The organism is Bradyrhizobium sp. 45, from assembly GCF_023073155.1.
Classification (GTDB): domain Bacteria; phylum Pseudomonadota; class Alphaproteobacteria; order Rhizobiales; family Xanthobacteraceae; genus Bradyrhizobium; species Bradyrhizobium canariense_D.
In genome coordinates this window covers 49,662-107,332 of sequence record NZ_JADPIX010000097.1, presented here as the reverse complement: position 1 = coordinate 107,332, position 57,671 = coordinate 49,662, and the positions used below count along the sequence as shown (strand labels likewise).

45 protein-coding genes and 1 tRNA gene are annotated in these 57,671 nt (G+C 63.2%); 22 read left to right on the top strand and 24 right to left on the bottom strand.

Features of this window, described 5'->3' with window-relative positions; genetic code table 11:
• Positions 1–156: 156 nt before the first annotated feature.
• A complete protein-coding gene (locus tag IVB42_RS14855; protein ID WP_247470535.1) occupies positions 157–2,097 on the bottom strand; it encodes an ATP-binding protein in 1,941 nt (646 codons plus the stop codon).
• A 197-nt stretch (positions 2,098–2,294) separates the two neighbouring features.
• Positions 2,295–3,470, bottom strand: a complete 1,176-nt coding sequence (locus tag IVB42_RS14850; RefSeq protein WP_247470533.1) for a serine protease — start codon at positions 3,468–3,470, stop codon at positions 2,295–2,297.
• On the opposite strand from IVB42_RS14850, the gene IVB42_RS14845 reads away from it, so the two are divergent.
• On the top strand, positions 3,442–7,470 hold the full coding sequence (locus IVB42_RS14845) for a CHAT domain-containing protein (protein ID WP_247470531.1): 4,029 nt from the start codon (positions 3,442–3,444) through the stop codon (positions 7,468–7,470). The two genes, IVB42_RS14850 and IVB42_RS14845, sit on opposite strands and share 29 nt — an antisense overlap.
• Before the next feature lie 568 nt (positions 7,471–8,038).
• On the opposite strand, the gene IVB42_RS14840 is transcribed toward IVB42_RS14845, so the two are convergent.
• A tRNA-Met gene (locus IVB42_RS14840) sits at positions 8,039–8,115 on the bottom strand.
• 312 nt (positions 8,116–8,427) lie between these two features.
• Here IVB42_RS14840 and IVB42_RS14835 point away from each other — a divergent pair.
• Positions 8,428–9,885, top strand: coding sequence for a coniferyl aldehyde dehydrogenase (locus tag IVB42_RS14835; RefSeq protein WP_026233398.1), 1,458 nt, complete (start codon positions 8,428–8,430; stop codon positions 9,883–9,885).
• A 120-nt stretch (positions 9,886–10,005) separates the two neighbouring features.
• Positions 10,006–11,598, top strand: coding sequence for a choline dehydrogenase (locus IVB42_RS14830; protein ID WP_018457561.1), 1,593 nt, complete (start codon positions 10,006–10,008; stop codon positions 11,596–11,598).
• 64 nt (positions 11,599–11,662) lie between these two features.
• On the opposite strand, the gene IVB42_RS14825 is transcribed toward IVB42_RS14830, so the two are convergent.
• Complete coding sequence (locus IVB42_RS14825) at positions 11,663–12,424, bottom strand: SDR family NAD(P)-dependent oxidoreductase (RefSeq protein ID WP_247399493.1); 762 nt, start codon at positions 12,422–12,424, stop codon at positions 11,663–11,665.
• 118 nt (positions 12,425–12,542) lie between these two features.
• Here IVB42_RS14825 and IVB42_RS14820 point away from each other — a divergent pair, with 118 nt between their 5' ends.
• The 3 genes from IVB42_RS14820 (at position 12,543) to IVB42_RS14810 (ending at position 14,951) form a co-directional block, all read left to right on the top strand.
• Positions 12,543–13,055, top strand: a complete 513-nt coding sequence (locus IVB42_RS14820) for a CvpA family protein (protein ID WP_018457563.1) — start codon at positions 12,543–12,545, stop codon at positions 13,053–13,055.
• Positions 13,056–13,182: 127 nt separating this feature from the next.
• Complete coding sequence (locus IVB42_RS14815) at positions 13,183–13,965, top strand: SDR family oxidoreductase (protein ID WP_007605221.1); 783 nt, start codon at positions 13,183–13,185, stop codon at positions 13,963–13,965.
• Positions 13,962–14,951 carry an NADPH:quinone reductase gene (locus IVB42_RS14810; RefSeq protein ID WP_018457564.1) on the top strand — a complete coding sequence of 330 codons (990 nt, stop codon included), beginning with the start codon at positions 13,962–13,964 and terminating at the stop codon, positions 14,949–14,951. Before IVB42_RS14815 ends, IVB42_RS14810 begins: the two co-directional genes overlap by 4 nt.
• 12 nt (positions 14,952–14,963) lie before the next feature.
• Here IVB42_RS14810 and IVB42_RS14805 read toward each other — a convergent pair whose 3' ends face one another.
• Positions 14,964–15,440, bottom strand: coding sequence for a DUF3775 domain-containing protein (locus IVB42_RS14805; protein WP_018457565.1), 477 nt, complete (start codon positions 15,438–15,440; stop codon positions 14,964–14,966).
• Positions 15,441–15,576: 136 nt separating this feature from the next.
• Here IVB42_RS14805 and IVB42_RS14800 point away from each other — a divergent pair, with 136 nt between their 5' ends.
• The 8 genes from IVB42_RS14800 to IVB42_RS14765 all read left to right on the top strand — a co-directional run bounded on the left by IVB42_RS14800 (position 15,577) and on the right by IVB42_RS14765 (position 23,436).
• Positions 15,577–16,425 carry an MBL fold metallo-hydrolase gene (locus IVB42_RS14800; RefSeq protein WP_247470527.1) on the top strand — a complete coding sequence of 283 codons (849 nt, stop codon included), beginning with the start codon at positions 15,577–15,579 and terminating at the stop codon, positions 16,423–16,425.
• 128 nt (positions 16,426–16,553) lie between these two features.
• Positions 16,554–17,396 carry a fumarylacetoacetate hydrolase family protein gene (locus IVB42_RS14795; RefSeq protein ID WP_018457567.1) on the top strand — a complete coding sequence of 281 codons (843 nt, stop codon included), beginning with the start codon at positions 16,554–16,556 and terminating at the stop codon, positions 17,394–17,396.
• Between the two features lie 156 nt (positions 17,397–17,552).
• Positions 17,553–18,164: a glutathione S-transferase family protein gene (locus IVB42_RS14790; protein WP_018457568.1), complete on the top strand. Its 612-nt coding sequence runs from the start codon at positions 17,553–17,555 to the stop codon at positions 18,162–18,164.
• Between the two features lie 15 nt (positions 18,165–18,179).
• On the top strand, positions 18,180–19,049 hold the full coding sequence (locus IVB42_RS14785; RefSeq protein ID WP_018457569.1) for an MBL fold metallo-hydrolase: 870 nt from the start codon (positions 18,180–18,182) through the stop codon (positions 19,047–19,049).
• 134 nt (positions 19,050–19,183) lie between these two features.
• The gene (locus tag IVB42_RS14780; protein WP_026233401.1) at positions 19,184–20,335 is read left to right on the top strand and encodes an alpha/beta hydrolase; all 1,152 of its coding nucleotides are present in this window, start codon (positions 19,184–19,186) and stop codon (positions 20,333–20,335) included.
• Between the two features lie 62 nt (positions 20,336–20,397).
• Complete coding sequence (gene mbfA / locus IVB42_RS14775; protein WP_018457571.1) at positions 20,398–21,369, top strand: iron exporter MbfA; 972 nt, start codon at positions 20,398–20,400, stop codon at positions 21,367–21,369.
• Between the two features lie 230 nt (positions 21,370–21,599).
• Positions 21,600–23,072, top strand: coding sequence for an amidase (locus IVB42_RS14770; protein WP_018457572.1), 1,473 nt, complete (start codon positions 21,600–21,602; stop codon positions 23,070–23,072).
• A gap of 10 nt (positions 23,073–23,082) precedes the next feature.
• Positions 23,083–23,436 carry a nuclear transport factor 2 family protein gene (locus tag IVB42_RS14765; protein ID WP_018457573.1) on the top strand — a complete coding sequence of 118 codons (354 nt, stop codon included), beginning with the start codon at positions 23,083–23,085 and terminating at the stop codon, positions 23,434–23,436.
• Between the two features lie 57 nt (positions 23,437–23,493).
• On the opposite strand, the gene IVB42_RS14760 is transcribed toward IVB42_RS14765, so the two are convergent.
• Entirely contained in the window at positions 23,494–23,976 is a 483-nt protein-coding gene (locus IVB42_RS14760) for a CinA family protein (RefSeq protein WP_018457574.1), read from the bottom strand.
• A 169-nt stretch (positions 23,977–24,145) separates the two neighbouring features.
• On the opposite strand from IVB42_RS14760, the gene IVB42_RS14755 reads away from it, so the two are divergent.
• From IVB42_RS14755 to IVB42_RS14745, 3 genes are read left to right on the top strand one after another with little or no spacing between them, the layout of a single operon-like run.
• Entirely contained in the window at positions 24,146–25,204 is a 1,059-nt protein-coding gene (locus IVB42_RS14755) for an amidohydrolase family protein (protein ID WP_018457575.1), read from the top strand.
• A gap of 23 nt (positions 25,205–25,227) precedes the next feature.
• Positions 25,228–26,337 carry an amidohydrolase family protein gene (locus tag IVB42_RS14750; RefSeq protein WP_018457576.1) on the top strand — a complete coding sequence of 370 codons (1,110 nt, stop codon included), beginning with the start codon at positions 25,228–25,230 and terminating at the stop codon, positions 26,335–26,337.
• On the top strand, positions 26,337–26,750 hold the full coding sequence (locus IVB42_RS14745) for a Rieske (2Fe-2S) protein (protein WP_018457577.1): 414 nt from the start codon (positions 26,337–26,339) through the stop codon (positions 26,748–26,750). Before IVB42_RS14750 ends, IVB42_RS14745 begins: the two co-directional genes overlap by 1 nt.
• A gap of 37 nt (positions 26,751–26,787) precedes the next feature.
• Here IVB42_RS14745 and IVB42_RS14740 read toward each other — a convergent pair whose 3' ends face one another.
• Positions 26,788–27,687, bottom strand: coding sequence for a transcriptional regulator GcvA (locus tag IVB42_RS14740; RefSeq protein WP_026233402.1), 900 nt, complete (start codon positions 27,685–27,687; stop codon positions 26,788–26,790).
• 110 nt (positions 27,688–27,797) lie between these two features.
• On the opposite strand from IVB42_RS14740, the gene IVB42_RS14735 reads away from it, so the two are divergent.
• Both IVB42_RS14735 and IVB42_RS14730 read left to right on the top strand, forming a co-directional pair.
• A complete protein-coding gene (locus tag IVB42_RS14735; RefSeq protein ID WP_007599575.1) occupies positions 27,798–28,001 on the top strand; it encodes a DUF1127 domain-containing protein in 204 nt (67 codons plus the stop codon).
• A gap of 80 nt (positions 28,002–28,081) precedes the next feature.
• Positions 28,082–28,705, top strand: coding sequence for a GNAT family N-acetyltransferase (locus IVB42_RS14730; RefSeq protein WP_018457580.1), 624 nt, complete (start codon positions 28,082–28,084; stop codon positions 28,703–28,705).
• Between the two features lie 51 nt (positions 28,706–28,756).
• Here the strand turns inward: IVB42_RS14730 and IVB42_RS14725 are convergent, their stop codons facing one another.
• Entirely contained in the window at positions 28,757–29,587 is an 831-nt protein-coding gene (locus tag IVB42_RS14725; protein ID WP_018457581.1) for an enoyl-CoA hydratase, read from the bottom strand.
• Between the two features lie 111 nt (positions 29,588–29,698).
• Complete coding sequence (locus tag IVB42_RS14720; protein WP_018457582.1) at positions 29,699–30,400, bottom strand: SDR family NAD(P)-dependent oxidoreductase; 702 nt, start codon at positions 30,398–30,400, stop codon at positions 29,699–29,701.
• Between the two features lie 231 nt (positions 30,401–30,631).
• Between IVB42_RS14720 and IVB42_RS14715 the strand changes: the two genes are divergently transcribed.
• Together IVB42_RS14715 and IVB42_RS14710 are read left to right on the top strand one after the other, a co-directional pair.
• Positions 30,632–32,416 (top strand): acyl-CoA dehydrogenase family protein, encoded by a 1,785-nt coding sequence (locus IVB42_RS14715; protein WP_026233403.1) that lies wholly within the window; start codon positions 30,632–30,634, stop codon positions 32,414–32,416.
• 44 nt (positions 32,417–32,460) lie between these two features.
• A complete protein-coding gene (locus tag IVB42_RS14710; protein WP_018457585.1) occupies positions 32,461–33,549 on the top strand; it encodes a Zn-dependent alcohol dehydrogenase in 1,089 nt (362 codons plus the stop codon).
• Between the two features lie 27 nt (positions 33,550–33,576).
• Here IVB42_RS14710 and IVB42_RS14705 read toward each other — a convergent pair whose 3' ends face one another.
• The 13 genes from IVB42_RS14705 to IVB42_RS14645 form a co-directional block, all read right to left on the bottom strand.
• The gene (locus tag IVB42_RS14705; RefSeq protein WP_247399483.1) at positions 33,577–34,947 is read right to left on the bottom strand and encodes a hypothetical protein; all 1,371 of its coding nucleotides are present in this window, start codon (positions 34,945–34,947) and stop codon (positions 33,577–33,579) included.
• Positions 34,948–35,187: 240 nt separating this feature from the next.
• Complete coding sequence (locus tag IVB42_RS14700; protein WP_026233404.1) at positions 35,188–35,463, bottom strand: DUF1488 family protein; 276 nt, start codon at positions 35,461–35,463, stop codon at positions 35,188–35,190.
• 77 nt (positions 35,464–35,540) lie between these two features.
• Entirely contained in the window at positions 35,541–37,019 is a 1,479-nt protein-coding gene (locus tag IVB42_RS14695; RefSeq protein ID WP_018457588.1) for an AMP nucleosidase, read from the bottom strand.
• Positions 37,020–37,194: 175 nt separating this feature from the next.
• On the bottom strand, positions 37,195–38,529 hold the full coding sequence (locus IVB42_RS14690; protein ID WP_018457589.1) for an HlyD family type I secretion periplasmic adaptor subunit: 1,335 nt from the start codon (positions 38,527–38,529) through the stop codon (positions 37,195–37,197).
• The gene (locus tag IVB42_RS14685; RefSeq protein WP_018457590.1) at positions 38,526–40,271 is read right to left on the bottom strand and encodes a type I secretion system permease/ATPase; all 1,746 of its coding nucleotides are present in this window, start codon (positions 40,269–40,271) and stop codon (positions 38,526–38,528) included. Before IVB42_RS14685 ends, IVB42_RS14690 begins: the two co-directional genes overlap by 4 nt.
• Before the next feature lie 260 nt (positions 40,272–40,531).
• The gene (locus tag IVB42_RS14680) at positions 40,532–40,801 is read right to left on the bottom strand and encodes a GlsB/YeaQ/YmgE family stress response membrane protein (protein WP_007605178.1); all 270 of its coding nucleotides are present in this window, start codon (positions 40,799–40,801) and stop codon (positions 40,532–40,534) included.
• A 97-nt stretch (positions 40,802–40,898) separates the two neighbouring features.
• Complete coding sequence (locus tag IVB42_RS14675; protein ID WP_018457591.1) at positions 40,899–41,876, bottom strand: ABC transporter ATP-binding protein; 978 nt, start codon at positions 41,874–41,876, stop codon at positions 40,899–40,901.
• Complete coding sequence (locus IVB42_RS14670) at positions 41,873–43,288, bottom strand: Asp-tRNA(Asn)/Glu-tRNA(Gln) amidotransferase GatCAB subunit A (protein ID WP_018457592.1); 1,416 nt, start codon at positions 43,286–43,288, stop codon at positions 41,873–41,875. Before IVB42_RS14670 ends, IVB42_RS14675 begins: the two co-directional genes overlap by 4 nt.
• On the bottom strand, positions 43,285–43,479 hold the full coding sequence (locus IVB42_RS14665) for a hypothetical protein (protein WP_018457593.1): 195 nt from the start codon (positions 43,477–43,479) through the stop codon (positions 43,285–43,287). Before IVB42_RS14665 ends, IVB42_RS14670 begins: the two co-directional genes overlap by 4 nt.
• Positions 43,476–44,537 carry an ABC transporter ATP-binding protein gene (locus IVB42_RS14660; RefSeq protein WP_018457594.1) on the bottom strand — a complete coding sequence of 354 codons (1,062 nt, stop codon included), beginning with the start codon at positions 44,535–44,537 and terminating at the stop codon, positions 43,476–43,478. The genes IVB42_RS14665 and IVB42_RS14660 overlap by 4 nt, the downstream gene beginning before the upstream one ends.
• Positions 44,538–44,539: 2 nt before the next feature.
• Entirely contained in the window at positions 44,540–45,442 is a 903-nt protein-coding gene (locus tag IVB42_RS14655; RefSeq protein WP_018457595.1) for an ABC transporter permease, read from the bottom strand.
• A gap of 2 nt (positions 45,443–45,444) precedes the next feature.
• Positions 45,445–46,398, bottom strand: a complete 954-nt coding sequence (locus IVB42_RS14650) for an ABC transporter permease (RefSeq protein WP_085349306.1) — start codon at positions 46,396–46,398, stop codon at positions 45,445–45,447.
• 195 nt (positions 46,399–46,593) lie between these two features.
• Positions 46,594–48,252: an ABC transporter substrate-binding protein gene (locus IVB42_RS14645; RefSeq protein WP_018457597.1), complete on the bottom strand. Its 1,659-nt coding sequence runs from the start codon at positions 48,250–48,252 to the stop codon at positions 46,594–46,596.
• 210 nt (positions 48,253–48,462) lie between these two features.
• On the opposite strand from IVB42_RS14645, the gene IVB42_RS14640 reads away from it, so the two are divergent.
• Complete coding sequence (locus IVB42_RS14640; protein ID WP_018457598.1) at positions 48,463–50,058, top strand: ABC transporter substrate-binding protein; 1,596 nt, start codon at positions 48,463–48,465, stop codon at positions 50,056–50,058.
• A gap of 255 nt (positions 50,059–50,313) precedes the next feature.
• Here the strand turns inward: IVB42_RS14640 and IVB42_RS14635 are convergent, their stop codons facing one another.
• Both IVB42_RS14635 and IVB42_RS14630 read right to left on the bottom strand, forming a co-directional pair.
• On the bottom strand, positions 50,314–52,545 hold the full coding sequence (locus tag IVB42_RS14635; RefSeq protein WP_018457599.1) for an adenylate/guanylate cyclase domain-containing protein: 2,232 nt from the start codon (positions 52,543–52,545) through the stop codon (positions 50,314–50,316).
• Between the two features lie 79 nt (positions 52,546–52,624).
• The coding region (locus IVB42_RS14630) for a VCBS domain-containing protein (protein WP_247470522.1) at positions 52,625–57,671 on the bottom strand (5,047 nt) is incomplete at its 5' end.

The window sequence follows — 57,671 nt, the reverse complement described above, 5'->3', positions numbered from 1 at the left end:
TAAACTTCGATGATCTCGTCATCGATGCCGCAGCCCGTAGCGCCACGGCGAGCGGCCTTGCTGCCAACGCCTTGGTTGTACGCAACTCCGCCCACACCGGTCTGGGAACAATGCCACAAACCTTGCCGCGCTGTCGCGGCCACCAGCGTTGCTCAGCTAAGCTTGAGACGCGAACGCAACAATCGCCTCGCAGAGTCGGTCGATCGTCGCAGTATTGGCATTCAGCCTATGCAGCTCCTTGAGCCGGGCGCCGATGTGGAGCGTGTTCTTTTGCAAACCTCCGGCCCCGCCGAAGGCGGCCGACGCTGACGAGCCGGCGGTTTCCCAGTGCGCATCTGCGTCGATCTTTACACTCTTCGCCAAGTCGCAGGGCCAAGCTGCGAAGGTGTTGCCCCAAACTACCTCGCTTGGAAACGGATCGTCACCCGCATTGGCTAGCGCAAAAAGGGCCTTGTTATCTCGTTCGTGGGCCTTTCGGATGGACCTCTCGGTGTCAGGGTTATTGTGCGTGAGCTTGTCGCCATCGCAATCAAAGGTGAAGAAGGTCGGGATCTCCATTTTGGCGGCAATGATTGCGGGGCGAATTATTTCGCTTTTGCCATTGGCCGCAACAATATGCCCGCCGCGGGCACGGAAGGCATCCCAGCGGCCTGACAAAACGAGCCACGCATTGATGTAAGCGGCATCCTCCAGGCCTTCGACCAACACGAGCTTTGGCGTGAAGAACATCTCGCTGAGGTGAGGCTGCATTACCTGATGCAGCTTTACCAGCACGCTGTCATGCGCCATCGGAGCGTCGCCCGTCACTCTCGCGTACTCTGCGCCAAGTGCATCAAGCGTGCAGGACCGCACCGTCGCACGGCCGTCATTCTGGCGCTTCCTGACCAAACGTACTTGATCAAAACCGCTGCCACCAACGAAGTACGGGCTGTGGGTTGAAACGATCACCTGCGAGTTCTTTGCGCTAAGCGCCTGGAGCACTGTTGCCAGGTGCCTTGCCTGAGGTGGGTGCTGATAAAGCTCCGGCTCCTCTACCCCCAAAATCAAGCGGGGGCTTGAGTCATCATCGCTGGCTGTCAGGCCTTGAAGAAGGGCAATGATGTACGAGCGCTGGAGGCCGTGGCCGAAACGAGCGATAGAGCCCTCGAACTCGCCCTCACCCGCGAGAAGACGGGCCATCGGTTCCTCGATGCGGACCGAGGTCTTGGGATCTTGGTGCCACATCAGTTTTGCCGTCGCCTCCGGGTGCGACCACTCGGTCAAACGCTCTTGAAGCGCAGCAGATATCTGGTCGAGCGCGCCCTGTTCGGCCGAAAGTAGATCTTTGTATTTCTCCTCTGCTTCAGTACGGAGTGTGGACAGCTTTTCGCTGAAGTTGACCTGCGCACGCACCGTGCGCGCCAGGAGACGCCCCAGCGCAGTGTTCTTGCTTTCCGCCTGCTCGCCTGCCGCATCTTTTACTGCGGGCACATAGACCCACTGCAGGTACTTCCTGAGGTGCCCCTGCCCTTGGCTGACGCCATAGAACTGGTCCTCACTCGGGATTAGAACGCAATCTCTGGGTACGGCTGCCTCGCATTCACGGAGCGCGGCCGTCATGGCATCCTTGACTTTGACGACGGGCAGACCCGGATAGCCCTCGCGCAGTTTCGTGTATTGAGCCTGCAAATCGGCGACCTTTGCGCCGTCGCCCAGGAGCTTGAAGTATGGTGTGAAGTCGGCCAGTCCGAGCCGGTTGCCGTACTGCTTCACGGCTGCATGGCCAGTCCCGATATCAAACTGCGCCTTGGCAGTGACGATGAGGGCGTCCTGCCGATAGTAGTCTGCGAAGTCGGACTGGGCGGCTTCCGACAAGCCCGCAAAGGTGACCGTAATTTCAATCGGCGTGTCAATGTCACTGCGATGGAAGTCTTCTCTTTCCAGATTGCTCAGATTGGTCGCCGCACTCTCAGTTTCACGGAAAAAAATGTTCAAGGCGCACAGCACGGTTGACTTGCCCGCCCCATTCGCACCCACCAGACAGGTGTAATTGTCGAAATCTATGGTTTCATCGTAATAGGCGCGCAGATTCTTGATGCGAATCGACTTTATGTGCATTGAGGCCCCCTCACAGCGTTCAATCACAGATTGTCTGTTGATACCAGCCGCGCCGCTAAACTGGGATAAAATATCTTCCGTAATCGAGTGACCACCTCGCTCTCTTGCACGTCGTCTTAATCACAGGCGGCAGGCAGGCCCCGTAGAGCGCGACCGCCGCCGCCAATAGCGTTCGTTGAACGCGCAAGGCGGATTTTTTAATAGCGGGTGCCGGGGATGTATTTGTCGAGGCGCGAGGGTGTCAGCTTGCCGTCGGGATGATAGCCGACGAGATCGATCTTTCCGTTGAAATCAACGTCATGAAACGAGATGTCCCACTTCTGGTCACGATTGCGATCTTCGACTGAGATGTCCGTTTTGCCGTCGAAGTTCGCGTCGAGATGCGCGGAGATGGGCTTGGTGAGGTCGTCCGGCGTGACAAAGGAATAGTCTGCTTTGCCATCGCAGTTCGTATCGAACTGCACGAGGAGAGCTGTGTTCTGCCGGTCCCTTCCCTCATACAGCTTTACCGACTTGCAGGTCGCCGGTGCCTTCGCGGGGATTGGCTGGCCGGCCTTGGCAAGGAAGGCCTGGACATCGGCGATGGAGATCGCGAAGTTGAGTGCCTCGCCTTTGGCCTTGAAGGCGTTCACGCCGATGAGCTTGCCATCATCCGAGAGCAGCGGACCGCCGGAATTGCCGGGATTGATGGGTGTCTGAGTCTGGATGACGCTTGCTTTGTGCGAGCCTTCTTCGTCCCGCCATTCGTAATCTTTACGGTATTGGCTGATGAACCCCTTGGTGTAGGTCCAGGCCTCCCCGGTCGGATGCCCGATAGCGTGCACGTCGGCACCGACCTGAATGTCGGATTCGGAGCCAAGGACGATAGGCTTTACGTCGCGCGGCACAGAAGCAAGGCGAAGGAGGGCCAGGTCGTGACCCGGATCGATTTTCACGACTTGCGCGATCTCAAAGTCAGCTTCGGACGGCTTGCTTCCCTCAGTTGGCGGCTTGAACAGGAGACCGACCTTCTGAAAGCCCTTCACCACATGCCAATTGGTCAGGACCGCGTCGCCGAGACCGATGTAGGAGCCTGAACCGATGCTGGTGTCGGTAACCACGATGACGACCGAGGGCGAAAGCAGCCGGTAGATCTCGGAATCGTGCCGGCCGCGGCTGACGTAAGGCGCATCGGCGAGCTTGGCACCCACGTATTTGGTGACGAGCGAGTTGCCGAGGCCGCCCATGTCATAAAGTTCGGGGGTGCTCTCAAGGGAGAGTATGTTAGCGTTCTCAGGCGAGGCCGGAAGGGCGTTGCCGACCAGGTCTGCCTGGGCCAAGGCTGTATCCGTGAGAGCGACGGCAATGAAGGCAGACAGGACGGCGCGTTTCATGCGATCGGGCTCCCCATCCCTCTTGTCTCTGCTGGCAGCGATGCTGCTTTGCACAACCATGCAACTCACTCTCGTTTCACGTGCATTTTCACAGCCCGCGCCGGATTTGGAAAGCCGAAAACAGGCTGCGTACCAGAAATTTCATCGCGGCCAGGTCCGCGAAGCCGGGCGCGAGATCGCCGGGCTTGTCAAGGAGACGGCCGATCAGAATGCCAAAGCGCTTCTGCTGCTCGACCTGACCGAGATATGTTCGACGGCCTACGAAGTCGGGTGCGCGATCGAATCCGAGGTCGCTGCCTATGAGATCATCAAAACGGACGAGAAGCTCAAACTGCTCTTCCCGGATCTCTATGCTTACCTGCTTCGCGCGCAGTTCTTCGCAAACAACGATCCGCAAGCTCGCAAGAGCCTCTTTCCGAACAACAAAGTCCCATTCAATCCCGCGGCGTCTCCCTATCCGGCGGTGATGGCCAATCTGACGGCCGTGAACCACTTCCTGCTCTTGAACGAACATCAGTTGGCTGAGAAGGCCTACTCCACTGCGGTCATGGGTCTCTTACTCATCGACCCCAAGGATAAATACAGCATCTGCAAGGCGCTGGCCGAATTTCTGGAGTCGCTGATTTCGCAACAGGACATTGTTAGCGCACAAGCGCTCGCACGCCTGATCGATCCCTACATGTCAGCCAATCTCAATCACGAAGGCCCGGTGTTTGCGGGTTACGTGCACATCATGACCCAGCTGGTCGCGATGACAACCCGGTCCAGGCAGGTCGCCGGATTTCTCGAGGAGGCGATCCGGCTCAACGACCGTCTGGACATAAATGAAGGCATAAAGCTCTATCGGACCTCAACAAGCAATAGCCTTGCATCGCTCTCGCTTCTCTTCGAAGGTGCCCCTGACGAAGCTGCTGCCCTCCATGCGCGTCATCCCTTGCAAGCGCAGCGCGACGCAATTATCGCACGTGATCATTTCGAGACGCTGCAGGAGTTTTACTTCGGACTCTCTGAGTTGCTCATTTCGAGCTCCAAAGATCCATCGCATATGGCGGCCTGGAAGTCGCACTTCGCAGCGATCCCTGCCGCCTGGCAGCTCTCAGGATACGTCGCCGAGAATATTGAATCTTACCGTCATTTCGCACTCGGATTGATAGCTCTTCCAACTTCACGAGCGGAAGCCGCTGCATTGATTCAAACGGCGGCGCGGGAGCGGATTGAGGTCTTTGAAGGATTTCTGACGCGCCGCTTTGAAGGGTTTCAGCTACCGACCTTGATCGACGTCCTTGTTATTCAAACGGCTCTGACGTCCCTTGTGGACTTCCCGCCTCCTGATGCCGCCGACCTGGCGCTTAGGGGGAGCGAGATGCTTTCCCGCACGCTTCGGCATCAGACCAGCGATTTTGCCGTCCTGATCGGCGCCCAAAAGACCGAACGCGCGCGCGACACCGTACGTTCTTATTATATCTTGCAGCAACAAAAGCGGCAGTGGGAGCTTGATCAGATCAAGAACCTCATGGCTGGCGGCAAGAAGGAAGCTGGATATCTCATTACGACTTACGCGGGCCTTACCGAAACGATTGTTCGGTTGGAAGACGCACTCACGAAAGATGCGGATAACGCCAAGGCGATCGGGTATCCGACGGCTACACAAATTCAGACGGTGCTTGAACCCAACGAGGTCTTTCTCACTTTCTTTCCCACGCTCAAGGGTATGGGTCGACTTTGCATCTCAAAGACGACGACGCTGTTTTCGGTGTCCGATGTCGACCCGCAAGAGGCGATCCTTGACGCCAAGCTGGTGCGATTGGCGTTGACGCAGGAGCGTGCGGCCGATGAGACGCTTGATAGCCAGTATCCGGTCCAATCAGCTGTTCGCCTCAGGGATCTTCTCTTCAAGGGTCTCGAATCCTGCGCGCAGCCTGGCTCGCTGGTGAATGCAGCGCCACCTGAGGAGCTGTCGGGCATTCCGCTCGCAGCCTTGCTCGAGGAAGCGCCGCCCCGGCGGGGCGACGGATACGATCTGCTCGCGGCCCGCTGGCTTGGCAAGACATACAGGTTCGCGAGTTCGATCTCGGCACGTCATTTTCTTGGCACGCGCACCTCGATCTCGCACCAGCACGCTCCGCTGCCTTATCTCGGCATCGGCAATCCCTCCCTTTCCACGGTCACTCAACAGGCGAGTCTGACGCGCGGTGGTAATACCGACGCCTCCCTGCGCGGCGCCTTGAGCGAACTGGGATCGCTGCCGGAGACGGCTGACGAAATCACCATCGTCGGGCAACTCATGCAGGCCGCAAAAGGCGATGTGCTGCTGGGTACAGACGCGTCTGAGGAGAACTTCCGCACCAAGGATCTCGGCAAGTACGATATCATCCATTTCGCAACGCACGGGCTGCTACGGAACGACTTACCCGGCTTGAACGAGGCGTCGCTGGTTCTCACGCCCAAGGATTTGTCCGACAGTTTCGACGATGGATTGCTGACGGCGCTGGAGATCACCCGGCTTCCGCTTGATGCGCGCCTTGTCGTTCTGTCGGCCTGCAATACGGCGCGGATGGATACATCGGCTGCAAATATCGGCATCACCGATCTCGCTGCCGCTTTCTCGGTTGCAGGATCGCCGACTTTGCTTGCGTCGCTTTGGACCGTAGAAACCAACGCTGCACATGATCTGATACTGGCATTTTTCGCAACCTGGAACGAACAGCACCACAAGAGCGCCTCGGCGGCTCTGGCGGGAGGTATTGAACGCTATCTCGCCCGGGCAGACAGGGCTCATCACCATCCGCGCTTCTGGGCGCCTTTCATTGTCTTTGGCTATGCAGCCAGCTTGCCAGACGATGGCGTAAAATCAACAAACGCTACGTTTGATTATGCACCTTTTGGCAACGACGAGGTCGGAGAGCTCTTTGATGCCAAACCTCTCGCTGGCCGTCTTATACTATCGGCGATGGGCGATTGGGACGGAAGCTCGATGGCCAGCATCATCAGGGATGCGGGGCAGGACGGCGCCGACTTTCCGGCCGCGTCGCACGACATCGCCGCCGGCCCTCTCTTCATCGATCAATCGCAGATCTATGCGCTTGGTTACAAGACGTCACCCCATCCCTACCCGGTTGTGCGGCGGCTCGCGCCGGATGGCTCCAAAGTCTGGGAAAGGGCGTGGCCGGATCTCGAGGACCACTCGCCAGCGGGTGCGGTAAAGATTGGCAATGACATCGTGATGTTGTCAGGCTCGATTTATTCGCAGCAGACCGACGAACGCGTGGCATATCTGACCCGGTTCGACGTGGATGGTCATGAGATCGCGCGCAAAGAGATCAAGGTCGGAAGGTCCGCGTTTGTCGTCGGCCGATCGACCTTGCTCTCAAAGCTCGGCCCCGATCCCGTGCTCGTCGTCAACTTGCGGCAATTTGGCAATTTTGGTGCGAACGAAGCTCTCTTCGGCCTGCCGACCCTCTGCGACGGGCCGCGACAAACGGTACTCTATCTGTTGGACAGCTCAACTTTCGAGACTAAGAAGACCCTTGTGATCCCGGACTTTCAGGCTTTTGGCGCCGATGGTGGGGACGGCGAGCTCAAGATCGGCGGCCAGACGCGCGGAGCCTGCGAGGCTGGCGGCAAGGGCGTTCTCCTCCAGGTTGGCCGGCAATTTACATTCTCAGCGCTGTGGAAGGATGATGATCCGTTTCCGTCCAACGTCCAATCTGTGGCGAGTGAGCAGGGCGAGACATTTTTCGCCGTAAAGCGGCAGCGTCCGATCGGCGTGCGGCGCCTCGGCGTAACAACAGCAGAGACGGGCTCGAAGCGATGGGGCGATAGCGGCGACGAGCTTCTCGAGTTTTCAATCTTCAAGATCGGACCGAATGGTGGGGCCGTCTCTTCCTACAATTCCGCCTTCGGTCTGAGTGCATTTGCCCAGGGACTTGTATTCGACCGGGGCAAGCTGGTCGTCTATGGCAGTCTCGGCGGCAGGCCGGCCCTTTCGACGCGACAATAATAGCTGTCTCTATCACTTCGATGACCCGTTTTAGACAAACGAACCCCGTAAGCTTTTGTTAGGAACCCTGTCAGGCTAAGCGCGCCGCGGCGCTGGCATGCAACGGCTGATCGAACCGTAAATTCCGAATCGGCTAGCTCGTACCGAGAGAGTTTTGTTCCCTTCGATCGAGCGAGAGGGATGCAAACCGCTTTCCCAGTAAGCGCTCGGTTTATCGGAAAATGCCGTACTAAGACCGATTTGAGAGGTACTAAGATTCGGAGAAAATTCGGTTCTCCGGACGTCCCGAGTGCCATTTTTAGTCGGCTGTGGGTTTTCTCTGGCGGGGATAATGCGGAAAAATGGCCGGATTTTCGAGCGGTCTCCACATCGGAGTACGAGATCATTGTGACGGGCTGGCGGAGCGATAGGGATTCGAACTCGCGTTACGGCGCGCATCATCACCGCTTCACGAACTGTACTTCTTGAGACTTTTGACACGTGGCGACTCGGTGGCGATTCTTGAAACGCAAAAGGCCGCCCTTACGGACGGCCTTTCGATTTTATACTGAAAATTCAGCATCTTACTTGGTTGCGGGGATAGGATTTGAACCTATGACCTTCAGGTTATGAGCCTGACGAGCTACCGGGCTGCTCCACCCCGCGTTAACCGTTGCTTTGCCTTCGTGAAAGCGCCGGGGACGGTGAATGAAGGGCCGGCGCTGTTCGCGTGGCTTGCTTCGTCCGTCCCGAAGGCTTCCTTGGAAGGCAACCCCGGGCAAAGCCCGTTGGGTGCGGGCGGTATGTACCAACCCGGGGTGCCTTTGGAAAGGGCTGCGAGAACGTTTTTTTCGACTTTATGACAGCGCGGTGGACGAATTTGCGGCCTATTTGGCCGGCCCTTGCCAGAAGTTCCACAAGGGGCCAGCTTGCGGCAACAAAACCAGGCGGAAACGCCACTTAATGGGGGAGAACGCCATGGACCACGCCTTGGATCGCCCCTCAGATCGCCCCCCGCCGAGCGCCCCGCTTCGGGGCCTCGAAGACGCCTTCCATGCCATGGTCGAGCGGTCGCGGGCCGAGCCGGCGCCTGGCCTCGCCGAGCGGCTCGACCGCCTGGCGCGGTTGCGCACTGTCGTCGCCGACAACGAGGAGCGCTTCCGGCAGGCGATCTCGGCCGATTTCGGTCACCGCTGCGCGGTCGAGACCAATATCGCCGAGACCATGATGGTGTTCTCCGAGATCCGTCATGCCACCAAGCACCTCAAGAGCTGGATGGCGCCGCAGCGCGTTTCGACGGCGCTGCAATTCCTGCCCGCGCGCAACCGGCTGATGCCGCAGCCGCTCGGCGTCGTCGGCATCATCGCGCCCTGGAATTATCCGCTGCAGCTGACGCTCGCGCCCGCGATCGGCGCGCTCGCCGCCGGCAACCGCGTCATTATCAAGCCGAGCGAGCTTGTGCCGCACTTCTCATCGCTGCTGAAGGAGACGGTCGCCGAGCGGTTCGACGCTGCGGAATTGCTCGTCACCGGCATCGAAGACGAGGTCGCAAAGGCCTTCGCGCATCTGCCGTTCGATCATCTCGTGTTCACCGGCTCGACCCGGGTGGGGCGGCTGGTGGCGGAGGCCGCGGGGCGTAACCTCACGCCCGTCACGCTCGAGCTCGGCGGCAAGTCGCCTGTTATCATCGACGCCTCGGCTGATCTCGAAGAGGCCGCCGAGCGCATCGCCTACGGCAAGCTGCTCAATGCCGGGCAGACCTGCATCGCGCCCGACTATGTGCTGGTGCCCGAGCGCGCGTTGCAGGCCTTTGCCGAAAAAGTTCGCGCGCAGATGCGACGCATGTTCGGCACCGACCCCTCGAACAAGGACTACACCTCCGTGATCTCCGACCGGCATTATGCGCGGCTGGAAAATCTCGTCTCCGATGCGGCACGTCGCGGCGCAAAGATCCTGCAGCCGGCGAAGCCGGACGATCCCAACTGGAAGGCGCACCGCAAATTCCCGCCGACGCTGATCGTGGGCGCGAGCGAAGACATGGCGGCCATGCAGGAGGAGATTTTCGGCCCCGTGCTCCCCGTGCTCGGCTATCGCGACCCGGCCGACGCCATCGCCTTCGTCAACGCCCGCGACCGGCCGCTGGCGTTGTACTGGTTCGGCAAGGACCGCGTTGCGCGCGACGAGGTGCTGGCGCGCACCGTCTCCGGCGGCGTCACGGTCAACGACTGTCTGTTCCACTTCGCGCAAATCAACCAGCCGATGGGCGGCGTCGGCGCATCCGGCACCGGCGCCTATCACGGCGAATGGGGCTTTCGCACGTTCGGCAAGCTGAAGCCGGTGTTCTACCGCTCGAAATTCAACCGCCTCGCCGACCTCTATCCGCCTTATGGCGGCAAGATCGCGCGGCTGGAGAAGATGATGCGATTCGTGTCGTAGGTTTCAGCACCTGTCATTGCGAGCGCAGCGAAGCAATCCAGAATCCCTCCGCGGCAAAGGTCTGGATTGCTTCGCTTGCGCTCGCAATGACGGAAAGAATGAATGCAGGGGGAAACATCAGTGACGGACACATTCGATTTCGTCGTCGTGGGCGCGGGCTCCGGCGGCTGCGCGGTGGCGGGGCGGCTGTCGGAGGATGCGGGGACATCCGTGGCGCTGCTCGATGCCGGCGGTCGGAACGACAATTGGCGGATCACCACGCCGTTCGGACTGGCTTTGCCATACAAGGCGGCGAACTGGGGTTTCGATACCGTGCCGCAGAAGGGATTGAACGGCCGGATCGGCTATCAACCGCGCGGCAAGGGACTCGGCGGATCCTCGGCGATCAACGCCATGGTCTATATCCGCGGCAACAAATGGGACTACGACCACTGGGCCTCGCTCGGCAATGCCGGCTGGTCATATGCCGACGTGCTGCCCTATTTCAACCGCTCGGAGAACAACGCCGATTTCGACGGCGCCTATCATGGCAAGGGCGGCCCGCTGCATGTCAACAGACTGCGCGCGGACAATCCGATCCACGACATCTTCCATCAGGCCGCCCGCGAGGCGCAGTTCCGCATCCGCGAGGACTTCAATGAAGAGGATCACGAAGGGCTCGGCAGCTACCAGGTGACCCAGCACAATGGTGAGCGCTGGAGCGCGGCGCGCGCCTATCTGCATCCCCACATGGACAAGCGCGCCAATCTGCGTGTCGAGACGCAGGCGCATGCCACGCGCATCCTGTTCGAAAGTGGGCGCGCGGTCGGCATCGAATATGTCCAGGGCAAGCAGACAAAGAAGCTACGCGCCCGTCGCGAGGTGATCCTCGCCTCCGGCGCCTTCCAGTCACCGCAATTGCTGATGCTGTCGGGCATAGGCGACGGCAAGGCGCTTGCCGCCCACGGGATCGACGTCGTGCATCATTTGCCGGGCGTAGGACGCAATCTGCAGGATCATCCGGATTTCGTGTTCGTCTACGCCTCCGACTATCCACACTTCGTCCATTCGTCGCTCGGCCGGCTACCATCCCTGCTCCGCGCCATCCAACGATACCGCCGGGAGCGGCGCGGCCTGATGACCACCAATTTCGCCGAGTGTGGCGGCTTCCTGAAGACCCGGGCCGACCTCGATGTGCCCGACATCCAGCTGCACTTCATCATCGCGACGCTCGACGACCACGGCCGCAAGAAGCACAAGGAGGCGGGCTTCTCGTGCCATGTCTGCCTGTTGCGGCCGAAGAGCCGTGGCAGCGTCTGGCTGAAAAGCGCCGATCCGCTGGCAGCGCCGCTGATCGATCCGAATTTCTTGGGCGAGGCGGAGGATCTCGAGACGATGGTCGCGGGCTTCAAGACGACGCGAAGGCTGATGGAGACGCCCGCGATGCGCGCGTTGCAGAAGAAGGACATGTTCACGTCCGATGTGAGAACGGACGACGATATCCGCGCCATCCTGCGCGCGCGTGTCGACACCGTCTATCACCCCGTCGGCACCTGCAAGATGGGCACCGACGCGATGGCCGTGGTCGATCCGGCGCTGAAGGTGCACGGCGTGGAAGGTCTGCGCGTCGTCGACGCCTCGATCATGCCGACACTGATCGGCGGCAACACCAATGCGCCGGCGATCATGATCGGCGAGAAGGCGGCGGATATGATCAGGGGCGAGATGCGGTGACTCTACCTCGTCGTCCCGGCCTAGTGCGCAATTGCGCATGGGGGGCCGGGACGATAGCAGCTTCTCAATTCAGCAAGAACCCGCCGTCCACCGTCACCACACTGCCCGTCATGTACCGCGAGGCCTTCGAGGCCAGCAGCAGGATCGCGCCGTCGAGATCGGACTCGGCGCCGATGCGGCGCTGGGGAATGCGCTTGGTCAGGCGCTCGCCCGGCGGCGTCGCCCAGAACGCGTGGTTCATCTCGGTGTCGATGTAGCCGGGTGCCAGCGCGTTGACGCGGATGTTCTGCCCCGCAAGCTCCAGCGCCATCGCTTTGGTCGCCTGGATGATGCCGGCCTTGGAGATCGCGTAAGGCGACACCGCCTTCAGCACGCCGGTGCCGAGCACGGAGGCGATGTTGACGATGTTGCCTGCCTGCTTGCTCGCGATCATGCGGCGCGCGATCTCGGTCGCGAGGAAATAGGCGCCCTTGAGATTGGCGCCCATCACCGCGTCCCAATCGGCCTCGGTCTGCTCGGTCGCGAGCTTTTCGATCGCGATGCCAGCATTGTTGATCAGCACCGTGACCGGGCCGAGCGCGGCTTCCGTGGCATCGAGGGCCCTGGCGATCGATGCGATGTCGGTGACGTCGAGCGCGACGGCGGCGGCGCGGCCGCCCTTGCCGCGGATCTCGTCTTCCAGGCTCTTCAGCTTGTCGGTCTGCCGCGCCGCGAGCGCGACGGCCGCGCCATGTGCCGCCAACACCCGGACAAATTGCCGCCCCAAGCCCTGGCTCGCACCTGTGACGAGGATGGTTTCTCGACTGACGTCGAATAGGTCTGACATTGGGCGCGTCCCTGAGCTTTGGGGTCATCGGTTTTGGCCATCAATACAGACGATTTTAACGATCTGAAACCGGAATGATCGGTTCTGCGTTCACTCGTTCCATGGCAGGCTCCCGCGCATGAACAGTTTCGATCTCGCCGTCTATGCGGCGCTCGCCATCGCGATCGGCTTCGGTTTCAGGACCGGCCTGCTCGGCAGCGCCATGACGATCCTGGCCTATCTCCTCGCCGCCCCCATCGCGGTTGCGCTGATGCCGCTGATCGTCCCGCAGGTCGCGGGCAATCCGAATGCGCCGCTGCTGCAGAACTGGATCTGGTTCTTCGGCATCTTCGTGGTGGTCGGCATGCTGTTTGGACATCTCGGCCGGCTGGCGCTGAGCGACACGATACGCGACGCCGGCATCGGCGACCGCCTCGGCGGCGCCGCGCTCGGCGCCATCAGGGTCGGCCTCGTCGCCACCACCTTGGTGCTGGTGTTCGACCAGATCGTGCCGGCCAACCGGCAGCCGCCGTTCCTCGCCGGTTCGCATCTGCGGCCGCTGTTCTCGACGGTCGGCCAGATGGGCTTCAAGTCGCTGCCGCCGGAGGCGGCCTCCGCGATCGACCGTCTCAAGCAGGAGCGGCGCATCTGATGAGGCGCATTTGCATCGCCGCGCAAGCGTGCATGCATTTTGATGCGAGCCAATCCCTTATCAGCGGCGCCAAGGTTGGCTAGAATAGCGGCTCTAAAAACCTGCCTGACATTACGGGAGTGAAACAGTGGATCTTGGGATCAAAGGCCGCCGCGCCATCGTCTGCGCATCCAGCAAAGGCCTCGGACGCGCCTGCGCCATCTCGCTGGCCGAGGCCGGCGTTCACGTCACGCTGACCGCGCGCGGCGCCGAGGCCCTGAAGAAGACGGCCGACGACATCCGCAAAGCCTATCCTGATGTGACCGTCACCGAGATCGTCGGCGACATCACGACGCCGGCGGGCCGCGAGGCCGTGCTCAAGGCCTGCCCCGAGCCGGACATCCTGATCAACAATGCCGGCGGACCTCCGCCCGGCGATTTCCGCAACTGGACCCGCGACGACTGGATTAAGGCGATCGATGCCAACATGCTGACCCCGATCGAGCTGATCAAGTCGACGGTGGACGGCATGATGGCCCGCAAGTTCGGCCGCATCGTCAACATCACCTCAGCGGCGGTGAAGGCGCCGATCGACATCCTCGGTCTCTCCAACGGCGCGCGCGCCGGCCTCACCGGATTCATTGCCGGCCTGTCGCGCAAGACCGTGATCAACAACGTCACCATCAACGGCCTGCTGCCGGGCCCGTTTGAGACCGATCGCCTGCGCAGCACCGCGAAGGGGGAATCCGAGAAGCGCGGCATCACGCCGGACCAGGTTCTGGCCGAGCGCGCCAAGCTCAATCCCGCGGGCCGCTTCGGCGATCCCGAGGAGTTCGGCTATGCCTGCGCATTCCTGTGCGGCGCCAAGGCCGGCTTCATCACCGGGCAGAACCTTCTGCTCGATGGCGGTGCCTTCCCGGGAACGCTGTGAGGGCGGTATGGTACGAGGAGACAGGACCGGCGGCGGACGTCCTCACCTATGGTGAGATGGCCACGCCGGTCGCAGGTCCAGGCGAAGTTCGTATTCGCCTGGAAGCCTCCGGCGTCAATCCGGCCGATGTCGGCCGGCGCGGGGGCGGCTATCGCGCCAAGGAATTTTCGCGCGTCATTCCGAACAGCGATGGCGCGGGCTTTATCGACCAGATCGGCGATGGCGCGACGCGGTTCAAGATCGGCGACAGGGTCTGGCTGTTCAACGGCCAGCGTAACGGCCGCGCCTTTGGCACCGCGGCCGAATATATCGCGCTTGCCGAGCATCTGGTGACGCCGTTGCCGGACAATCTCTCTTTTGCGGAAGGCGCGACGCTGGGCATTCCCGCAATGACGGCGTGGTGCTCCCTGTTTGCGGACGGGCCGATCGTCGGCAAGTCGGTGCTGGTCACCGGCGGCGCGGGTGCAGTCGGACATTACGCCGTGCAACTCGCGAAATGGGGCGGCGCGCAGGTGATCGCGACCGTCAGCTCGGCGATAAAAGGCGAGCATGCGCGACAAGCCGGTGCCGATCTCGTGGTCAATTACAGGGACGAAGATGTCGTTGCCAAGGCCATGGCCTTCACCGGCGGACGCGGGGTCGACCAATTGGTCGATGTCGATTTCGGCGGCAACATCGCGACGACCCTGAAGTTGATGGCCATGAATTCGACAATCGCGGTCTACGCCACGAACGGCAACCGCACGCCGACCGTGCCGATGCGCGAGCTGATGGAGAAGTGCATCACGCTCCGCTCGCTCGTCTTGTTCGCGCTGCCGCCGGCGCTGCTTGCGGCGGCGCAGGCCGACATCTCGAAATGGCTGGCAGCGGGGCCGCGAATCCACAATGTCGCGGCGCAGTTTGCGCTGTCGGAGACGGCGCAGGCCCATGTCGCCGTCGAGAAAGGCGACAAGCTCGGCACCGTGGTGGTCGACTGCGCGCGCTGATATCGGCCGGAATCACCGCTGCTTGGTGATCTCGTCTTCGTCCCGCTGGCTTGGAGCGGATGAATCGGCCACCAGGTCTCCGTCGGTCCAGTCGACGCCGAATTCATCGAGCCCGTCGGCGAGCAGATCGCCCAGCATCGGCTCACCGAGCAGATAATGCGCCGTCTCGCGCCGGGGACTGCGATACTCCGCGCGTGCCTCCACGGCGCGTGCGCGCAAATCGTCCCAATCGTCGATCGTGCCGTCGCCGCGGCCGAGCCAGGTCAGCGCGACGAGATCGATCTGCTCGTCCTCGTTCATGGCCACGATGAAACTTCCGAGTTCGTTGACGACCGGATCGGAGCCGTCATCCTCGAGGACGTCGACCGCATCGTCATCAGTCGCATTCGAGCCGGAATCCGGATCGGAATCCGCCTGCTTGACGTCGAATTCACGCGCCTTTTCGATGATGAAGGCGACCTTCTCCGCGGAAATCGCAAGCTCTGGCATGGCTGGCCCTTTGTCTTTCCCTGGGTTCCCGCGATAACGCCGCACGGCGTCAGATGATCCATTGCGCCTGAGGGCGAAACTGCGCATGTTCCCCCGCAAAGCAAGAACATCAAACAAGAACATGGGGATGCGCCGGATGCAGTGGAAAGTCGGCAGGGTCAAGATCACCAAACTCGTCGAGATGGAGACGGTGGGTTCAACCCGCTTCATCCTCCCGGCAGCAACCAACGATGAAATCCGGAAGCTGCCCTGGCTGATCCCGCATTTCGCCACGGAAGAAGGCCGGCTGAAAATGTCGATCCATTCGCTGGTGCTCGAAACTCCTTCGCGCCGCATCGTGGTCGATACCGGACTTGGCAACGACAAGCAGGGCCGCAACGTCCCGACCTGGAACAATCGCACCACACCATTCCTGGAGACGATGATTGCGGCGGGCTTTCCGCCCGACAGCATCGATACCGTGCTGTGCACGCATCTTCATGTCGATCATGTCGGCTGGAACACGAAATGGGTCGACGGCAAATGGGTGCCGAGCTTCCCCAACGCGCGCTACGTCTTCGGCAAGACCGAATACCAGCACTGGCGCGACCACTCCACCGAGCCGGACAAGCAGGCCGTGTTTGTCGATTCCGTGAAGCCGATCGTCGATGCCGGCCGGGCGGAGTTGGTCGCGAGCGACCACCGGCTCAGCGAGGAGATCAGCATGATCCCAACCCCCGGCCACAGCCCCGGGCATATGAGCGTTCTGATCCGGTCGGACGGCGAGCAGGGACTGCTGACGGGCGACGTCGCCCATCATCCCCGCCAGATGGCGCATCTCGGCTGGTCCTCGAACGCGGATTCCGATCAGAGCCAATCTGCCGCGACGCGGCGCGAATTGTTCGGCCGGTTTGCCGACACCCCGACGCTGGTGATCGGCGGGCACTTTTCGGCCGGGCACATCAAGCGGGATGGGGACGCATTCAGGTTCGAGGCGCTGGCCTAGTCTCGTGCCCCGGACGAACCTCCCGAATCGAGAGGGCTGCAATGCGCCCTCTTTGAGCGGTTGAATTTCCCGCCGCCCTGTTCCATGAAGCTGTTTAACCGATCGGTCCATTCCAGGGAGAAACGAGAATGAAGCTTGTTCGTTATGGCGAGAAGGGTGCGGAAAAGCCCGGCCTGATCGACAAATCCGGCCAGTTGCGGGACCTATCGGCGCATGTGAAGGACCTGACCGGCGAGGCCTATTCGCCCGAGAGCCTGAAGAAGCTGGCGGCGCTCGATCCCGCCTCGCTGCCCGCCGTCTCCGGCAAGCCGCGGTTCGGCGCCCCCGTTACCGGCATGTCGAAATTCGTGGCGATCGGCCTCAACTACAGCGACCACGCCAAGGAGACCGGCGCGGAGATCCCGAGCGAGCCGATCATTTTCATGAAGGCCAACACCTCGCTGTCCGGCCCGAACGACGCCATCGAGAAGCCGCGCGGCTCGACCAAGCTCGACTGGGAGGTCGAGATCGCCGCGATCATCGGCACCCGCGCAAAATACGTTTCGGAAGCCGACGCGCTCAACCACGTCGCCGGCTACTGCGTCTGCAACGACGTCTCCGAGCGCGCCTTCCAGATCGAGCGCCTGGGTCAGTGGACCAAGGGCAAGTCGCACGACACGTTCGGCCCGCTCGGCCCCTGGCTCGCCACCAAGGACGAGATCAAGGACGTGCAGAACCTGCCGATGTGGCTCGACGTGAACGGCCAGCGCCGTCAGACCGGCTCGACCAAGACTATGATCTTCTCGATGGCCAAGTGCATCTCCTATGTCTCGCAGTTCATGACGCTGCTGCCGGGCGACATCATCACGACAGGCACCCCGCCCGGCGTCGGCCTCGGCATGAAGCCGCCGACCTTCCTCAATGTCGGCGACGTCATCACGCTCGGCATCGAGGGTCTTGGCGAGCAGCGCCAGGAGATCGTCGCGGCGTAAGCCTCGGCCAGCGCACACTCGTCGTCATGCCCGGGCTTGTCCCGGGCATCCACGTCTCACAGTCTAGCCACGCGGAAGCGCGTGGATGGCCGGGTCAAGCCCGGCCATGACGGACGAGACACCATTTGCTCAAGACCGATCGCAGGGAATTGTCCCATGAAGCTCACCTTCTCCCCCGCCTCGCCCTTTGCCCGCAAGGTGCGCATCGCCGCGATCGAGCTCGGGCTGATCGACAAGATCGAACTCACGCCGGCGAGCGTCGCGCCCGGCACGGCCAACGAGGACTATTCACGCATCACGCCGCTGAAAAAGCTGCCGGTGCTGATCACCAATGACGGCGACGTCATCCTGGACTCGTATGTCATCGTCGAATACCTCAACGAGATGGCCGGCGGCAGCCTGATCCCCGATTACGGTCCGCGGCGCTGGAAGGCCAAGACCAATCATTCCCTGATCAACGGCATGCTCGATTCCATGCTGCTGTGCCGCTACGAGAAGATGGTGCGACCGCAGGGCCTGCAATGGCAGGCGTGGTCGGACGACCATTGGAATCGGGCCTGGACCGGCATGGCGCGCTTCGAGAACATGCCCGATGTCCTCAACGGTCCGTTCGACATCTCGCAGATCGGCCTCGTCTGCGTGCTCGGCTATGCCGACTTCCGCTTCGCCGATTGCGGCTGGCGCAAGGCCTATCCGAAGCTCGATGCCTTCCATCAAAAGATGCTCGAGCGGCCCTCCGTGAAGATCTCGGTGCCGCCGGCGGCGTAAAGCGCGGGAGTTCATATGAGCCTGAAATACGCGGTCGGCGATCTCACCATCCATCGCATCATCGAGCAGGAAACCTCGTTCGTCCCGGCGCTGGAGATGTTGCCGGGGCTGACACCGGAGCTGCTGGCCGAGAACCGCGCGTGGATGAGGGAGGCGAAAGCCTTGGATGACGGCGACACATTGATGCTGTGCTTCCAGTCCTATGTGATCAAGACGCCGCACCACACCATTCTGGTCGACAGCTGCATCGGCAACGACAAGCCGCGGCCGCAGCGCCCGAAATGGAACATGAAGACCGACGACACCTATCTGCGCGGACTCAACGCTGCCGGATTCTCGCCTGACGACATCGACTTCGTGATGTGCACGCATCTGCATGTCGATCACGTCGGCTGGAACACGCGTCTGGAGAACGGCCGCTGGGTGCCGACCTTCCCGAAAGCGCGCTACGTCTTCGCCAAGCAGGAGTTCGATCATTGGACCGAGCAGAACGCGAAGGCGGAGGTGCCGCCCTTCGCCGACAGCGTGCTGCCGGTGGTCGAGGCCAAACGCCACGAGCTTGTCGGCAACGATCACCAGATCGGCGATCACGTCCGCATCCTGCCGACGCCGGGCCACACGCCGGGCCATATCGCCATCACGATGGGCCACGGCAAGGACGACGCCGTGTTCTCCGGCGACCTCATGCACTCACCGATCCAGACGCTCTATCCGGAGCTGTCGGTCAAGTTCGACCTCGATCAAGCCAGGGCGGCAACGACGCGCCGCAGCTTCCTGGAACGCTATTGCGACACCGACACGCTGTGCTGCACCGCGCATTTCCCGTCGCCGTCCGTTGGGAAGATCCGGCGCAAGGGCAGTGGCTTCGTATGCGCGGCGGTGTAGTCGAATGGCGCAATCGTAGGGTGGGCAAAGCGAAGCGTGCCCACCATGCCAAACGCGTTGTAGAATGATGGTAGGCACGGCGCGCGAAGCGCGCCTTTGCCCTCCTTACGATTCCACCCGTGTGGAGAAAGCAAATGACAATGCTCCCCGACATCCCGCTCCCCGCCGGCATCCGCTCACGCTATGTCGACGATATCAACGGCCTGCGCATGCATGTGCTGGAGGCCGGCTTCGAGACCAAGGGGCGGCCCTGCACCCTGCTGCTGCACGGCTTTCCCGAGCTTGCCTTCTCCTGGCGAAAGGTGATGCCGGCGCTGAGCTCGGCTGGCTATCACGTGATCGCGCCGGACCAGCGCGGCTATGGCCGGACGACGGGATGGAGCGCGGAGTATGACGGCGATCTCGCGCCCTTTTCGCTCTTCAACCTGGTGCGGGATGCGCTCGGGCTGGTGTCGGCGTTCGGCTACAGGCAAGTCGACGTGGTCGGACATGATTTCGGCAGCCCAGTCGCGGCCTGGTGCGCGCTGATGCGGCCCGACGTATTTCGTTCGGTGACGATGATGAGCGCGCCATTCGGCGGAGCGCCGCCGCTGCCGTTCAACACGGTCGACACGCCGGTAAAGCCAGCGGCCGAAGACCCCGTGCATCGCGAGCTCGCCGCCTTGCCGCGTCCACGCAAGCATTATCAATGGTACTATGCGACACGCCCGGCCAATGCCGACATGCACCGCGCGCCACAGGGCGTGCATGATTTCCTGCGCGCCTACTATCATCACAAGAGCGCGGACTGGACCGACAACAAGCCATATCCGCTGAAATCCTGGTCGGCGAACGAGCTTGCGAAGCTGCCGACCTATTATGTGATGGACCTGAACGAGACCATGGCCGAGACGGTCGCGAAGGAGATGCCCTCGCAGGCCGCAATCGCCGCCAATCAATGGCTGCCCGACCGCGAGCTCGGCTACTACAGCGCCGAATATGGCCGCACTGGATTCCAGGGCGGCCTGCAATGGTACCGCTGCGGCACATCGGGCGCATTCAACAGCCAGCTCCAATTGCTGGCCGGCCGCAACATCGACATCCCCTCCTGCTTCATCTCGGGCAAGCAGGATTGGGGCACCTATCAGCGTCCCGGCGTATTCGAGGCCATGCAGGCGCGGGCCTGCACGAAGCTGCTGGGCTGCCACCTCGTCGATGGCGCCGGTCACTGGGTGCAGCAGGAGCAGCCGGCCGAGGTGAGCCGCCTGCTGCTCGATTTCCTGGCGAAGAGCCGCGGCGTGGTTTGACCCGGTAACCCAAGCGCCCTATATAGTTTAGAATTATTCTAAACTAATCAGACAGGGCCGCCGTGAAGAATTTTGCCGATCTGACCGAGCGCGAGGTGCTTGCGGTCGCAATCTCCTCCGAGGAGGAGGACAGCCGCATCTACATGAGCTTCGCCGAAGACTTGAAGGAGCGCTATCCGGACTCCGCCAAGATCTTCGAACAGATGGCCGAGGAAGAGCGCGGCCATCGCCACATGCTGCTGGAAATGTACGAGCAGCGCTTCGGTCCGCATTTGCCCCCGATCCGCCGCGAGGACGTCAAAGGCTTCCTGCGCCGCCGTCCGGTCTGGCTCACCAAAAACCTGTCGCTCGACACCATCCGCAAGGAGGTCGAGACAATGGAATTGCAGGCCGAGCGCTTTTACGTGAAGGCCGCTGAACAGGCGCAGGATGTCGGCGTGCGCCGCCTGCTCGGCGATCTGGCCGAGGCCGAGAAGGGCCACGAAGAGGTGGCGGCGAAGCTGACGGATCGGATCCTGAGTTCAGACGTGCGCGCCGAGGAAGACCGCACCAACCGGCGCATGTTCGTGCTGCAATATGTGCAGCCAGGTCTCGCCGGCCTGATGGACGGCTCCGTCTCGACGCTGGCGCCGCTGTTTGCGGCTGCCTTCGCCACGCATCAGAATTGGCAAACATTTCTGGTCGGCCTCGCCGCCTCGATCGGTGCCGGCATCAGCATGGGCTTTGCGGAAGCGCTGTCCGATGACGGCTCGCTGACCGGGCGTGGTTCGCCCTGGCTGCGCGGTCTCACCTGCGGCTTGATGACGACGCTAGGCGGGCTTGGGCACACCCTGCCCTATCTCGTGCCCGATAGCTGGGCCAACGCATTCTGGATCGCGACGGGAATCGCCGGAATTGTCGTGTTCTTCGAATTGTGGGCGATCGCCTTCATCCGCGCGCGCTACATGGACACGCCGTTCCTCCAGGCCGTGTTCCAGATCGTGCTCGGCGGCGCGATCGTGCTGGCGGTGGGGATATTGATCGGAGCGGCGTAGGACGCCTTCATGCCCCGGCTTGACCGGGCATCCAGCACGCCGCGACCTGTCCGTGTCCAATCGGCGCCGGTGGAATACTGGATCGCCCGGTCAAGCCGGGCGATGACTGCGAGTGGTTGCTTGGCTCACCGCGTTCCGTCTTGCTCAGATGTCAATCGCGATCAAACGGCGGTTGCGGTGCTGGGCCAAACTGCGCATCATTGTTCCACGCTAAGAACAGGAGATGCGGGATGGCCAAATCCGAATGGAGCTTCAAGAGCGCGGTCGAGCTGTCGGCGGCACTGACGGCCAAGAAGGTTTCCGCGGTCGAGCTCACGCAGGATGCGATCGACCGCATCGAACGGCACGACAGCAAGGTCAACGCGATCTGCGTCCGGGATTTCGACCGTGCGCTGGACGCCGCACGCGAGGCAGACGCCGCATTGGCGCGCGGCGAGCGAAAGCCGCTGCTCGGTCTCCCCATCACTGTGAAAGAATCCTACAACATCGCCGGCCTGCCCACGACCTGGGGCTGGACGCCGCAGAAAGATTTCAAGCCGGCGGAGGACGCGCTGTCGATCGCCCGGGTCAAGGAGGCCGGTGGCGTCATCCTCGGCAAGACCAACGTCCCCGTGGGCTTGGCGGATTGGCAGAGCTACAACGAGATCTACGGCACGACGAACAATCCGTTCGATCTCGGCCGCACGCCGGGTGGCTCGTCGGGCGGCTCGTCTGCGGCGCTCGCGGCAGGCTACGGACCACTCTCGCTTGGGTCCGACATCGGCGGCTCGTTGCGCGTGCCCGCCTTCCATTGCGGGGTCTATGCGCATAAGCCGACCTACAATCTCTGTCCAACGCGTGGCCACACGCCGCCGCCCTTTCCAGCCATCCCGATGGAGCGCGATATGGCGGTGATCGGTCCGATGGCGCGGAGCGCAGTCGACCTGCCCCTGCTCCTGGACGTGATGGCAGGCCCCGATCCGTTGGACCTGGGCATCGGATACAAGCTCGCGCTGCCGGAGGCGCGACACCGCGCGCTGAAGGATTTCCGGGTGCTGGTGATCGACAGCCATCCGCTGCTGCCTGCGAATGCAGATATTCGCGGCGCGATCGAAAAACTGGCGGGGCAATTGACGGGCACGGGCGCGCGCGTCGCGCGCGAAAGTCCGCTGTTTCCGGACTTCACGGAGGCTTCTCGCCTCTACATGCGCATGCTGATGAGCTTCCTCGGCGCCTTCCTTCCGCCGGACAATCTCGCGCGCGCGCGTGCCGGTGCAGCGCAGCTCTCACCCGACGACAAGAGTCTCGCTGCCGAACGGCTGCGTGGTATCACCAGCACGCATCAGGCCTGGGTATTCGACGAGGGCGCCCGCGCCGGCCTGCGCGCGCAATGGCGGCAATTGTTCAAGACATTCGATGCGGTGATCTGTCCGATCATGCCCACGCCGGCCTATCCGCATGATCATTCGCCGGAGCAGGAAAAGCGCCGAATCAACATCGATGGCAAGGACCACGCCTATCCGGACCAGCTTGCGTGGCCCGGCATCGCCACGCTGACGGGCCTGCCGGCAACGGCTGTTCCACTCGGCCTATCGAAGGACGGCCTGCCGGTCGGCGTGCAAATCATCGGGCCCTTCCTCGAGGACCACACGCCGTTGAAGCTCGCCGAGCTGATCGAACGCGAGTTCGGCGGGTTCGTGCCGCCGCCCTTGTTCAATGACTGAGAGAAACCCCATGAGCAACGACCTCGAACAGCTCACCGCGCTCAACCGCGACTATGTGGCCTCGGTGCAGAATTGCGACGTCAAGCGCTTCGACGAGATTTTGGCGCCGGAGTTCTACTGCTCCAATCCCGACAAGACGCTGGTCGATCGCGAGGCCTTCCTGAAGCAGACGGCGCGGCCGATTGCGATCCGAAACCTCAGAGAGCACGACGTCATCATCCGTATCATGGGTGATTTCGCCATCATCCACGCGGCAACGAGCTACACCAATGCGGACGGCCAGCAGGCCACCGGGCGCTATACCGATTGCTGGGCGAAGACGAACGGGACGTGGCTGGCGGTGTCGGCGCACGTGTCGCGGTAAAGAGCGCGTCACACCACACATTCTCCGGCACAGCCAGATATTCGGGAGGCCGCGAGCTCACCGCTCCAGATTCTTCAGCAGCAATTTCAGCGCTGTCGCTGCAAAGGTCTGCATATTGGCCAAGCGGTCGTTGCTGCCCGTCTCAAGCGTCATCACCTCGACTGCGGGCCCGGCGACCGCCATGCAGCTGTGGCCCGCCGCATCGCCGTAGCGATTGCCGGTGGGACCGGACGCCCCGGTCTCCGACAGGCCCCAATCGCAGTTGAAACGGCTGCGCATCTGCCCGGCCAGCAATTGCGCGTAGGGCTCCGAGGAGGAACGAAAGCCCTTCATTCCTTCGTCCGAAATATCCATCAGCACGCGCCTGGCATCGCGAGTGTAGACCACGGCCCCGCCGAGGAAATAAGCGGACGCGCCGGGCACCGCGAGAAGGCTGGCCGAGATCAGGCCGCCGGTCGAGGATTCCGCAACAGCAATGGTCTGTTTGCGCGCGATCAGCTTCGCTGCGACCTGTTCCGCAATGCCGACGAGCTCTTTCATTCCTTGACCCCTTATTGCTTCGCAACCGAGCTCGGCCTTTCTAGCATATGACAGCGCCGTTGGCCGAGTTGCAGCCAACGGGCAGGCCTGCTTGAATGGCGGCCAAAGGGCGGAGCGGCCAAGCTCTGCCCGCGGGAAAGACGCGACGAGGAAACGTGAAGGACACGTCATGGCGTCCCTGATCGCCGGCGGAGTGGATTGCGATGTGCATCCGGCCGTGCCGCATCTGACCAGCCTGCTGCCGTACCTGAACGAGTATTGGCGCGATCAGGTGACGACGCGCGGCATGGTCGATCTCATCTCGCAATCCTACCCGCAGAACTCGCCGATCACGGCGCGGCCCGACTGGCGCCCCGAAAGCGGCAAGCCGGGTGAAAGCCTGGCGGACATGCAGCGCCATGTGCTCGATCCCTTCCAGCTCTCGCACGCCATCTGCAATCCGCTCTACGGCGTGCAGATGGTGTTTTCAGAGGATCTGCAGGCCGCCTTCTGCCGCGCGCTGAACGACTGGCTCGTGAAGGAATGGCTCGATCGCGATCCGCGGCTGCGCGGCTCGATCGTGATCCCCACCCAAAGCGTCGAGAAGGCCGTCGCCGAGATCGAGCGCTGTGCGACGGACCGCCGCTTCGTGCAGGTGCTGATGCTCGTGATGGGCGATACGCCGCTCGGCAAGCGCGCGCTCTGGCCGATCTACGAGGCGGCGGAACGGCTGGAATTACCGATCGGCATTCATGCCGGTTCCGCCTATCACAATCCGCCGACCGCCGTGGGCTGGGGTTCCTACCACATCGAGGATTATGCCGGTCAGGCCCAGGCGTTCCAGACCCAGCTCACCAGCCTGATCGTCGAGGGCGTGTTCGTCAAATATCCGCGGCTGAAGATGGTGATGCTTGAATCCGGGGTGTCCTGGATCTCCCCATTTCTATGGCGCCTGCACAAGTTCTGGCGTGGGGTGCGGATGGAGACGCCGTGGGTTGATCGCGCGCCGCTGGACATTGTGCGCAGCAACATCCGCTTCTCGTTGCAGCCATTCGATGCACCGCCGGATGAGGCGACATTAATTCGCCTGTTTGATCATATGCAGTCCGACGAATTGGTCGTATTCTCCACCGACTATCCGCACTGGCAGTTCGACGGCCAGGAGGCGCTGCCCGCAGGTCTCACCCCCGATCTCGTGCGCAAGATCATGATCGATAATCCGCATGCGACCTATCCCCGCCTGACTTAGCCGCTGCCAAAGGAGGCAAGGCGATGAATATTCAGTTCCGCGAAAGCTCCGAAGCCGCTTCCCCACTGGCCGTCAAAACCGCGATCGCGGACTGCGACATCCATCCGGCACGCGCGACCCGCGCCGAGCTCTATCCCTACCTGGCCAAACGCTGGCAGCATCATCTCGAAGTGTACGGCGTCCATGCCTATCAGGGCATGATGGAAGGCCCGCCCTATCCGAAGGCCCAGCCCAACGCCTCGCGCCGCGACGCCTATCCGCCGGAAGGCGGGCCGCAGGGCTCCTCGCTGTCCTTCATGCAGAAGCAGCTGCTCGATCCCAACAACGTGCAGCTCGGCGTGCTCAATCCGCTCAACACCGGGCAAGGCATCCGCAATCACGAGCTTTCGGCGGCCTTGTGCTCGGCGATCAACGACTGGCAGATCGACAAATGGACCAGCAAGGACAAGCGGCTGAAGGCGTCCATCGTCGTCGGCAATGAGGACGGGCTGTCAGCCGCCGCGGAAATCCGCGAGCGTGCCGGCGACAAGAATTTCGTGCAGGTGCTGCTGCTCAGCCGCAATGTCGAGCCGCTCGGCCAGCGTCGCTACTGGCCTATCTATCAGGCTGCGGAAGAGGCCGGCCTTCCCGTCGGCGTCCACGCCTTCGGCTTCGGCGGCAACCCCATCACGCCGTCGGGCTGGCCCTCCTATTACATCGAGGAGATGGTCGGCCACTCGCAGTGCCAGCAATCGGCGCTCGCAAGCCTCGTGCTGGAGGGCGTGTTCGAGCGCTTCCCGAAGTTGAAGATGGTGATGATCGAGGCCGGCTTCGGCTGGGCGCCGTCGCTAGCATGGCGGCTCGACAAAGTCTGGCAGCGCCTGCGCAGCGAGGTGCCGCATGTCAAGCGGCCGCCGTCCGAATATATCCGCGAGCAGGTGTGGTGGACGACGCAGCCGATGGAGGATCCGGAGCGGCGCGAGGATCTGTTCGATGTCATCAAGTGGATCGGCTGGGACCGGCTACTGTTCGCGACCGACTATCCGCACTGGGATTACGACGAGCCGTCGCGCGTGCTGCCCGCGGGCGTCAGCGACGACGACCGCGAGGCCTTCTATCTCGGCAATGCGAAGAAGCTGTACGGGATCAGTTGATGGCGCGGCATGTGATTGCCGCGGTCGACGAGCTTCCGCCCGGCACGCGAAAATTTCTGGAGATCGACGGACGGCCGATCGCAATCTTCAACATCAAGGGTGAATATTTCGGCCTGATGAACCGCTGCCCGCATCAGGGCGCTGCGCTGTGCGAGGGACCCTTGATCGGGCTCGCGCAATCGAAGGATCCGGGCGAGATCGAATATACCAAGCTCGGCGAGATCATTCGCTGCCCCTGGCATGGCTGGGAGTTCGACATCCGCACCGGCCAGTCCTACTGCGACCCTCGCCGCTTCCGCGTGAAGGCCTACCCGGCCCATGTCGAGCCGGGTGCAAGCGTGGTGAAGGGGCCGTATGTCGCCGAGACGATACCCGTGAAGATCGAGAGCGACTACGTCGTGGTGGAGCTGTAGCGAGAAGCAGGTTGCGCGGACATGCGCCGGCACGATTTCAGGCCTTATTCCGCGTTGCCGCGATCATCCACTCACGGAATGCGGCGAGCTTCGGCGCTTCGCGGCGCCCCTCCGGCGCGACCAGGTAGAAGCCCGCATCGGCCGGCAGCGCGATCTTGAAGGGGACCACTAGTCGCCCCTTGGCGATGTCGTCCTGGACATAGGAGGTCCGCCCCATCGCCACGCCGATGCCGTCGATCGCGGCCTGGATGGTCATGAAGATCATGTCGAAGGTGATGCCGGGCTGCCTGGCGATGTCGGCCGGCAGACCCGCCGCCGTCAACCACAGCCGCCAGTCGTCGCTGTTGGCGTTGGAGGTGTGCAGCAGCATGTGGCTCTTGAGGTCCTCGGGACAGCGCAACGGCTTGTCGCCACGCAGCAGAGACGGGCTGCAGACCGGAAACAGCTCGTCCGCCATCAGCCAGTCGGCGCGCAAGCCCGGCCACTGGCCGCGCCCGTAGCGGATCGCGGCATCGACATTGTCGCGCTGGAAGTCGACGAGGCTGGTGGAGGTCGTGATACGGACGTCGATGCCGGGATGGTGCTCCTGGAAATCGGTCAGCCGCGGCAGCAGCCATTTTGCGGCGAGCGAAGCCAGCGTCGAGACCGTCAGCACCTTGTCATCGTCCTTGCGCAGCAGCCGATCGGTGGCAAGCCGGAGGTCGTTGAAGGCGGCGCGGACGCCCGGCAGATAGTCGCGCGCCTCGGCCGTCAGCGCCAGCGCGCGGTTCTGCCGGACGAACAGGCGGATGCCGAGCTCCTCCTCGAGCCTGCGGATCTGGTGGCTGATCGCGGTCTGGGTCACGTTCAGCTCGGACGCCGCCAGCGTGAAGCTGAGATGGCGCGCGGCGGCCTCAAAGGCCCGCAATCCATTCAGGGAGGGCAATCTGGCAGTCATCTGGCAGCAGGATACATGACGTTATTTCATGCGAAAGAGTACAAATTGTCGTTTGTCGCAGTGCACCCGGAAGCAGATATTAGCGGTCAACTTAGCTCCAGGAGCTGGCAATGTCTACTTTGACCCAGAATTCGATGACAAATCATCATGCGCCAGGGCTGATCCACCAGATCGGCGAGACGCTTCACGTTTGGCACGAGCGTTACCGGACCCGGCGTGAGCTCACCAACTGGTCCGCGCGCGACCTTCAGGACGTCGGACTGTCCTGGAGCGATGTCGCCTACGAGGCCGACAAACCCTTCTGGCGGGCCTGATTGGCCGCCAGGCCGGCGCCGCCTGACTGTGGGGGCGCCGGCGGTCCCTTTCCCCTTTGGTCCCCTTGGGGGCGCGTGTCATGAGCACCCTTCGCCTGGAAGATCTGAAGCAATATTCGGACACGCTGCGCACGCGACACGGCGAGGCGCTGCGCGTTCGTTTCGTCGAGCCGCGCGACACCGAGGAGCTCCAGCACTATTTTCGCTCGCTCTCGACGCGGTCCCGATACAACCGCTTCTTCGGCGCGATCAGCGAACTGCCGCAGGGCCTGCTGCACGAATTCCTTCAAATCGGCGAGCGCGAACGTTTTACCGTGGTGGCGACCATGATGGTCGACGGCTTCGAGACCATCGTCGCCGAAGCGCGCTATGCGCTGCATGCCGAAACCGCGACGCTTGAATTCGGTCTGTCGGTTGCCGACCGCTGGCAGGGCCACGGCATCGCCACCGTGCTGATGAAGAATCTTGAATGCCGCGCGGCCGCGCTCGGCGCCGACCACATGTTCGGCGACACGCTGCGCTCCAACGCCGCCATGATCTCGGTCGCGCGTAAATCGGACTTCGCCTTCGTCAACCATCCGGACGACTGGAAGCTAGTGCGCTTCGACAAGGAGATCTCCGTCGCACCGAAAGACATTCCCTGCGCGAGCTGGCGCCTCGTCGCTCTTTCCCGTCAGGCCGATAGCCCCTCAGCCTCGGCCTGACACCACTCGAGCCCGGCCTGGCGAAAACCAGAGCCGGGCATTTTTGCGCCGCTACTTCCCCGTGAACACCGCCTTGCGTTTCTCGATGAAGGCCTGCACCGCTTCCTTGTGATCGGCGGTCGTGGTCAGGCGAACCAGACGTTCGGCCTCGTGGTCGCGCGCGGTCTCGAAGTCGAACAGCAGGGCCTCGTCGAGATTGTCCTTCATGTAGCGCAACGCGAGGCGCGGACCTTCAGCGAGGGATTTTGCCAGTGCAAAGGCCTCCGCCTGCAATTTGTCATCGGGCACCACGCGGTTGACGAGGCCGATGGCCTCGCACCTGACAGCATCGACCCGATCGCCGGTGAACAGCAGCTCGCGCGCCCGCGCGGTGCCGACGAGGCGCGTCAACAGCCACGCGATGCCATAGTCGCCGGACAGCGCGATGCGCGCATAGCCGGTGGCCACGAAGGCCGATTGCGCGGCAATGCGGATATCGCAGGCCATGGCGATGGCGAGCCCCGCGCCGACCGCCGGCCCCGGCAGCGCCGCGATGGTCGGCTTGCGCACCGACACCAGCGCGCCGGTGAGCAGGCGCTGCCGCTCCTGGAGATCGGCGACCTTGTCGTCAAAGGACATCTCCAGCTTCTTCGGGTCGCGATGCGCGCCCATGCCCTTGACGTTGCCGCCGGCGCAGAACGCTTCGCCGGCGCCGGTGATCAGCAGCGCGCCGACATCGGGGTTCTCGCCGCAGGAGCGGATCATCGTACGCAGCGCCGGGGTCAGCGCGTCCGACAGCGAGTTGCGCGCCTCGGGCCGGTTCAGCGTGATCAATGCGACGCGATCGCGGATCACGCAGAGGAGTTCACTGGTGCCGGTATCGATGGTGGTTTCCGTGGACATGATTCCCGCCCTTGTAGGATGGGCAAAGCGAAGCGTGCCCACCAATTGCTGTTTCGTCGTTGATAGTGGGCACGGCGCTATGCGCCTTTGCCCACCCTACGGCAGCTTGCCTCAAAACTTCTCCACCCAGGGCCGCAGCTCCAGCTCCCAGCTCCAGGCGCTGCGCGGCTGCTGCAACACGTTCCAGTAGCTCTCCGCGATGGCATCGGGATCGAGCATTGAATCCGGCTTCTCCGGCGCTTCCGTGCGCGCTGCGCTCCTGATGCCGCCATCGATCACGAAATGGGCGACATGGATGCCTTGCGGCGACAATTCGCGCGCCATGCTCTGCGCGAGCCCGCGCAGTGCGAACTTGCCCATCGCGAACGGCGCGGACTGCGCATAGCCCTTGACGCTTGCCGAAGCGCCGGTGAACAGGATCGCGCCGTGCTGGTTCGGCAGCATGCGCCTGGCCGCTTGCTGCGCCACCAGGAAGCCGCCATAGGCACTGACCGCAATGGCGTTCGCCACGTCGGCCGGAACGAGATCGACGAACGGCCCGCGCGCGCGGCCGCTGGCGTTGTAGACGACCACGTCGGGCATGCCGATCTCGCGTTCGACCAGGCCAAACAGGCGTTCGACCGCATCAGGCTCGGTGGCGTTGCAGGCATAGGCCTTGGCGCCGGTCTCGCTGCAGAGCGCGCCGAGCTTCTCGATTTTTCGCGCGGCCAGCGCGACGCGGATGCCCTGGGCGGACAACAACCGCGCCAGCGAGGCGCTCAGGCCTTCGCCGGCGCCGACGATGAGGGCGATCTTGTATTTCGGGTGTTCCATGGCGTGATCTCTCGAAGACGGGAAGCCGCTGATCTATGCACGGTCCGCGCGGACAACCAGCCGGGACGATCATAATTCCGCAGAGCGAATTGCGCCCTCACGGCGATCATGCCTCCCTGACAATTTGCGGCTTTATCCGCTTTCGCGACTGGAGCATGATCGACATCATCACAAGCGGCAAGCGCCAAATCAGCGCAAAATGACCGCAAGGCGGAAACGAAGAGGATGATCATGCGACAGCCGGCCCCCGCGCAGCCAAAACAGGTCGCGGCCGCACCATCCGGACTGCTGGCTCCCGATACCACCGGCATGAATTTCTACCGCGCCGATCAGGCACTCACCGATCTCCTCCGCATTCATCTACCGGAGACGCTATTCCGCCACATCGAGCCGCATCTCGATCGGCTGGGCGAACTCGCCGGCGGCGTGCTCGATGAATGCGCGCGGCTCGCCGACCGGCACACACCGGTGCTGCACCAGCGCGACAAGTTCGGTCGCGACGTGCAGTGGATCGAATACCACCCGGCCTATCGCGAGCTGGAGAAGGCCGCCTTCGGCGAGTTCGGCATCCACGCGCTCTCGATCCGCAAGGGCATCATGGGCTGGCCGGACAAATATCCTGTCGTCGCCAAGCACGCCTTCACCTTCCTGTTCAACCAGACCGAATTCGGCATGGGTTGCCCGATCAACGTAACCGACGGCTGCGCCAAGCTGCTCGCGAATTTCGGCAGCGAGGCGCTGAAGGCGAAATATCTCGACGGACTAACCCAGACCGACATGAGCAAGCTGACCCAGGGCGGCCAGTTCATGACCGAGAAGGAAGGCGGCTCCGATGTCGGCACGCTGACCACGACGGCCGTGCAGGAAGGCGACCATTGGCGCCTCACCGGCGAAAAATGGTTCTGCTCGAACGCCGACGCAAAGATCGTGATGCTGCTGGCGCGCCCCGAAGGTGCCGGCCCCGGCACGCGCGGAGTCGGCCTGTTTCTGATGCCGCGCTTCCTCGACGACGGCTCGCAGAACCACTACCGGATCGTGCGTCTGAAGGACAAGCTCGGCACGCGCTCGATGGCCTCGGGTGAAATCAAGCTCGAAGGCGCGATCGCCTACGCGGTCGGCAAGCTCGACCGCGGCTTCGTGCAGATGGCCGAGATGGTGAACTCGTCGCGGCTCTCAAATGGCGTCAAATCCACCGCGCTGATGCGGCGGGCCTACCATGACGCGATGACGGTGGCGAAAAACCGCGTGGTGTTCGGCAACCGCATCATCGACCTGCCGCTAGGTCGGCGCCAGATGCTGAAGATCATGCTGCCGGTCGAGCAGGCGTTGTCGATGAGCTTTCTCACTGCGGACGCGCTCGACCGCGCCGAGGCCGGCAGCCAGGATGCGGCCGCACTGCTGCGCATCCTGACGCCGACCTTGAAATTCCGCGCCACCCGCGATGCGCGAAAGGTCTGTGGCGATGCGCTCGAGATGCGCGGCGGCATCGGCTATATCGAGGAATTCGCGACCGCCCGCCTGCTCCGCGACGCGCATCTCGGTTCGGTCTGGGAAGGCACCGGCAACATCGTCGCGATCGATGCGCTGAGGCGTGCGGTCGGCCGCCACGGCGCCGAATCCGCGCTGGCCGCCGATCTGCATGCTCGCCTCGATGACAGCCCCTCGGTGCCGCAGGCCTGGCGCGACCGGCTGCACACGCTCACCGATCGTGCGGTGGGCTTCGCACGCGAGGTCGCGGGAAAGGCCGACAATGAGGCCGATGCGCGCCGCGCCACCAGCCTGCTCTATCATGTCGCCGGTGCCGTCGCGCTCGCCTGGGAGGCGCATCGTATTCACGACATGCGGGGCGATGCGCGCAGGCTGTTGTTGTCGCGGCTGGTGATCGATCACCGGGTGTCGCCGAGCGATCCGTTCCGGCTGACGGAAAATGCCGTGCAGCAGAAGATCGCGGCGCTGCTGCTCGGCGATCGTGCAGGCAGCATGAGCGAGGTTGGCGAACTGGTCCTGGCAGCGTAGGCTGCACCCACGTTCGAAGCAAAAAAAGCGATAGGGAGTGCTCGATGAAGGCGGCCGTCCTCCATGAAGTCAACAAGCCCCTAGTCATCGAGGATGTCAGCCTGCCGAAGCCCGGCCCGCGCGAGGTCCTGATCCGGACCTCGGCCGCAGGTCTCTGCCACTCCGATCTGCACTTCATGGAAGGCCTTTATCCGCATCCGCTGCCCGCGGTGCTCGGGCACGAGTCGGCCGGTGTCGTCGAGCAGGTCGGCTCCGACGTCACCTATGTGAAGCCCGGTGATCATGTCGTCACCTGTCTTTCGGTATTCTGCGGCACCTGCGACAACTGCACCACGGGCCGCACGGTGCTCTGCACCGACACCACGGTGAAATTGCTGCCGGGGGTGTCCAATCGGATGCAATGGGCTCGCTCCGAGAAGCTGCATCAGTTCCTCAACCTCTCGTCCTTCGCCGAGCAGATGCTGGTGCACGAGAACGCGATCGTCAAAATCCGCAAGGAGATGCCGCTCGATCTGGCCGCGCTGATCGGCTGCGGCGTCATCACCGGCTACGGCGCGGTCGTGAACACGGCGAAGGTGACGGCCGGCGAGACCGTGGCCGTGATCGGCTGCGGCGGTGTCGGCATGGCCGCGATCAACGGCGCGCAGATCGCGGGCGCCGGCCGCATCATTGCCATCGACACCAACCCGGCCAAGCTCCAGCTCGCGACCAAGCTGGGCGCCACCGACATCATTAATCCGGCAGACGGCGACGTCGTGAAGCAGGTGCGCGATCTCACCAATGGCGGCGTGCATCATTCCTTCGAGGTGCTCGGCCGCAAGGAGACCGCGGAGCAGGCCTTCGGCATGCTCGCCTCGGGCGGCACGGCCACCATCGTCGGCATGATTCCGTTCGGCCAGAAGATCGAGCTGCACGGCTTCGACTTCCTGCGCGAGCGCAGGATCCAGGGCTCATCGATGGGCTCGAACCATTTTCGCGTCGACATGCCGCGGCTGGTGGATTTCTACCTGCGCGGCCGGCTGCATCTGGAAGACTGGATCTCGGCCAAGCTGAAGCTCTCCGAGATCAACGAAGGGTTTGCCAACATGAAGGCCGGCAAGACGCTGCGCAGCGTGATCATGTTTGACAGCTGATGGCTCGATGACGCGGGTCGCCCAGGATTAAGGCAACTGGTCCGGGCCGGCCAAGTCGCCACGCGACTCTTTCAGGAGCAGCAGCGCCGCAGCTGTCACGAGACCCGTGGCGAGCAGGTACAGGGGCGATATGTTCAAACCGGGCCCTTCGATGACCAGATAGGAGAACAATCCCGCGGTCGACGCGATGAAGCCGAGCCAAGCAAGCTTCGGAAAGCGAAATCCACGTTCGCCGCGCCAAAGATCATGCACGAGGTAGTACACGAGAAGGCTGTTGCAGAGTGCCGCCGGCAGCACGCCCAGGACGATTCCGTTTTCGAACGCGAGATAGGATAACACGCCGTCGACCTGAGCAATCACCGCGAAGGGCACATAGCGCGGATTGAGGCAGGCCAGCGCGATCGACGCAAGCTCGAACGCGTAGAAGTACCGCTCGTGCATCTTCGGGAGCAGATACGGCATGAGCATGAGCGATACACAGGCGACGAGCAGAATAAACTCCGGCCCCGCCCGTCGAGAGCGCGCGATGAAGATCGACAAGGCGAGCCCGCTCGCGGCCGCGAGCACCATGCCGACGGCGACTCCGATCGCGTACGGCAGTCCGCCAGCCAGCACCCAGATGTTCGCTGCGTTCATGGTGAGGCGATTGAAGGTGTGAGCTTGGTCCAGATAGACCGCGAACACGGAGGCCAAAGATCTACCGGCGACCAGAACCGGAATGGCGAGAACCACATAGATCCCGGGAACGGTGGCGAGCCATGCCGGGTGGATCCTGCGGCGCAGAATCATGCCGAGCACGAAGGGTCCCAGGAACACGCCCTGAGCCTTCACCGAAAATGCCATCGCAAATGACGCAACGCCATTTCGGTCCCGCATGAACAGCGCGATGGAAACCAGCGTGAAGTACGTCCAGATCGAATCACTCTCCGCCCACACCGCGCCGTTGAAGATCACCGTCGGTGCAAGCCAGACAGCGCAGAAGGCCAGGGAAGCTCGCAACGGCAGCTTTGTCGCTCGCCAGACGATCTGGGCCACAGTGATCGCGCAGCCCAACTCGAATACTGCCGAGATCGCTTTCACGAGGGAAAGTGGCTCGCCTAGCCAATCAAATCGGGCGGCAATCAGCAGGAGGTAGCTGTAGAACGGCGTGTAGTTGGTAAAGGCTTCGGCCAGCCCGGCGACTCCGTGATCGCGAGCAAAGACATACCAGGGGATCAGATGCTGAATGGCGTCATCGGTCGCGTGTTCCCGGGCAACGTAGCGGAGCGCAAGGCCGACAAGTCCACATCCGATCGCGACGGCGATTGCAAGCCGCCAACTCTCTGGCTGCGTCTTGTTCGGATTGACGTCATGACCGGGCCCGCGGATCGCGTAGATTCCAACAATGTCTTTTGTCACGCGATCACTCGTGAGGCTCCATTTCGTGACCCAACCTCTACGGGCCATCAATTCATAGCTGGATAACGTCTGGTTTCGCAGGTCTTAAGATTGCCGCGAAACGGTTGCTTGGTTAGCGAATGCTTTAGAGGAATTGACGCTCGTCGAAATGGCTGCCGGCGGGAAGGTAAGCCCGGCAAGACCAAATCTTGACCAACTGATGAACTGTCCTGGAGCATGACGGCGGAGGCTGGAGCGGCACTATCGCTGCAAATGTCGCGTGAAGATCCGCACCACATGGCCCCTGACCCGCGGCGCCTCGTCGTAGAGGTCTGAGGCGAGCCGCTCGATGGTCTCGCGCAGCGACAGGAACTGGGCCTGCCGCGCGCTGCTTTCGGTGCCTTGCATGCCCGCAAGCTCGTCCATGGCGGCGTCGCTGATCTGGCACTGCACGACCTCGCCGTCGTTCAGCATGGTGAAGCGAAAGGCGAGCCGTTCGAGATCATGGCCAATGATCCTGTCGCGCATGAGTGGCATCAATTCGTCCCGGTCGACCCCCGCGCCGAAAATGCCGAAAATCCCGCTGCTTGTCAGCAGCAAAGGCAATCCATGGCCTACTGAAATGCAACTTCGGCGAAACTGCGGAGCTTGCGGGAATGCAGTCGCTCGGATTCCTGCTGCTTGAGCCGTTCCAGCGCCTTTAAGCCGATCTCGAGATGCTGGCCGACGCGGCGGCGGTAGAATTCGCTGGCCATGCCTGCGAGCTTGATCTCGCCGTGGAGAGGCTTGTCGGAGACGCACAGCAGCGTGCCGTAAGGGACGCGAAAGCGGTAGCCGTTGGCGGCAATCGCGGCCGATTCCATGTCGAGCGCAACCGCGCGCGATTGCGACAAGCGGCGAATGACATCGGGCCCGCTGATCTCCCAATTGCGGTTGTCGACGCTCGCGACGGTGCCGGTGCGCATCAGGCGCTTGAGCTCGAATCCTTCGAGCCCGGTGACGTCCTCGACCGCCTCCTCGAGCGCCACCTGCATCTCCGCGAGCGCCGGGATCGGCACCCACAGCGGCAACTCACGATCGAGCACATGGTCCTCGCGCACATAGCCATGGGCGAGCACGTAGTCGCCGAGCCGCTGCGTGTTGCGCAGGCCCGCGCAATGGCCGAGCATCAGCCAGGCATGGGGCCGCAGCACGGCAACATGGTCGGTGACGTTGCGCGCGTTCGACGGACCGGTGCCGATGTTGATCAGGGTGATACCACGATAGCCGGGCGCGGCCAGGTGGAAGGCAGGCATCTGCGGCGTGCGCGCGGGCGCAACGCCCGTCGTCGCGCCGCCGCTGCGCGTGATCACATTGCCTGGAGCGACGAAGGCATCGAGGCCCGCCTCGCCAGCCTGAAGCCGCTGCTGGCAAAGCTGCGCGAAGGCGTCGACATAGAACTGGTAGTTGGTGAAGATCACGAAGTTCTGGAAATACTCTGGATCCGTGCCCGTGTAGTGGTAGAGCCGGCGCAGCGAGTAGTCGACGCGGGCCGCCCGAAACAGGGACAGCGGTTCGGGCGCGCCGGGCTGGAGCTCGAAAGTGCCGTCGGCGATGGCATCGTCCATGGTGGCCAGATCAGGCACGTCAAACGCATCGCGCAGCGATCGCGTCACCGGCGAGTTCTCGCTGGTGGTGATGGCGGCTTCGATGTTGATGTCGCGGCGATAGGCGAAGTGAACGGGGATCGGTTCGCTGGACTCGCCGATTTCGACTGGGACACCGTGGTTCTGGATCAACAGTCCGATCTGCTCTGTGAGATAAGTCCGGAACAGATCCGGCCGCGTGACGCTGGTCTCGTGCACACCGGGCCGCGCGACGAAGCCGTAGGCGAGCCGCGAATCCAGCCGCGCATGCGTCGCGGTGGTGATACGGACGAAGGGATAGAAGGCCCGCACCCGCGTCGTGATTGCCTCGCCGTTGACGTAAGCTTCGAACCGGTCGCGCAGGAACTTCGTGTTGCGCTCGTAGATCTCTTCGAGGCGGGCGACGGCGAGGCCGGCGTCGGAATAGGATTCGGTGGCGACGGAGGGTGGAGATTGGATGGATTGCATTGTTCGACGCCGGGTTTGCTGGGGCTGAATCGAACTATAGCAAGAAAACTAAAGCAAGAAAGAAGCCGCCCGTCATTGCGAGCGTAGCGAAGCAATCCAGAAATCTCGCCACGGAGGCGACCTGGATTGCTTCGCTGCGCTCGCAATGACGAATGGGATGACGCGCTTTCGCGCGTCACTTCTCCCGGAACGCTCGCATGAACTGGTCGTGCAGCGGCTTCATCAGGTAGGACAGCATGGTGCGATCGCCGGTCTGGACGAACGCTTCCGCCGGCATGCCGGGGATCAGCCTGGAGTCACCGAGCTTGGCGACCTCCTCTGCGGACAGCGAGACGCGGATGGTGTAGTAGCTCTGGCCGGTGCGCTGATCGGTGGTGACGTCGGGCGAGACGCGGCTGACGACGCCGTTGAGCTCCGGCGTTGTGCGCTGGTTGAACGCGGACAGGCGCAGCAGCGTCTTCTGGCCGATCTGGAGCTTGTCGATATCGACCGGATTGACCTTGGCTTCGACCTGGAGATCGTCGGCCTGCGGCACGATCAGCATGAGGGCGTCGCCGGCGGTGATGACGCCACCAACGGTATGCACCGTCGATTGCAGCACCATGCCGTCCTGCGGCGCGCGGATGTCGACACGGCGAAGCTGGTCCTCGGCGGCGACCTTGCGCTCGATCATTTCGCCGATCTTGTCGTTGGTCTCGCGCAGATCCTTCGAGACCTCGCTGACCATGTCCTTGTCGACCTGGATGATCTGGAGCTCGGTCTCGGTGATCTTGCCCTTGGCCTGCGCCCGCGAGGCGATGTATTGCGCGCGCTCGCCGTTGAGGCGGGCGCTGTCGCGTTCGAGCGTGGTCAGACGGGAGATCTGCACCAGGTGCTTGTCATAGAGATCGCGGACACCCACGAGCTCCTGCTGCACCAGCGAAATTTCCTTGTCCTTGGCCCGCTCCTGCGCGGAGAGGCCCTCGATCTCTTCATTGAGCTGCTGGATGCGCTCGCGCAGCTGCGCCTTCTGGCCGGCGCGTCCGTTGACGCGGACGTCGAACAGCTTGGTTTCGGCGGAGAGCAGCGCCTTGACGTCGGGATCGTTGCCGCGATCGAGCAACGCTTGCGGGTAGTCGATCCTGTCGATTCCGCGCTGCTCGGCCTGGAGCCGCGCCGCACGCGCCTGCGCCGCGTCGAGATTCTTGGTGACGATGGCGAGATTCGCCTTGGTGACGGTGTCGTCGAGCCGCACCACGATGTCGCCAGCCTTAACTACGTCGCCATCGCGAGCACGCACCTCGCCGACGACGCCGCCGGTCGGATGCTGCACCTTTTTGACATTGGACTCGACGACGATCTGACCCGGCGCGATCAGCGCGCCCGAAATCTGCACCGTCGAAGCCCAGCCGCCGAGGCCGACCAGGAGGACCAGCACGATCCCAAGCCCGAGCATCAGGTGAAACCGGATCGACTGCCGTACGGTCCTCTTCGCGGCAGGCTTCGCGCCGCCGAGCGCCATCGTGCTCATGCCTTGGCTCCGCCTTCGCTGACGATCTTGATCGGCGCCGGCGGCGTCACGCGCGGCTGGAGCACCTGGGCGAGCACCTGTTCCTTCGGCCCGAAGGCCTGCATGCGGCCGTCGCGCAGCACCAGGATCTGGTCAACCGCTTCCACGCCGATCGGACGGTGCGCCACTACGATGACGATGGCGCCGCGCTCGCGCGCCGCGCGGATGGCGCGGGTCAGCGCCTCGTCGCCTTCGGTATCGAGATTGGAATTGGGCTCGTCGAGCACGATCAGGAAGGGGTTGCCATAGAGCGCGCGCGCCAGCGCCACGCGCTGCGCCTGGCCCGCGGAGAGCGCCGTGCCCTGCTCGCCGACCTGGGTGTTGTAGCCCTCGCGCATCTTGATGATCATCTCGTGCACGCCGGCTTCCTTGGCGGCGCCGATGATGCCGTCAGACGTGGCCTCGGGATCGAAGCGGCTGATGTTCTGCGCGATGGTGCCGCCGAACAATTCGACGTCCTGCGGCAGATAGCCGATGTGGCGGCCAAGCATGTCCGACGACCACTGGTCGAGCGCCGCGCCGTCGAGCCGCACCTTGCCGCGGACCGGCTGCCAGACGCCGACCAGCGCGCGGATCAGCGACGACTTGCCGGAGCCGCTCGGTCCGATCACGCCGAGGCCATTGCCGGCTTCGAGCGCAAAGGTGATGTCTTGCACGATGAGGCGCTGGTCGCCCGGCGGCACCATGGCGATACCTTCGACCGAGAGGCGGCTGGTGGGCGCCTGCAACTGGGTCGGCATCGTCTGCGCCGGCATCTGCTCGAGAAGGCGGGTCAGACGATGCCAGCTCTGGCGTGCCGCGACAAAGGATTTCCAGTGCGCGATCGCGAGGTCGACCGGCGCGAGCGCGCGTGCCGAGAGGATCGAGCCGGCGATGATGATGCCGGCGGTCGCCTCCTGGTGGATGACGAGATAGGCGCCGACCGCGAGCACGGCCGATTGCAGCATCATGCGCAGCACTTTTGCGACCGCGCCGAGACCGCCGGCGACGTCGCTCGCACGCTGGTTGCCGTCGAGATATTTTTCGTTGGCCTCGCTCCAGCGCGCGTTCATCCGGCCGGCCATGCCCATCGACACCATGACTTCGGCATTGCGGCGGCTGGCCTGGGCGAGATCGTTGCGCTGGGCGGCGAGCCCCATCGCCTCGCGCGCCGGCTGGCGGGACATGAACTCGGTGACCAGCGTCAACCCGACCAGGATGACGGCTCCGACCAGCGCGGTGACGCCGATCATGACGTGGAAGGCGAAGCAGATGGCGAGATAGAGCGGCAGCCAGGGCAGGTCGAAGAACGCGCTCGGTCCCATGCCGCCGAGGAAGGAACGGACATTGTCGAGATCCCGCAGCGGCTGAAGCCCCTCGTTGCGGCTGCCAACCAGCAGCGGCAGGCGCACGATGGTGTCGAACACCCGCTTGTTCAAGGCTTCGTCCAGGGCGGTACCGACCCGGCCCAAGATCCGGTTGCGGATCATGTCCAGCACGCCCTGCGCCATGTAGAGGAAACCGGCGAGGACGATCAGGCCGACCAGGGTCGGAATACTGCGGCTCGGCAGCACCCGGTCGTAGACCTCCAGCATGAAGATCGACCCGGTCAGATAGAGCAGGTTGATCATGCAGCTCATCAAGCCGACGCCGACAAACGCCGTGCGACAGGCGCGCAGCGCATCACCGAGCTCTGAGCGGCGGACGCCGGGAACGGCTGCCATCAGTCTGATCTCTTTCGGGTAGGGGCCAAAGTCCCTGATTTCAAAGGCAAATTCAGGAGTAATTGACCCGGATTAACATCGCGTTTGCGCTCATCGCTCAACGCAGTCGAACACCCGGGACCCCTATGGCCCACATCACCCCCGACCGACCTTGCACGCAAGTCCGGAATCTCACGATCTTGCGGCTTTTTCTTGCAGACATGTCACCTCTCCCCGGGCGGGGAGAGGTCAAAAGTTCGATCAATTGAACCCGGGCGCCATTAGAACCGGCCGCCGCCGCGGACCAGCCGCACCACCAGCAGCAGGATGACCGCGCCGATGGCGGAATAGATGATCTCCGATATCAGCCCGGTGCCGATGTGAATGCCGAGCTTCGGAAACAGGAAGCTTGCCACCAGCGCGCCGGCGATGCCGACCACGATATCGCCGATGATGCCGAACCCGGTTCCGCGCACCACCTTGCCGGCCAGCCAACCAGCGACGAGGCCGACGAACAGGATGACAAGCAAGCCTTCATTCGAAATGTACATAAATGAGGTCCCTCTCCGTGAACGGTTCCATGGAAGCGGAACCGGGATGAACGAGGTCTGAATGCTGTTCCCCCGTTCCCCGCTGGCGGTCCAAATATCATGACAGCGCGGTGACCGGCTCCGCCAGCACGCACCGTGCTGCCCGGCCCGGCCCGACCTCCACATTCCCAGGCAATTGCTCCAGGCAGCGCGGCTGGGCAGCGGCGCAGCGGGGCGCAAAGGAGCAGTTGTGCGGCCGCTCGCCCAGCGACGGCGGGGTGCCGGGGATGGTCTCGAGCCGCTGTCCCCGCTTGGCCCCGTGGACGGTCGAGGCGAGCAGGCCCCTGGCGTAGGGATGCACCGGCGAGCGGACGATGTCGCGAAGCGTGCCCTGCTCCACGATCTGGCCGGCATACATCACCGCGACCCGGTCGCAGATCTCGATGGCGACCCCGATGTCATGGGTGACGAAGATGACGGACATGCCGAACTCGCGCTGCAGCTCGCGCAACAGCAGCAGGATCTGGATCTGCACGGTGGCATCGAGCGCCGTGGTCGGCTCGTCCGCGAGCAATATCTTGGGACGACACGCGAGCGCCAGCGCGATCATCGCGCGCTGACGCATGCCGCCGGACATCTCATGCGGATAGGCATCGAGCCGCCGTTTTGCGGAAGGAATGCGCACGACCTCGAGCATTTCGAGTGCGCGCGCCCTGCCCTCCGCATACGACTTGCCTTCGTGACGCACCACGCTTTCGGCGATCTGCGCGCCGATGGTGTAGACCGGATCGAGCGCCAGCGCCGGCTCCTGAAAGATCATCGACACGGTTTGGCCGCGGAACGACGACAGCTGCTCGTCGTTCATGGCGAGCACGTCGCGGCCCATGACGTTGACCTTGCCCGTGATCTGCGTGCGCTTCTTCGGCAACAGGCGCATCAGCGCGCGCAAGGTCACGCTCTTGCCCGAGCCGGACTCTCCGAGCAGGCCCAGCACCTCGCCGTCGCCGAGCGAGAGACTGAGATCGTTCACGGCATAGACCGTGCGCTCCCCGGTGAAGCGGATGTTAAGGCCTGAGATCTCGACGAGCTTTGTCATGACGGAAGTTTCGGCAGCCTTTCGTGGTAGTCGGTGGCGCGCTGGAACGCGGCGCCGATGGTGAGCAAGGTCGCTTCATCGAACGAGCGGCCGATCAGCTGCATGCCGATCGGAAGACCGCTTTTGGTGAAGCCCGAGGGCACCGTGAGCGACGGCAGGCCGAGGTAATTCACCGGACGGGTGAACAGCGTCAGCCGCTGCAACAGCGCCGGCGCATTCGGCCCGCCGCCAACGTCGCTCTCCTCGATCGTTGGCGCCGGCACGGGGGACGCCGGCGCGATCATCGCGTCGACGCCCGATGTGGCAGCGTTGTGCGCGGCGAGCGCAGGTCCGCGCCAGCGCATCGCCTCGAGATAGGTGATGGCGGGGACCGCGAGGCCGTTCTGGAGCCGCATCAACACCTGCGGACCATAATCCTGCGGCCGCTCAATCATCCAGCGCTTGTGGAAGGCGGCGGCTTCGGCTGCGAGCACGAGCTGGCTTGCCGAGGACAATTGCCGCTGATCGGGCAGCTCGACCGTGACGATGTCGGCGCCCTCACGCTTGAGCACCGCAACGGTCTCGTCCAGCACGCGCGCGACCTCGCCGTCGAGATCATCGACATAGAAGGACGAGGGGACGCCGACCTTGAGGCCCTTCAGCGAGCCCTTGGTCGCGCCGACATAGTCAGACAGCGGCTCATGACTGCAGGTCGAATCCTCAGGATCAGGGCCGGCCATCAGCGCCAGCAGCAGCGCGCAATCCTCGGCGGTGCGGGCGAGCGGGCCGACCGTGTCGAGCGACTGCGACAGCGGCATCGCGCCGGCGCGGCTGACCCGGCCGACGGTGGTCTTCAATCCCGTGACGCCGCAGAAATGTGCGGGCATGCGGATCGAGCCGCCGGTGTCGGAGCCGAGCGCCGCATAGGTCAGTCGCGCCGCGACCGCCGAGCCCGAGCCCGACGACGAGCCGCCGGTGATGTGCGCAGCGTTCCAGGGATTGCGAACCGGGCCGTAATGGGCGTTATGGCCAGTCGGGCCATAGGCGAATTCGGCGAGATGCAACGTGCCGAGGCGAACCTGGCCGGCGTCCTTCAGCCTCTGCAAGGCGGTGGAGGTCACTGTCGGAACGAAGTCGCGGCGGATCAACGAGCCGCAGGTCGCGACGTGACCTGCGTCGTAATACATATCCTTGTGCGCGAGCGGCACACCGTGCAGCGGACCGCGGACTTCCCCCTTGGCGAGTTCGGCGTCGGCGGCATCGGCGGCCTTCAGCGCTGCCTCTGCCTCGATCGACATGAAGGCGTTGAGGTGCGGCTGCCACTGCGCGATGCGATGCAGCAGCGCACGCGTCACCTCATGCGAGGACACCTGCTTCATCGCGATCGCGCGCGCGACCTCGGTGAGCGTCATCAATGCGGGCTCGGTGCTCATTTCGAGACCTTGGCAGTCTGCGCGATCGGATAAAGCGCGGGCTCGAGATCGAACGGCAACGTGCCGGCAATGGCCGCAAAGCCCTCGAAGGCCGGTCCGATGGAATTGGAGATGCGCGTCGCGATCTCGTCGTCGACGGGAACGCCGGCGACCTGTGCCGTCGCCTTGATCTCTTTTGTCGTCGGTCTCATGCGGTTTCCTCCTTCGGCGCGCGGCGATGGCCTGAACCCGGGATCGCCATGTAGCACGCGGCCTCGTGGCCCATTCTATCGAGCGCGGTGAGTTTTGGTGTCGCATTTGCGCAGAGCGGCTCCGCAAACGGGCAACGGGTGTGGAAGCGGCAGCCCGAGGGTGGATCGATCGGATTGGGCGGATCGCCCGTGATCGGCGGCGTCTCGGTGCGGCGGTCCGGATCCGAGGACGGCATCGCGGCAAGAAGTGCGCGCGTATAGGGATGCGCCGGTTGGTCCCAGACCTGGTCGACCGGGCCGAGCTCGACGACCTCGCCGAGATACATCACCAGCACGCGATCGCTGATATAGCGCACGACGTTGAGGTCGTGACTGATGAAGAGATAGGTCAGGCCGAACTCACTCTTGAGATCGGCAAGCAAATTGAGCACCTGCGCCTCGACCGACTTGTCGAGCGCGGAGACGGCTTCGTCGAGAATCACCAGCCGCGGCGACAGGGCCAGCGCACGCGCGATGTTGACGCGCTGGCGCTGGCCGCCGGAGATCTCATGCGGGTAGCGGTTGGCAAAGTTTGCAGGAACCAGGCCCACTTTGCCCAGCAGCTCGCGCGCCAGCGCGCGCGCGGCGCCGTCGGCCATGCCGTGCACCTTTGGGCCGAAGGCGATCGAGTCCTCGATGGTCAGGCGCGGGTTGAGCGAAGCGTAGGAATCCTGGAACACCATCTGCATGCCGCGGCGCAGCTCGCGCAAGGAGAGCGACTGGCCGACGCTCATGCCGTCATAGATGATGTCACCGGTGTCGCGCGGCATCAGATGCATGAGCAGCCGCGCGGTGGTCGACTTGCCGCAACCGGACTCGCCGACGATGCCGACGGTCTCGCCCTTGGCGACGGTGAACGAGACATTATCGACCGCCCGCACGGTGCGCTTTGCGGCGAACAGGCCGCCACGAACCGGGAAATGCTTGGTGAGGCCGTTGACCTGGAGCAGCGGCTGGGCGACGCCGCCGAGGTCTTCGATCGGCTCCAGCATTGCGACGGAGAGGTTGGTTTCGCTCATGGCTAGTTCCTGATGTCCATGGCGCTGCGCAGGCCGTCCGAGAGCAGGTTGAAGCAGATCGAGACCGCGAAGATCATTGCACCGGGGAGCGCGGCGACCCAGGGGTTGACATAGATCGCGGTCCGCAAGGTATTCAACATCAGGCCCCATTCCGGCTCCGGCGGTTTGGTGCCGAGGCCGAGGAACGACAGGCCTGCCGCGAGGATCATCGAGACCGAGATCAGGCTGGTCGCGTAGACGAAGATCGAACCGAGCACATTGCCGAGGATATGAACGCGCATGATGGTGAACGGTCCCGCGCCCGAGGCGCGCGCGGCGTCGACGAAGTCCATGTTGCGCACCCCCGTCGTGACGCTTTCGGCAACGCGGGTGATCTGCGGCACGAACACGACGGTCAACGACACGATGGAATTGAGGATGCCCGCGCCCAGCGCGCCCGAGATCGCGATCGCCAGCAGCACGGACGGAAACGCGTAGAACACGTCGATCGTGCGCATGATCGCGGTGTTGAGCTTGCCGCCGACATAGCCGGCAACGAGGCCGAGCGAGGTGCCGATGCAGAAGGCGAGGATCACAGGCAAAATGCCGATGAGAAGCGACAACCGGCCGCCATAGATCAGCCGCGCCAGCATGTCGCGGCCGAGTTCGTCGGTGCCGAGCGGGTAGCCGGATGTGCCAATGTGCCGAAGGCGGCGGATCATCGAGCCCTTGTAGGGATCTTCCAGACCGAGCCACGGCGCAACGATCGCGGAGAGAAAGATCAGCAGCAGCACCAGCGCGCAGACCATGCTGACCTTGTCACGCCAGATACGACGGCCGACGGTCGCCCAATAGCCGCGCGCCTTGGTCGCGGGCGCGGACTGAAGCGCCGTATCGCTGGTGACGGACAACGGAAGCTCGCTCATCGCTAACCCCGTTTGATGCGCGGGTCGATCGCGGCTTGCGCGATGTCGACCATCAGATTGAGGAAGACGAAGAACAGCGCCAGGATCAGGATCGTGCCCTGCAGCAGCGGCAGGTCGCGCTGGAAAATCGCGGAGTTGAGCAGGAAGCCCGAGCCCGGCCAGGAGAACACCGTCTCGATCAGGATCGAGCCGCCGAGCATGTAACCGAGCTGAAGTCCCATCACCGCGAGCGCGGTGGGGGCGGCGTTCTTGATGACGTGGCGGAACACGCCGCGCTCATGCAGGCCTTTTGCACGCAGCGCCTCGACGAAGTCCTGGCTGAGAATGTCGCCGGTCAGCGCGCGCACCGTGCGAGTGACGATGCCCATCGGGATCACCGAGGTCGTGATCGCTGGCAGCACGAGATATTGCAAATGCGCCCAGTCCCAGGCCCAGGCGGCCGAGCCGCCGGGTCCGGCGCCGACAGCGGGCAGCCAGTTCAGCTGGACCGAGAAGATGATGACGAGCACCATGCCAAGCCAGTAATGCGGCACCGAAACGCCGGCGATGGCAAAGGAGGTCGCCAGCTTGTCGATCCAGGTCTCGCGGAAATAGCCGGCGATCAGGCCGAGCAGGATGCCCATGGTGAAGCCGATGATCGCCGCCGCAATCGCCAGCGTGACCGTGTTGCTGACCGCGCGCATGACCTCGGCGAGCACCGGGCGGCCCGTGGCGATGGAATTGCCGAGATCGCCATGAAGCGCGCGGAGCAGCCAAAGCCCGAACTGCACCGGCAGCGGGCGGTCGAAACCATAGGCTGTCCGGAGCTGCGCGGCGAGCTCCTGCGAGGCGTCTGCGGGGAGCACCGCGACGAGCGGATCGCCCGGCGTGATGTGCACGAGCAGAAAACACACCAGCGCGACGCTGATGACGATCGGGATGACGTAGACGATGCGTCTGGCGATATAGGCGAGCACGTTGTTTCTTTTCTTCCCTTCTCCCCTTGTGGGAGAAGGTGGCGCAAAGCGCCGGATGAGGGCTCTAACCCCGGATGCAGTGTTAACGAAAAAGAGAGAGGGTCATCCGCGGAAAGAGATCCCTCACCCGGCTTCGCTTGCGCGAAGCCACCCTCTCCCGCAAGGGGAGAGGGTGCACTGCGTATGAGGCGGGAACTATTGCATCGACACCAGTGAGAAGTCGATGAACCAGCTCTTTGGCTGCACGACGCCTGTCACCTTCGGGCTGATGGCGCGGGGACCGACGTCGTGGGCGACATAGAGGAAGGCCGCGTCATCGACGGAGGCCGCGTGCAGTTCGGCGAGCGCGGCGTCACGCGCGGCGGGATCGAAGGTCTGCCGCGCCTTCTTCACCAGCTCGTCGAATTTGGGATTGTTGATGAAACCCCAATTGTTCGAGACCGGCGGCGCCATGCCCGATTGCAGGAAGCGCACCAGCGCGAAGAACGGGTCCATCGCCGCATAGGTGACGTTGGTCGCGTTCGAGCCGTTGGCACTGGGATCCTTGGCGCCGCGGCGCCAGTTGGTGAACAGCGTATTCCACTCGATGACATCGAGCTGCACGTCGAAATAGCATTCGGCCAGCGCCTGCTGGATATATTCGTTCATCGGCAACGGCTGCATCTGGCCCGAGCCGGACGCAGACGTCTGGGTCTTCACCGTCAGCTTCTTGTTCGGGCCGAATCCGGCCTCCTGCATCAGCTTCTGTGCAGCAGCCTTGTCGTACTTGATCTCGAAGGTCGGTCTGCCGCGCCAGGGATGGCCGACCTCGAACGTGCCGGTCGCGGGCACCATCAGCCCCGCGAGCAGGCCGTCCTTGAGGCCTTCGCGATCGACGCAGAGGTTCGCGGCCTTGCGCACGCGGATGTCGTTCCAGGGCGAGCCCTCGACGCGCGAGAACTGCCACGGCCAGACGTGCGGCTGCTCGTTGGCGTAGAGCTTGAAGCCGCGCTGCTTGAGCTCGGGCAACGCGTCCGGCGCCGGCGCCTCGACCCAATCGACCTGCCCGGAAAGCAGCGCCGCGGTGCGCGCGTTGGCCTCCGGCATCGGCAACAGCACCATCTTGTCGACCTTGGGCACGCGGTCCTTGTTCCAGTAGCTCGCATTCTTGACCAGCTCCAGCCGCTCGCGCGGGGTGAAGCCCGCCATCTTCCACGGGCCGGTGCCCGCGGCGTCCTTGGCAAACGCGGTCCATGCGGCCTGCGACTTGGCCTTGGCGTCGGCGCCCTCCGCCTTGTCGTAGAAGGCCTGCCACTTCGCCGGGCTCGCCATGAAGAGATTGGTGAGGTTGATCGGCAGGAAGCTGTCGGGCTCCTTGGTGGTGAGCTCGACCGTCATGTCGTCGACCTTCTTCGCTGATGCCAGCGTCGGCATGCGCGAGGCCGTGACACCGACCTGGCTGGCGTCGAATTGCGGCGCGTCCTGCTTCAGCACCTTCTCGACATTCCACACCACGGCGTCCGCATTGAACGGCGAGCCGTCATGGAAGGTGACGCCCGGCCGCAGCTTGAAAGTCCATTTGGTCTTGTCGGCATCGTCGACCTTCCACTCGGTAGCAAGGCCGGGGATCACCACGCTCGCCTTGTCGGCCGAGGAAAGGTCCCAGCCGGTGAGCGCGTCATACATGGTGAGGCCGGTGAAGCGGTTGCCTTCAAAGCCCTGATCGGGCTGGCCCAGCGTGCGCGGAATATCGGCAGCCGTCATGGCGATGCGCAGCACGGTTTCGGCAGTGGCCGCGCGCGGCCACGCAGCCGCGCTACTGAGCGCCAGCAACGCGATCAGCGCCGCGCGGGTCTTGTTTTTCTTGATCAACATTGACTCAATCCTTTTCCGGCTTCGATGACTAATTTTGATGCAATCGTATGCAATGCCTATGCCAATGGGGAAACTTATTCTGCAAATTGCCCCTGCGACGACAAGTCCTTGTGATGACACGTCGGCGAAAGCACCTCGCTGCCTATTCTGGCATCAAGATTGCAGGTTTGGCTCCGATTGTCCTTGAATTCTTCCTTGGAGCTTTGGCCCATGCGTATCCGACTATCGACCTGTTTCGCCGTGCTTGCACTGGCGTTGTCCGCGATTCCGGCGGGCGCCGAAACGGTGCTGCGCTACGGCATCTCGATGGCGGACATCCCGCTGACGACCGGCCAGCCCGATCGCGGCGCGGGCGCCTATCAGTTCACGGCCTACACCATCTACGATCCGCTCGTGGCGTGGGAGATGGACGTCGCCGACCGGCCGGGAAAGCTGGTGCCCGGATTGGCCACCGAGTGGAGGGTCGATGCCGAGAACAAGACCAAATGGCGCTTCACCTTGCGCAAGGGCGTGAAGTTTCACGATGGCAGCGAGTTCGATGCCGACGCCGTGATCTGGAATCTGGACAAGGTGCTCAATGACAAGGCGCCGCAATTCGACAAGCGCCAGAGTGCGCAGGTCAAGACCCGCCTGCCTTCGGTCGCGAGCTACGCCAAGATCGACGACTTCACGGTGGAGATCACCACCAAGACGGTCGATTCCTTCTTTCCCTATCAGATGCTGTGGTTCCTGGTCTCCAGCCCGGCGCAATACGAGAAGCTCGGTAAGGACTGGGACAAGTTCGCGAGCCAGCCTTCGGGGACCGGCCCGTTCAAACTGACAAAACTGGTGCCGCGCGAACTCGCCGAGCTCACGAAGAATCCGGATTATTGGAACAAGAAGCGTATTCCCAAGGTCGACAAGCTCGTGCTGGTGCCGATGCCGGAAGCGCTGACGCGCACCAATGCGCTGCTGGCCGGGCAGGTCGATCTGATCGAGACGCCGGCGCCGGATGCCGTGCCGCAGCTCAAGGCCGCCGGCATGAAGCTCGTCGACAACGTTACGCCGCATGTCTGGAATTATCATCTGAGCGTGCTGCCGGGTTCGCCCTGGACCGACATCCGCCTGCGCAAGGCGCTGAACCTCGCGATCGATCGTGAAGCCGTGGTGGGCCTGATGAATGGCCTTGCGAAACCCGCCAAGGGACAGGTCGATCCGTCGAGCCCCTGGTTCGGCAAGCCGAGCTTCGAGCTGAAATACGATGTCGCAGCCGCCAAGAAGCTGGTCGAGGAAGCCGGCTACTCCAAGGCGAAGCCGCTGAAAGCGACCTTCATCATCGCACAGGGCGGCACCGGCCAGATGCTGTCGCTGCCGATGAACGAATTTTTGCAGCAGAGCTTCAAGGAGACCGGCATCGACATCGATTTCAAGGTCGTCGAGCTCGAGACACTCTATACGCATTGGCGCAAGGGCGCGGCCGACGAGATGAACGCCGGCATCACCGCCAACAACATCGCCTATGTCACCTCTGACCCGCTCTACGCCATCGTCCGCTTCTTCCATTCGAGCCAGATCGCGCCGGTCGGCGTCAACTGGGGCGGCTACAAAAACCCGAAGGCCGACGCGCTGATCGACGAGGCCAAGCAGACCTTCGACAGCGCCAAGCAGGACGAGTTGCTGGCGCAGGCGCACGCGCTGATCGTCGACGACGCCACGCTGGTATGGGTGGTGCACGACACCAACCCGCATGCGCTGTCGCCCAAGGTCAAGCAGTTCGTGCAGGCGCAGCACTGGTTCCAGGATCTCACGACGATCGGGGCGGAGTGAGGCTCAAGGTCGGCACCCCGCTTCCGCAAACACCACTGTCGTCCTGGCGAAAGCCAGGACGACACCTCTTATTAAGGCGACGGCCTGCGGCGTCGAACACCGCTGTCGTCCCGGCGTAGCCGGGACCCATAACCACCGAGTTGAATTCGGCAACGACAGCCAACTCCGATCTGGCGTACAGCTTCTGCTGCGGAGTATGGGTCCCGGCCTGCGCCGGGACGACACCGAGGGTTTAGCCGCTAGCAAGCGCCTCCCTTATTTCGTCAGCAGCGCATAGGCCCCGGTCCAACCTTCCGGCGGTGGATTGACCTGGAATTCCTTGATGCGCACTTCATAGAGCTTGAACAGCTTTTCCAGCGTGTCGGCATCCTCGCTCCTGCGGCCGCGGTCGATCGCGTCCAGCGCGCCCTGCCAGTCGCGGCTGCGATAGCAGGCGAGCATTTCGATGGTGACGTTGCGCAGGCGCTGGAAGGCGCCTGAAAGCATCACATCCTCGCGGCCGGCGATGGCATAGATCACCTCCGGCTCGGTCTTGCCCTTGACCATGATGAAGTCGAGTTCGAGGATCGCGAACTTGTCCTTGGCCGCGAGCGCGGTGCGCGAGCCAACGATAATGGGAAAGCCGTATTCCTTCGACTGGCCTTCCAGGCGCGAGGCCAGGTTGACGCTGTCGCCGAGCACCGAATAGTTCTTCTTCAGGTCGGATCCCATGTTGCCGACGACGCCGATGCCGGTGTTGAGACCGATACCGACATTGAGCGGGATGTAGACGTGACCGCCATCAATGGCCTCCTGCTCGCGGTCCTTGTTCACCGCGTCGATCTTCTCCAACATCTGGATCGCGGCCTCACAGGCGTTGACCTCGTGCTCGGCATCGTCGAGCGGCGCATTCCAGAACGCCATGATGGCGTCGCCCATATATTTGTCGATATAGCCCTTCTGATCGATGATCACGTCGGTCAGCGGAGTCAGGAAGCGGTTCATCAGCGCGATCAGGCCCTGCGGATCGTGCTTGTAGGTTTCCGATATGGTGGTGAAGCCGCGCACGTCGGAGAACATGATCGTCATTTCGCGCTCCTCGCCGCCGAGGACGAGTTTTTCCGGTGACTGCGCGAGTTGCTCGACCAGCACCGGCGACATGTATTGCGCGAACATGCCGCGGATCTGCACGCGCTGGCGCTGCTCGCGCACGAAGCTGGCGAAGATTAGCGTCAGATAGATCGCGGTGGTCGAGAGCAGCGGATAAGTGAAGTCGATGAGATAGCGGTGCTGCGCATAGAAGAACCAGGACACTCCGATCAGGATAGCGGCGAAGGTCGCGCCGGCAAGCACGAGGCGAACTGGTCCGAGGTTCGGCGTGAAGATGATGACGAGCAAGCCGATGACGAGCGCGGCGAGCAGCTCGACGCCGAGCGCATAGTTCGGCTGGGAGATCACCGCGCCGCTCAGCACGCTCTCCAGCACCTGGGCGTGGATCTCGACGCCGGGCATGGTCGAGGACACCGGCGTGGTCTTGATGTCGTTGAGCCCAACCGCCGAGGTGCCGATCAGCACCAGCTTGCCGGCGATCTTGTTAGGCGGCACCGTATTGTCGAGCACGTCGGCGGCCGAGACGTAGATCGAGGGATCCTGGCGCGCGTAATGCACCCAGAGCTGACCGTTCCTGTCGGTTGGGATCTCCACGCCCTTGAGACGCACGGCCCGCACGCCGGTCTTGTCGGTCCGAACCAGCAAGGTCGGCGTGCCCGTGACGACGCGCAAAATCTCGAGGCTCAGCGAAGGCATGACCATGCCCTGGGCGCGCATGATCATCGGCACGCGCCGGATCAGGCCGTCGCGCTCGGTCTTGATCGAGAACAGGCCGCGGCCGGCCGCGACCTTCTCGATCTCGGGCACGTTGCGCAACAGCCCGGGAAATTCGAATAGGAAGCGCTCAGCGCCCTCCTCGCCGACCGTCGCGACGCCGGTGAAGGGCAGCGACTTGTCGACCTCGGACGAAATCGCCCGCTGCCCAGTCTCGCCCAGGATCACGCGCGAGCGCTTGATCGCTTCGGAGAGGATCTGGTCGTTGCTCGGCAGCTCGCGCAGCTTGGCGCGGGTGGCGTCGTCCAGGTAGCGCATCTGGCTCGCGACCAGATCCGGGTTGAGCCGGTCGGCCTCCGAGAACACGACGTCGAAGCCGATCGCCACCGCGCCGTGATTGGTGAGGTTCTGGATCATGTCGGCGATCCGCGTCCGCGGCCACGGCCACTGGCCGAGCTTGGCGAGGCTCTTGTCGTCGATGTCGACGATGGTGACCGGCCGCGCCGTCTTGTGGCGCGGATCGATCAATTGAAACATGTCGAACGTGCGCAGCCGCAGTTCCTGGATCGGAGGCGGATCCCAGAGCCGAGCGCCGGCAAATACGACCAGCAGCGCAAGGCACATCAGCCGCGCAAACCCGAACTTGCGCGCAAACCACCGCCGCAGGATCTTGAGACGTTTCATGGTGGCTGGATATCACGCTTTGGCGGTGAACGGCAGCGTGGATCGGGCCTGCCGACGATCGCGGCCCATCATGCAGCAATCAGGCATGGACGATGAAGTCGCTCGCCTGGAGGTGGGCGACACCCTTCAGAAGGATGGTGTCCGAAGCGTTGATCGTGACCAGGGTGTCAGCGGAATTGGTCGGCGAAGCCGCCACGTGCTGCGCCATCCATGCCCCAAAATCGCTGGCGGTCACGACTGCCGACAAGTCGATATGGTCCTGACCGGGCGTGAAATTGGTGATCGTATCGTTGTTGGAACTGGCGGCGAACACGAACTGGTCCTGATGGCCTGTCCCGATGAAGTCATCTTGCCCGGCCGTGCCAAAGAGCAGGCTAACCGTCTTGCTTGCGTTGTGACTGTCGGCCACGGTGAGCGTGACCGTCTGTATGGCCGCACCTTCACTTGCATCAGTGTAGGTCACGGTCTGCAGCGCGGAATTGATATGCGCCAAGGTATCGGACGTCGACGCCGGACTCAAATTGCTACCCGAGCCGGAGGCAACGAGCGTGAAGGTTTCATTGGCAGCCGCATCGGAGTCGGTGGCCGAGATACCGTGCACAGTGACTTGAGCGTCGTCATGCGTGAGGCTGATCTGGTTGACGTCCATTACCGGCGCATCGTTCGCGCCGTCCACGTCCACCGTGAGTGTCGCAGTGCCGGTCGCGCCATGCGCGTCCGTCGTCTGGACCGTAAACGTATCCGCGAAGGGCCCTTCTTGCAACGCGTTGATCGCAGCCGCGTCGGGAACGTAGGTGTAGCTGCCGTCAGAGTGGACCGTCAGCGCGCCGTAGTGTCCTGGAGCCGTCCCGCAACTATCCGCATTCTGGACAGAATAGGTCAGCGTCACCGTCTCGTCGGCATCGGCGTCGGTGCCCGCGAGATTTCCGGTGAGATTGGAGAAGGTGTCGGTCGCCGCCGTGTCCGTAAGCTTGCCGAGGTTGAGAGCGGACAGCGTTGGCACGTCGTTGGCGCCCGTCAGGTCCACCGTGTATATCGCCGTGGAGGCGGCGCCATGTGCATCCGTGACCTGGACCGTGAAACTGTCGGAATAGTGCAAGCAGCCCGGCAGCGCGTTAATCGAAGCCGCATCGGGAACGTAGGTGTAGGTGCCGTTCGTGTTGAGCGCCAGCGCGCCATAGTGACCCGTGACCTCTCCGACTGCCTGGTGATCTGCGTTCAGCAAGGTGTAGGTCAGCGTATCGCCGGAGTCGGCATCGGTCCCGACCACCTGTCCGGTGAGGTCAGAGAAATTATCCGCTGCGCACGTATCGGTGAGCTGCCCGATGCTACCATCGGTCAACACCGGAGCGTCGTTGGCGCCTGTTACGGCAACCGTGAATGATGCCGTGCCGACAGCACCTTGCGCGTCCGTGGTCTGAATCGTGAAGACGTCCGAACAAGGGCCTTCCGAAAGCGCGTTGATCGAAGCCGCATCGGGAACGTAGGTGTAGGTGCCGTTCGCGTTGACCGTCAGCGAGCCGTACAGGCCAGCCGTCGTCCCATGACTATCCGCGTTCAGAACGGCATAGGTCAGCCCCGCCGTCTCTCCATGGTCGGCGTCGGTTCCGACCAGCATTCCCGTGACGTCCGAGAAGCTGTCGGCGATGGAGGTATCGACGAGCGGATCCGTGGTGACCGCGGCCAAGGTCGGCGCGTCGTTCTTGCCTGTGATCGTGACCGTGACGTCGGTTGTGGCGGTCTCGCCGTAATCGTCCGTGCTCGTGATGGTAGAAACCACCTTCGCGGTCTGGTCCTTGGCGAGGAAGTCCAGCGCGCCGTCGGCGATCGAATAGCTCCAGGTGACGATGCCATTGTTCAGCCCGGCCTGCGGCAGAAGCGTCAGCCCGCTCTTGAGCGCCGCGATCTCGTCAAGCGAGAGCGACGAGGTGAGGTTAGTGCTGTGATCGGCGCCAAGCGAGGTCACGTCCTGGCCGGTGATCTGTGCCGACGGCAGGTCGGTCAGGTCGATGTCGGTGAAGTCAATCGCGCCGGTCGCAGGCGTTGAGGTATCGGAGGTGGCGAAGTCACCGGTGGCGTCCGCCTGCTCGGAGACGCCCCCCGCCAGCACGCCGCCGGCGGTGAAGGCCGGGGCGTGGTCATCGGTCATCGTGATCAGCGTGTGGCCAGTGCCGTCGTCGCTCCCGGCGAAATGGGCATTGCTGTAGTCGGCGCCGGCCAGGTTCAGGCTGATGTGATTGCCGTCCGCATCGGTCACCGTCAGCACGCCGCCGGTCGCGGGATTGGAGTTTGCAACATAGACCGCGCTGGTGCCGAGCCCGTATTTGATCGTCGACAGGTCGATCGTGTCGTTCGCCGACAGCTCCGCGATCGATCCGCCGAACGTATCCGTATCGATCTCAACCGCGGCGCCGTCGCCCGCGAGGTTGATCGTCTGCGCGACCGTGCCTTCGAGCTTCAGCAGCGCACCGGCATCGACGGTGACCGAGCCCGTGCCGGTCAGCAAGCCGAACAGCGACAGCTCGCCATCATGGACCTCGATGCTGCCGGTATTGCTGATGGTGCCCGAGATCGACGCCGTGCCCCAGCTGTCGATGTGGCTGTGATTGACGAGTCCAGGCCCACCCAGGGAGATCGAGGCGCCGTTGAGGAGATCGATGACACCGTCATTGACGATCGACGACGCATTGCCGAAGGCGCTCGTGCCGGCGACCGTCCAGGTGCCGCCGGACTCGTTATTGAAGGTCGCGCTGGCGACCGAGATATTGCCGTTGATGTGGCCGGTGTTGTTGATCGTGAGGCTGCCACCGATCTCGATGATCGCGTCGGTCGCGGAGGTCACGCTCGAAGCGGCGGGCGGCCCGATGGTGCCGGAATTGTTGATCACCGAACCGGTCGTATCCTGCTGGATGTGGATCGCCGCATTGCCACCGGCGCCCACGATGGAGCCGGAATTGACGATGTGGATCGAACCGGTCGCGCCCGAAAACTCCAGCGTCGCGCCAACATCGACGATTACCTTGCCTGAACCGGCGATGCCGCCCGCAAGGTCGAGAATGCCGCTCTGGACCTCGATGATGCCAGTGTTGGTGACGCTGCCCGTGACCGTATCGACGCCGGCGCTGTAGAGATTGCCGGCATTGCTCAGGCTGCCGCCGTTGATCGAAACGTCGGTCAGATAGAGCTTCGAGGTGCCGTCGACCGTGATCGACCCAGCACTGCTGTTGCTAACGGTGAGATTTGCCAGCTTCAGCGTGCCGTGGTTGACTGCCTCAAGAGCCGCAGTGTTGGAGATATCCTCACCGGAGACGTCGAGCACGCCGCCCTTCGCCTGAATGAGATTGTGATTGGTGATGGCGTGAAGCGTGGCGGGATCAATCGTCAGCGTACCGCTGGTGACCGTGATCGTGCCGGTGTTGGTAATGTCGGCATTGTCGATGGCGCTGGTGCCGGTCGATTCCAGCGTACCGGCAATCGTCACCGTGCCGCCGTCGATGGTCGCGCCCTGAAGATCGAGTGCCGAGCCGGACTCGACCGAGACACTACCGCTGCCGGTGTCGGTCACCGTCATCCCGATCAGCTTCAGTGTCCCATGATTGATCGCCGCCAGCGTGCCGGTGTTTGCGATGGCTTCGCCGTTGATGTCGAGCTCGGCGCCATTGGCCCTGAGGATGCCGCCATTCGCGATCGAGCTTGCGGAGGTCGTCGCCAGCAGCGTCAACGCGCCCAGGGTTGCCTCGATCAGATAGTTGTTCGAGATGTTGGCGTCGGTAATCGCAGTTGTGCCGGTCGAATTCAGCGTGCCCGAAACGGTGAGCGCGCCGCCTGTCAGGCTCGCACCGTTCAATGTCAGCTTGCTGCCTGCATCGACCTTGACCGTGCCATGATTGGCGATTGCGGTGCCCGCAACTATCACGTCATCCAGCGTCAGGATGACGCCGCTCTCGACCGTCACGGCAGTGGTGCTCAGCGTCGCCGATTGATCGATCTTGCTGGCGCCGGTGACATCGATCGTGCCGAGACCGTTGATCGTACCACCGCTGATCGTCGCGCCGTTAACTGTCAGCTTGCCGTTGGCATCGACCGTGACGTTACCGGCATTCGCGACCGTCGAGCCCTGGTCGATCGTCAGCGCGCCATTCGTCAGCACCTCGATCGTGCCGGTGCTCGCATTCGTGATCGTCTCGTGGTCCAGCGCGTTGCCGGTGCCGCTGACCTTCAACGCCGCGTTGTTGTTCAGGATGCCGCCGCTCAGCACCGCAGCGCCGGTCAAATCGATCTCGCCATTGCCGGTGACCGTGCCGGTGCCGTTGATCGTCGCCCCGTTGACCGTCAGCTTGCCGTTGGCATCGACCGTGACGTTACCGGCATTCGCGACCGTCGAGCCCTGGTCGATCGTCAGCGCACCGTTCGCCAGCACTTCGATCGTGCCGGTGCCCGCGTTCGTGATTGTTCCATGGTCTAGCGCGTTACCCGTGCCGCTGACCTTGAAGGCCGCGTTGTTGTTCAGGATGCCGCCGCTCAGCACCGCAGCGCCGGTCAAATCGATCTCGCCATTGCCCGTGACAGTCCCGGTACCGCTGATCGTGGCGCCGTTAACTGTCAGCTTGCCAGCGGAATCGATCGTGACGTTGCCGGCATTCGCGACAGTCGAGCCCTGGTCGATCGTCAGCGTGCCGTTCGCCAGCACCTCGATCGTGCCGGTGCTCGCATTCGTGATCGTCTCATGGTCGAGCGCGTTGCCGGTGCCGCTGACCTTGAAGGCCGCATTGTTGTTCAGGATGCCGCCGCTCAGAACCGCGCCGCCGGTCAGATCGATCTCGCCATTGCTGGTGACCGTACCGGCACCATTGATCGTGGCGCCGTTCACCGTCAGCTTGCCGTTGGCATCGACCGTGACGTTGCCGGCATTCGCAACCGTCGAGCCCTGGTCGATCGTCAGCGCGCCGTTCGCTAGCACTTCGATCGTGCCGGTCGTCGCATTCGTGATCGTTTCGTGGTCCAGCGCGTTGCCGCTGCCGCTGACCTTGAAGGCCGCGTTGTTGTTTAGGATGCCGCCGCTCAGCACGGCAGCGCCGGTCAGGTCGATCTCGCCGTTGCCGGTGACAGTCCCGGCACCGTTGAGC

What these genes read in the sequence shown, in the direction of transcription:
- IVB42_RS14855 (WP_247470535.1), bottom strand. Translation starts at nt 2,097, where the DNA reads ATGCACATAAAGTCGATTCGCATCAAGAATCTGCGCGCCTATTACGAT.
- IVB42_RS14845 (WP_247470531.1), top strand. Translation starts at nt 3,442, where the DNA reads ATGAAGGCAGACAGGACGGCGCGTTTCATGCGATCGGGCTCCCCATCC.
- IVB42_RS14850 (WP_247470533.1), bottom strand. Translation starts at nt 3,470, where the DNA reads ATGAAACGCGCCGTCCTGTCTGCCTTCATTGCCGTCGCTCTCACGGAT.
- IVB42_RS14835 (WP_026233398.1), top strand. Translation starts at nt 8,428, where the DNA reads ATGGACCACGCCTTGGATCGCCCCTCAGATCGCCCCCCGCCGAGCGCC.
- IVB42_RS14825 (WP_247399493.1), bottom strand. Translation starts at nt 12,424, where the DNA reads ATGTCAGACCTATTCGACGTCAGTCGAGAAACCATCCTCGTCACAGGT.
- IVB42_RS14820 (WP_018457563.1), top strand. Translation starts at nt 12,543, where the DNA reads ATGAACAGTTTCGATCTCGCCGTCTATGCGGCGCTCGCCATCGCGATC.
- IVB42_RS14805 (WP_018457565.1), bottom strand. Translation starts at nt 15,440, where the DNA reads ATGCCAGAGCTTGCGATTTCCGCGGAGAAGGTCGCCTTCATCATCGAA.
- IVB42_RS14800 (WP_247470527.1), top strand. Translation starts at nt 15,577, where the DNA reads ATGCAGTGGAAAGTCGGCAGGGTCAAGATCACCAAACTCGTCGAGATG.
- IVB42_RS14795 (WP_018457567.1), top strand. Translation starts at nt 16,554, where the DNA reads ATGAAGCTTGTTCGTTATGGCGAGAAGGGTGCGGAAAAGCCCGGCCTG.
- IVB42_RS14790 (WP_018457568.1), top strand. Translation starts at nt 17,553, where the DNA reads ATGAAGCTCACCTTCTCCCCCGCCTCGCCCTTTGCCCGCAAGGTGCGC.
- IVB42_RS14785 (WP_018457569.1), top strand. Translation starts at nt 18,180, where the DNA reads ATGAGCCTGAAATACGCGGTCGGCGATCTCACCATCCATCGCATCATC.
- IVB42_RS14780 (WP_026233401.1), top strand. Translation starts at nt 19,184, where the DNA reads ATGACAATGCTCCCCGACATCCCGCTCCCCGCCGGCATCCGCTCACGC.
- IVB42_RS14770 (WP_018457572.1), top strand. Translation starts at nt 21,600, where the DNA reads ATGGCCAAATCCGAATGGAGCTTCAAGAGCGCGGTCGAGCTGTCGGCG.
- IVB42_RS14765 (WP_018457573.1), top strand. Translation starts at nt 23,083, where the DNA reads ATGAGCAACGACCTCGAACAGCTCACCGCGCTCAACCGCGACTATGTG.
- IVB42_RS14760 (WP_018457574.1), bottom strand. Translation starts at nt 23,976, where the DNA reads ATGAAAGAGCTCGTCGGCATTGCGGAACAGGTCGCAGCGAAGCTGATC.
- IVB42_RS14755 (WP_018457575.1), top strand. Translation starts at nt 24,146, where the DNA reads ATGGCGTCCCTGATCGCCGGCGGAGTGGATTGCGATGTGCATCCGGCC.
- IVB42_RS14750 (WP_018457576.1), top strand. Translation starts at nt 25,228, where the DNA reads ATGAATATTCAGTTCCGCGAAAGCTCCGAAGCCGCTTCCCCACTGGCC.
- IVB42_RS14745 (WP_018457577.1), top strand. Translation starts at nt 26,337, where the DNA reads ATGGCGCGGCATGTGATTGCCGCGGTCGACGAGCTTCCGCCCGGCACG.
- IVB42_RS14740 (WP_026233402.1), bottom strand. Translation starts at nt 27,687, where the DNA reads ATGACTGCCAGATTGCCCTCCCTGAATGGATTGCGGGCCTTTGAGGCC.
- IVB42_RS14735 (WP_007599575.1), top strand. Translation starts at nt 27,798, where the DNA reads ATGTCTACTTTGACCCAGAATTCGATGACAAATCATCATGCGCCAGGG.
- IVB42_RS14730 (WP_018457580.1), top strand. Translation starts at nt 28,082, where the DNA reads ATGAGCACCCTTCGCCTGGAAGATCTGAAGCAATATTCGGACACGCTG.
- IVB42_RS14725 (WP_018457581.1), bottom strand. Translation starts at nt 29,587, where the DNA reads ATGTCCACGGAAACCACCATCGATACCGGCACCAGTGAACTCCTCTGC.
- IVB42_RS14720 (WP_018457582.1), bottom strand. Translation starts at nt 30,400, where the DNA reads ATGGAACACCCGAAATACAAGATCGCCCTCATCGTCGGCGCCGGCGAA.
- IVB42_RS14715 (WP_026233403.1), top strand. Translation starts at nt 30,632, where the DNA reads ATGCGACAGCCGGCCCCCGCGCAGCCAAAACAGGTCGCGGCCGCACCA.
- IVB42_RS14710 (WP_018457585.1), top strand. Translation starts at nt 32,461, where the DNA reads ATGAAGGCGGCCGTCCTCCATGAAGTCAACAAGCCCCTAGTCATCGAG.
- IVB42_RS14700 (WP_026233404.1), bottom strand. Translation starts at nt 35,463, where the DNA reads ATGCCACTCATGCGCGACAGGATCATTGGCCATGATCTCGAACGGCTC.
- IVB42_RS14695 (WP_018457588.1), bottom strand. Translation starts at nt 37,019, where the DNA reads ATGCAATCCATCCAATCTCCACCCTCCGTCGCCACCGAATCCTATTCC.
- IVB42_RS14690 (WP_018457589.1), bottom strand. Translation starts at nt 38,529, where the DNA reads ATGAGCACGATGGCGCTCGGCGGCGCGAAGCCTGCCGCGAAGAGGACC.
- IVB42_RS14685 (WP_018457590.1), bottom strand. Translation starts at nt 40,271, where the DNA reads ATGGCAGCCGTTCCCGGCGTCCGCCGCTCAGAGCTCGGTGATGCGCTG.
- IVB42_RS14680 (WP_007605178.1), bottom strand. Translation starts at nt 40,801, where the DNA reads ATGTACATTTCGAATGAAGGCTTGCTTGTCATCCTGTTCGTCGGCCTC.
- IVB42_RS14675 (WP_018457591.1), bottom strand. Translation starts at nt 41,876, where the DNA reads ATGACAAAGCTCGTCGAGATCTCAGGCCTTAACATCCGCTTCACCGGG.
- IVB42_RS14670 (WP_018457592.1), bottom strand. Translation starts at nt 43,288, where the DNA reads ATGAGCACCGAGCCCGCATTGATGACGCTCACCGAGGTCGCGCGCGCG.
- IVB42_RS14665 (WP_018457593.1), bottom strand. Translation starts at nt 43,479, where the DNA reads ATGAGACCGACGACAAAAGAGATCAAGGCGACGGCACAGGTCGCCGGC.
- IVB42_RS14660 (WP_018457594.1), bottom strand. Translation starts at nt 44,537, where the DNA reads ATGAGCGAAACCAACCTCTCCGTCGCAATGCTGGAGCCGATCGAAGAC.
- IVB42_RS14655 (WP_018457595.1), bottom strand. Translation starts at nt 45,442, where the DNA reads ATGAGCGAGCTTCCGTTGTCCGTCACCAGCGATACGGCGCTTCAGTCC.
- IVB42_RS14645 (WP_018457597.1), bottom strand. Translation starts at nt 48,252, where the DNA reads ATGTTGATCAAGAAAAACAAGACCCGCGCGGCGCTGATCGCGTTGCTG.
- IVB42_RS14640 (WP_018457598.1), top strand. Translation starts at nt 48,463, where the DNA reads ATGCGTATCCGACTATCGACCTGTTTCGCCGTGCTTGCACTGGCGTTG.
- IVB42_RS14635 (WP_018457599.1), bottom strand. Translation starts at nt 52,545, where the DNA reads ATGAAACGTCTCAAGATCCTGCGGCGGTGGTTTGCGCGCAAGTTCGGG.